The organism is Kitasatospora sp. GP82, from assembly GCF_029892105.1.
GTDB lineage: Bacteria > Actinomycetota > Actinomycetes > Streptomycetales > Streptomycetaceae > Kitasatospora.
In genome coordinates this window covers 1-57,671 of sequence record NZ_JARZAJ010000011.1, presented here as the reverse complement: position 1 = coordinate 57,671, position 57,671 = coordinate 1, and the positions used below count along the sequence as shown (strand labels likewise).

38 protein-coding genes (1 of these 38 running past the window's edge) are annotated in these 57,671 nt (G+C 71.7%); 23 read left to right on the top strand and 15 right to left on the bottom strand.

The window, feature by feature from the left end; all coding sequences use genetic code 11:
- The 4 genes from P3T39_RS13425 to P3T39_RS13410 all read right to left on the bottom strand — a co-directional run.
- A protein-coding gene (locus P3T39_RS13425; RefSeq protein WP_280697758.1) for a LysR family transcriptional regulator crosses the window boundary here: on the bottom strand, positions 1-65 show its beginning. Its footprint begins 853 nt before the window's first position; the window shows 65 of its 918 coding nt (coding positions 1-65); the start codon lies at positions 63-65; its stop codon lies off the left edge, out of view.
- Positions 66-324: 259 nt separating this feature from the next.
- The gene (locus P3T39_RS13420) at positions 325-1,518 is read right to left on the bottom strand and encodes a glycine C-acetyltransferase (RefSeq protein ID WP_280697757.1); all 1,194 of its coding nucleotides are present in this window, start codon (positions 1,516-1,518) and stop codon (positions 325-327) included.
- Positions 1,519-1,552: 34 nt separating this feature from the next.
- Positions 1,553-2,581, bottom strand: a complete 1,029-nt coding sequence (gene tdh / locus P3T39_RS13415) for an L-threonine 3-dehydrogenase (protein WP_280697756.1) — start codon at positions 2,579-2,581, stop codon at positions 1,553-1,555.
- Positions 2,582-2,882: 301 nt separating this feature from the next.
- A complete protein-coding gene (locus tag P3T39_RS13410; RefSeq protein ID WP_280697755.1) occupies positions 2,883-3,944 on the bottom strand; it encodes an ATP-dependent DNA ligase in 1,062 nt (353 codons plus the stop codon).
- 100 nt (positions 3,945-4,044) lie between these two features.
- On the opposite strand from P3T39_RS13410, the gene ligD reads away from it, so the two are divergent.
- Entirely contained in the window at positions 4,045-5,040 is a 996-nt protein-coding gene (gene ligD / locus P3T39_RS13405; protein WP_280697884.1) for a non-homologous end-joining DNA ligase, read from the top strand.
- Positions 5,041-5,141: 101 nt separating this feature from the next.
- Here the strand turns inward: ligD and P3T39_RS13400 are convergent, their stop codons facing one another.
- The gene (locus P3T39_RS13400) at positions 5,142-5,819 is read right to left on the bottom strand and encodes a histone deacetylase (protein ID WP_280697754.1); all 678 of its coding nucleotides are present in this window, start codon (positions 5,817-5,819) and stop codon (positions 5,142-5,144) included.
- A 168-nt stretch (positions 5,820-5,987) separates the two neighbouring features.
- Here P3T39_RS13400 and P3T39_RS13395 point away from each other — a divergent pair, with 168 nt between their 5' ends.
- Genes P3T39_RS13395 through P3T39_RS13385 form a run of 3 tightly spaced genes read left to right on the top strand, consistent with a single transcriptional unit; the run spans position 5,988 to position 7,572 of the window.
- The gene (locus P3T39_RS13395) at positions 5,988-6,536 is read left to right on the top strand and encodes a SigE family RNA polymerase sigma factor (protein WP_280697753.1); all 549 of its coding nucleotides are present in this window, start codon (positions 5,988-5,990) and stop codon (positions 6,534-6,536) included.
- Positions 6,520-6,924 carry a hypothetical protein gene (locus P3T39_RS13390; RefSeq protein WP_280697752.1) on the top strand — a complete coding sequence of 135 codons (405 nt, stop codon included), beginning with the start codon at positions 6,520-6,522 and terminating at the stop codon, positions 6,922-6,924. Before P3T39_RS13395 ends, P3T39_RS13390 begins: the two co-directional genes overlap by 17 nt.
- A 9-nt stretch (positions 6,925-6,933) precedes the next feature.
- The gene (locus P3T39_RS13385; protein WP_280697751.1) at positions 6,934-7,572 is read left to right on the top strand and encodes a GNAT family N-acetyltransferase; all 639 of its coding nucleotides are present in this window, start codon (positions 6,934-6,936) and stop codon (positions 7,570-7,572) included.
- 13 nt (positions 7,573-7,585) lie between these two features.
- Here P3T39_RS13385 and P3T39_RS13380 read toward each other — a convergent pair whose 3' ends face one another.
- Positions 7,586-8,767, bottom strand: coding sequence for an 8-amino-7-oxononanoate synthase (locus P3T39_RS13380; protein WP_280697750.1), 1,182 nt, complete (start codon positions 8,765-8,767; stop codon positions 7,586-7,588).
- 257 nt (positions 8,768-9,024) lie between these two features.
- Here P3T39_RS13380 and P3T39_RS13375 point away from each other — a divergent pair, with 257 nt between their 5' ends.
- The 6 genes from P3T39_RS13375 to efeB all read left to right on the top strand — a co-directional run bounded on the left by P3T39_RS13375 (position 9,025) and on the right by efeB (position 18,203).
- On the top strand, positions 9,025-10,677 hold the full coding sequence (locus P3T39_RS13375; protein ID WP_280697749.1) for a PucR family transcriptional regulator ligand-binding domain-containing protein: 1,653 nt from the start codon (positions 9,025-9,027) through the stop codon (positions 10,675-10,677).
- Between the two features lie 175 nt (positions 10,678-10,852).
- Positions 10,853-12,187: a CBS domain-containing protein gene (locus tag P3T39_RS13370; protein ID WP_280697748.1), complete on the top strand. Its 1,335-nt coding sequence runs from the start codon at positions 10,853-10,855 to the stop codon at positions 12,185-12,187.
- Positions 12,187-14,103, top strand: coding sequence for an NRAMP family divalent metal transporter (locus tag P3T39_RS13365; RefSeq protein WP_280697747.1), 1,917 nt, complete (start codon positions 12,187-12,189; stop codon positions 14,101-14,103). The genes P3T39_RS13370 and P3T39_RS13365 overlap by 1 nt, the downstream gene beginning before the upstream one ends.
- Before the next feature lie 619 nt (positions 14,104-14,722).
- A complete protein-coding gene (locus tag P3T39_RS13360; protein ID WP_280697746.1) occupies positions 14,723-15,598 on the top strand; it encodes an alkaline phosphatase family protein in 876 nt (291 codons plus the stop codon).
- A gap of 113 nt (positions 15,599-15,711) precedes the next feature.
- Positions 15,712-16,914: an EfeM/EfeO family lipoprotein gene (locus tag P3T39_RS13355; protein WP_280697745.1), complete on the top strand. Its 1,203-nt coding sequence runs from the start codon at positions 15,712-15,714 to the stop codon at positions 16,912-16,914.
- A complete protein-coding gene (gene efeB / locus P3T39_RS13350; RefSeq protein ID WP_280697744.1) occupies positions 16,911-18,203 on the top strand; it encodes an iron uptake transporter deferrochelatase/peroxidase subunit in 1,293 nt (430 codons plus the stop codon). Before P3T39_RS13355 ends, efeB begins: the two co-directional genes overlap by 4 nt.
- Positions 18,204-18,514: 311 nt before the next feature.
- Here the strand turns inward: efeB and P3T39_RS13345 are convergent, their stop codons facing one another.
- Together P3T39_RS13345 and P3T39_RS13340 are read right to left on the bottom strand one after the other, a co-directional pair.
- Positions 18,515-19,894 carry a diaminobutyrate--2-oxoglutarate transaminase family protein gene (locus tag P3T39_RS13345; RefSeq protein WP_280697743.1) on the bottom strand — a complete coding sequence of 460 codons (1,380 nt, stop codon included), beginning with the start codon at positions 19,892-19,894 and terminating at the stop codon, positions 18,515-18,517.
- A 73-nt stretch (positions 19,895-19,967) separates the two neighbouring features.
- The gene (locus tag P3T39_RS13340) at positions 19,968-23,999 is read right to left on the bottom strand and encodes a Pls/PosA family non-ribosomal peptide synthetase (protein ID WP_280697742.1); all 4,032 of its coding nucleotides are present in this window, start codon (positions 23,997-23,999) and stop codon (positions 19,968-19,970) included.
- A 670-nt stretch (positions 24,000-24,669) separates the two neighbouring features.
- Between P3T39_RS13340 and P3T39_RS13335 the strand changes: the two genes are divergently transcribed.
- Together P3T39_RS13335 and P3T39_RS13330 are read left to right on the top strand one after the other, a co-directional pair.
- Positions 24,670-26,016, top strand: coding sequence for a carboxyl transferase domain-containing protein (locus P3T39_RS13335; RefSeq protein ID WP_280697741.1), 1,347 nt, complete (start codon positions 24,670-24,672; stop codon positions 26,014-26,016).
- A 66-nt stretch (positions 26,017-26,082) separates the two neighbouring features.
- Positions 26,083-26,718, top strand: a complete 636-nt coding sequence (locus P3T39_RS13330) for a 4'-phosphopantetheinyl transferase superfamily protein (RefSeq protein WP_280697740.1) — start codon at positions 26,083-26,085, stop codon at positions 26,716-26,718.
- A gap of 18 nt (positions 26,719-26,736) precedes the next feature.
- On the opposite strand, the gene P3T39_RS13325 is transcribed toward P3T39_RS13330, so the two are convergent.
- The 6 genes from P3T39_RS13325 to P3T39_RS13300 form a co-directional block, all read right to left on the bottom strand.
- Positions 26,737-27,972, bottom strand: coding sequence for a cytochrome P450 (locus P3T39_RS13325; protein ID WP_280697739.1), 1,236 nt, complete (start codon positions 27,970-27,972; stop codon positions 26,737-26,739).
- Positions 27,942-28,550, bottom strand: coding sequence for a hypothetical protein (locus tag P3T39_RS13320; protein ID WP_280697738.1), 609 nt, complete (start codon positions 28,548-28,550; stop codon positions 27,942-27,944). The genes P3T39_RS13325 and P3T39_RS13320 overlap by 31 nt, the downstream gene beginning before the upstream one ends.
- Before the next feature lie 83 nt (positions 28,551-28,633).
- On the bottom strand, positions 28,634-29,209 hold the full coding sequence (locus P3T39_RS13315) for a LuxR C-terminal-related transcriptional regulator (RefSeq protein ID WP_280697883.1): 576 nt from the start codon (positions 29,207-29,209) through the stop codon (positions 28,634-28,636).
- A gap of 479 nt (positions 29,210-29,688) precedes the next feature.
- A complete protein-coding gene (locus P3T39_RS13310) occupies positions 29,689-32,496 on the bottom strand; it encodes a LuxR family transcriptional regulator (RefSeq protein ID WP_280697737.1) in 2,808 nt (935 codons plus the stop codon).
- 4 nt (positions 32,497-32,500) lie between these two features.
- Positions 32,501-35,107, bottom strand: a complete 2,607-nt coding sequence (locus P3T39_RS13305) for a helix-turn-helix transcriptional regulator (protein WP_280697736.1) — start codon at positions 35,105-35,107, stop codon at positions 32,501-32,503.
- 58 nt (positions 35,108-35,165) lie between these two features.
- Positions 35,166-38,051: an AAA family ATPase gene (locus tag P3T39_RS13300; protein ID WP_280697735.1), complete on the bottom strand. Its 2,886-nt coding sequence runs from the start codon at positions 38,049-38,051 to the stop codon at positions 35,166-35,168.
- Positions 38,052-38,456: 405 nt separating this feature from the next.
- Between P3T39_RS13300 and P3T39_RS13295 the strand changes: the two genes are divergently transcribed.
- The 11 genes from P3T39_RS13295 to P3T39_RS13245 all read left to right on the top strand — a co-directional run bounded on the left by P3T39_RS13295 (position 38,457) and on the right by P3T39_RS13245 (position 53,719).
- Positions 38,457-39,833, top strand: a complete 1,377-nt coding sequence (locus tag P3T39_RS13295) for a glycosyltransferase (protein ID WP_280697734.1) — start codon at positions 38,457-38,459, stop codon at positions 39,831-39,833.
- A gap of 65 nt (positions 39,834-39,898) precedes the next feature.
- Complete coding sequence (locus P3T39_RS13290; RefSeq protein ID WP_280697733.1) at positions 39,899-40,957, top strand: DegT/DnrJ/EryC1/StrS family aminotransferase; 1,059 nt, start codon at positions 39,899-39,901, stop codon at positions 40,955-40,957.
- Between the two features lie 87 nt (positions 40,958-41,044).
- Positions 41,045-42,223, top strand: a complete 1,179-nt coding sequence (locus tag P3T39_RS13285; RefSeq protein WP_280697732.1) for a cytochrome P450 — start codon at positions 41,045-41,047, stop codon at positions 42,221-42,223.
- Positions 42,224-42,348: 125 nt separating this feature from the next.
- Entirely contained in the window at positions 42,349-42,543 is a 195-nt protein-coding gene (locus P3T39_RS13280) for a ferredoxin (protein WP_280697731.1), read from the top strand.
- 51 nt (positions 42,544-42,594) lie between these two features.
- A complete protein-coding gene (locus tag P3T39_RS13275; protein WP_280697730.1) occupies positions 42,595-43,350 on the top strand; it encodes an alpha/beta fold hydrolase in 756 nt (251 codons plus the stop codon).
- 58 nt (positions 43,351-43,408) lie between these two features.
- Positions 43,409-45,562: an aminodeoxychorismate synthase component I gene (gene pabB, locus P3T39_RS13270; RefSeq protein ID WP_280697729.1), complete on the top strand. Its 2,154-nt coding sequence runs from the start codon at positions 43,409-43,411 to the stop codon at positions 45,560-45,562.
- A gap of 64 nt (positions 45,563-45,626) precedes the next feature.
- Complete coding sequence (locus P3T39_RS13265; protein WP_280697728.1) at positions 45,627-50,933, top strand: type I polyketide synthase; 5,307 nt, start codon at positions 45,627-45,629, stop codon at positions 50,931-50,933.
- Positions 50,934-51,001: 68 nt separating this feature from the next.
- Positions 51,002-52,012 carry an ATP-binding cassette domain-containing protein gene (locus P3T39_RS13260; protein WP_280697727.1) on the top strand — a complete coding sequence of 337 codons (1,011 nt, stop codon included), beginning with the start codon at positions 51,002-51,004 and terminating at the stop codon, positions 52,010-52,012.
- Complete coding sequence (locus tag P3T39_RS13255; protein WP_280697726.1) at positions 52,009-52,860, top strand: ABC transporter permease; 852 nt, start codon at positions 52,009-52,011, stop codon at positions 52,858-52,860. The genes P3T39_RS13260 and P3T39_RS13255 overlap by 4 nt, the downstream gene beginning before the upstream one ends.
- Before the next feature lie 41 nt (positions 52,861-52,901).
- A complete protein-coding gene (locus P3T39_RS13250; RefSeq protein WP_280697882.1) occupies positions 52,902-53,321 on the top strand; it encodes an SDR family oxidoreductase in 420 nt (139 codons plus the stop codon).
- Between the two features lie 26 nt (positions 53,322-53,347).
- Positions 53,348-53,719 carry a MerR family transcriptional regulator gene (locus tag P3T39_RS13245; RefSeq protein ID WP_280697881.1) on the top strand — a complete coding sequence of 124 codons (372 nt, stop codon included), beginning with the start codon at positions 53,348-53,350 and terminating at the stop codon, positions 53,717-53,719.
- Positions 53,720-54,111: 392 nt separating this feature from the next.
- Here the strand turns inward: P3T39_RS13245 and P3T39_RS13240 are convergent.
- Positions 54,112-57,671, bottom strand: a 3,560-nt coding sequence (locus P3T39_RS13240; RefSeq protein ID WP_280697725.1) for an SDR family NAD(P)-dependent oxidoreductase, incomplete at its 5' end; no start/stop codon positions are given.

Sequence of the window (57,671 nt, the reverse complement as noted above, 5' to 3'; positions counted from 1 at the left end):
GCGGCCGTTACCGTGCGGTGGTCGGCCACGGCCCGCAGGGTCCGCAGCCGTCGTACGTCGATCACTCGGCCATTCTGCCAGGGCAGCGGTGGTGCTGAGACCGGGCGCCGCTGCTGGGACGGCAGTGCACTGCCGGCGCGGCCGTACTGTCCGGGTCCGGCCGCACCGGCAGAGCCTGTGGGCTGCCCCGCCGACGGCCGAAACAGCGCCGACGGGGCAGGTCTATGGGGGGCTGATCCCCCGGTCCACGGGGTTACTCCCCGATCCATGGGGATCCATGGGGCTGTTCCCGGGCCCGGGGAGCAACTCCCCGGGCCCGGGAGGCTACTCGCCGAGCGCCGAGCGGGCGTCGATGAAGGCGGCCACGGCGCGCTCGACGTCCTCGGTGGAGTGGGCGGCCGAGAGCTGCACGCGGATCCGGGCCTGGCCGTGCGGGACGACGGGGTACGAGAAGCCGATCACGTACACGCCGCGCTCCAGCAGCAGATCGGCAAGGCGGGCCGCCTTGGCGGCGTCGCCGATCATCACCGGGGCGATGGCGTGCTCGCCGGGCAGGATCTCGAACCCGGCCTCGGTCATCTTCGTCCGGAACAGCTTGGTGTTCGCGGCCAGGCGCTCCCGCAGGTCGCCGGACTCCTCCAGCAGGTCGAGCACGGTCAGCGAGGCCGCCGCGATCACCGGTGCGAGCGAGTTGGAGAACAGGTACGGGCGCGAGCGCTGGCGCAGCAGCGCGACGATCTCGCGGCGCGCGGCGACGTAACCGCCGGAGGCACCGCCGAGGGCCTTGCCGAGGGTGCCGGTGATGATGTCCACGCGGTCCATCACGCCGTGCAGTTCGGGGGTGCCGCGACCGCCGGGGCCGACGAAGCCGACGGCGTGCGAGTCGTCGACCATCACCATGGCGTCGTAGCGGTCGGCGAGGTCGCAGATCTCGCGCAGCGGGGCGATGTAGCCGTCCATCGAGAAGACGCCGTCGGTGACGATCAGTCGGCGGCGGGCGTCCTGGGTGGCCTTGAGCTGCTCTTCGAGCTCGGCCAGGTCGCGGTTGGCGTAGCGGTGGCGGCGGGCCTTGCACAGGCGGATGCCGTCGATGATGCTCGCGTGGTTGAGCGCGTCGGAGATGACGGCGTCGCGCTCGTCCAGCAGGGTCTCGAAGACGCCGCCGTTGGCGTCGAAGCAGGAGGAGTACAGGATGGTGTCCTCCTGGCCGAGGAAGGCGGAGAGCCGCTCCTCCAGCTGCTTGTGGACATCCTGCGTACCGCAGATGAAGCGGACGGAGGCCATGCCGTAGCCCCAGCGGTCGAGCGCGTCCTTGGCGGCGGCGACGACGGCGGGGTGGTCGGCGAGGCCGAGGTAGTTGTTGGCGCAGAAGTTCAGCACCTCGCCGGGGCGGCCACCGCCGGTGACGGTGACGGCGGCGCTCTGCGGGCTGCCGATCACCCGCTCGGGCTTGAAGAGGCCGGCCTCGCGGATCTCGTCCATGGTGGTGGCGAGGTCCTCGCGCACGTTGTCGAACACGGTGTCTCCTAGCAGGGTGTCAGACGGTCGGATCTCAGACGGTCCAGTCGAGGATGACCTTGCCGCAGTTGCCGCTTGCCGCCTCGTCGAAGGCATCGGCGAAGTCCTCGGCGGCGTAGCGGCCGGTGATCACCGGGCTGAGGTCGAGACCGCCCTCCAGCAGGACGGACATCGCGTACCAGGTCTCGAACATCTCGCGGCCGTAGATGCCCTTGATCGTGATCATCGAGGTGACGATCCGCGCCCAGTCCACCGGGAAGTCGTCGGCGGGCAGGCCGAGCATGGCGATCTTGCCGCCGTGGGTCATGTTGGCGATCATCGACTGCATCGCCTCGGGACGGCCGGACATCTCCAGGCCCACGTCGAAGCCCTCGCGCAGGCCCAGCTGCTGCTGGCCCTCCTCGATGCTGTGCTCGGCGACGTTGAGCGCGAGCGTGACGCCGACCTTGCGCGCCAGGTCGAGGCGGTACGGGGAGACGTCGGTGATCATCACGTTGCGGGCGCCCGCGTGCTTGGCGACGGCGGCCGCCATGATGCCGATCGGGCCCGCGCCGGTGATCAGCACGTCCTCGCCGACCATCGGGAAGGAGAGCGCGGTGTGCACGGCGTTGCCGAACGGGTCGAAGATCGCGGCGACATCGAGGTCCACCGGCACCCGGTGAACCCAGACATTGGAGGCGGGCAGCGCGACGTACTCGGCGAAGGCACCGTCGCGCCCGACGCCCAGGCCGACGGTGTTGCGGCACAGATGACGGCGCCCGGCCAGACAGTTGCGGCACTTGCCGCAGACCAGGTGGCCCTCGCCGCTGACCCGGTCGCCCACGTTGACGTCGGCCACCGCGGCACCGATCGCCGCGACCTCGCCGACGAACTCGTGACCGAGCGTCAGCGGGGTCTTGATGGTGTGCTGCGCCCAGCCGTCCCACTTGCGGATGTGCAGGTCGGTGCCGCAGATGCCGGTGCGCAGCACCTTGATCAGCACGTCGGACGGACCGATCTCCGGCATGGGAACGTCCATCAGCCAGAGTCCGGGCTCGGCCTTCTGCTTGACGAGTGCCTTCACGGCGAGGACTCCTGACGCACGGTGGAACGGACTGCTTCTGGACAGGCCGAGGTAAGCCCGGCATACGGCCCCTGCCGGGCCGGGCAGAGTGAAATCTGCCTGGTCGGAGCGGGTGCGGTCCATCGAGGAATTCTTAACGGCCGCCACAGCTGGGCTTCACGATCGTGCCCGAGCGGTGCCCCACGGCCTCCGGCGGCCCGCCGAGGCCCACCCGTACGGCCCAACGCGGCGGCCCGACGCGGCGGCGCAACGGCTCGAAGCACGGCGGCTCAGGGGCACAGCCGCTCAGGAGCATGGGCGCTCAGGGGCCGAGCAGCTCCCCGAGGTCGTAGGAGACCGGCTCCTCCAGCTGCTCGTACGTGCAGTCGGCCGGTTCACGGTCGGGCCGCCAGCGGCGGAACTGGGTGGTGTGCCGGAAGCGGGTGCCTTCCATGTGGTCGTAGGCGACCTCGCAGACCCGCTCGGGGCGCAGCGGTACCCAGGAGAGGTCCTTCTTGCCGGTCCAGCGGCTGACGGCGCCGGGGAGGCGAGAGCCGGCCTGGGCGGCCTCGTCCGTCCAGGCCGCCCAGGGGTGGCCGGTGAGGTCGGTCATCCGCAAGGGCTGGAGCTCATCGGCGAGTTGGCGGCGGCGAGCCATCGGGAAGGAGGCGCTGACGCCCACATGCTGCAACCGGCCGGTGGAGTCGTACAGGCCGAGCAGCAGCGAGCCGACCACCGGGCCGCTCTTGTGCTCGCGGTAGCCGGCCAGCACGCAGTCGGCGGTCCGCTGGTGCTTGACCTTGAACATGGTGCGCTGTCCCGGGCGGTAGGGCTGGTCCAGCGGCTTGGCCACCACACCGTCGAGACCGGCGCCCTCGAACTGCGCGAACCAGGTGCGGGCCTGGTCGAGTTCGGTGGTGGCGGGGGCGACATGGACGGGCGGCCGGGCCCTGCCGAGCGCCGCGAGCAAGGCGGTGCGCCGTTCGGCGAGCGGCAGTTCGGCCAGTTCGTCGGGGCCGAGCGCGAGCAGGTCGAAGGCGATGAAGGAGGCTGGTGTGCGTTCGGCCAGCGTACGGACTCGACTGGCCGCCGGGTGGATGCGTTCCAGCAGTTCCTCGAAGTACAGCCGCCCGTCGTGCGCGATCACGATCTCGCCGTCCACCACGCAGCGGTCGGGCAGCTCGGTGCGGAAGGCGGCGACCAGCTCGGGGAAGTAGCGGGTGAGCGGCTTGGAGGTGCGGCTGCCGATCTCGATGTCGTCGCCGTCCCGGAAGACGATCGCCCGGAAGCCGTCCCACTTCGCCTCGTACTGCATGCCGGGCGGGATCTCGCCCACCGCCTTCGCCAGCATCGGCGAGACCGGAGGCATCACGGGAAGGTCCATGCTCCGATGGTGGCTGGCCACCCGCCCGCCCGCGTGCCGGACACGGCGGCCGGGGCCCGCTCGGCCTAGCGTGGAGACCATGGCAGGAACGGCGGGAGCGATGGAACTGGTGGTGGACGGCCGGACGGTGCGGCTGTCCAACCCCGAGAAGGTGTACTACCCGGCGCGGGGCTTCACCAAGCTGGACGTGGCCCGGTACTACCTGGCGGTCGCGCCCGGTGTGCTGCGCGGGCTGCGCGACCGGCCGACCACGCTGCAACGCTTCCCGGATGGTGTGGAGGGCGAGTTCTTCTACCAGAAGCGCGCCCCGAAGAGCGTCCCGGACTGGCTGCCGACCGCGCGGATCGCCTTCCCCAGCGGGCGGACGGCGGACGAGATCTGCCCGACCGAGCCAGCCGCCGTGCTCTGGGCCGCCAACCTGGGGTGCCTGACCTTCCACCCGTGGCCGGTCCGCCGCAACGACACCGAGCACCCGGACGAGCTGCGGATCGACCTGGACCCGCAGCCCGGCACGGACTTCGGCGACGCCGTCCGGGCGGCCCACGAACTGCGCGGGCTGCTGGACGAGCACGGCCTGCGCGGCTGGCCCAAGACCTCCGGCGGGCGCGGGATCCATGTGTACGTACCGGTGGAGCCGCGCTGGACCTTCACCGACTGCCGGCACGCCGTGATCGCCCTCGGACGCGAGCTGGAACGGCGGATGCCCGGCCGGGTCACCACCGCCTGGTGGAAGGAGGAGCGCGGCGAGCGCATCTTCGTCGACTACAACCAGATGGCCAGGGACCGCACCATCGCCTCCCCCTACTCCCTGCGCGCCCGCCCCGAGGCCACCGCCTCCGCCCCGCTGCGCTGGGAGGAACTGGACGAGGTCGCCCCCACCGACTTCGACCTGCGAACCCTGCCCGAGCGCTTCGCCGAACTCGGCGACGTGCACGCCGACCTGGACGAACACGCCTTCTCGCTGGACTCCCTGCTGGAACTGTCGGCCCGTCAGGCCCGCGACGACGGCCTGGGCGACCTGCCCTACCCGCCCGACCACCCCAAGATGCCGGGCGAGCCCGCCCGCGTCCAGCCCAGCCGGGCACGCAAGCAGTAGGCCCGGTCCGGCGGGTCCTTCCGCAGGCGGTGACCGTGGGCCGGCCCCACCCCCCGACGAGAGTGTGGTCGACATCGCACCTGGGCGGGCCCGGGGGGACGTCAGGACCGGCAGAGCGCCGTGACCTCGGCCGACGACCAGGAGCCGGCCGCGCCGGGGCGGCTGCTCAGGTAGTCCGCGATCCGCGCCACGCTCCAGCCATGGGCCTCGGCCAGACCTGCGGCGAAGTAGCGCAGGTAGGCGGCCGAAGGGCGGTTCAGCTGCGCCCGCGCCCGGCGCCCGGGCGCGGTGAAGGTCAGCACCGGGTAACCGTCCAGGACGCCCGGGCACACCAGCGTCTCGTATCGGCCGAGACCGAGCTGCTCACTGCCGTTGGCCAGCGCGCCGCCCAGCTCCAGATCCGTTCCCGGCATGCGGTACATCTCCTGGGCGGCGATGTCCGAGAACTGGCCGACGGTCAGCAGATAGGCACGAGCGGGTAGTTCACCGCTCCCCAGCGGATCGTAGAAACCCATTCCGCCTCTCCAGGTCCGCGACTCCATCGCGAAGTACAGCTCCCCGCGCAGGTGGATCGGCAGCACCCGCTCGGGAGCCCTCCCGTCCCGGCAGCCCGGGTAGGTCCGTGTTGCACCGGGCGGACGGCCGCCGACCAGGTAGTAGGTCAGCCGGTCGAAATGCATGTTCGAGCCGTACGCCGCGTACCAGACCCGCTTCGGGTAAGGGTGCGCGGCACCTTCGGACCACGGCTCCGGCCGGACGGGCTCGCGCGGACTCGGCATAGGCCGAGGATAGCCCGGGGTCTGCTCCGTCCTGGCGTGCGACTCCACGGCGCTCTGCCGCTGCCCCGGCTCCGGAACCCGATCGGGCGTGATCGAATTCGGTCGCCGGGAGAGGCAACCCGATTCCCGAGGTCGGTGGTCTGGTGGGGTGAAAGGGGGTGCGCTCCGATGCGCGCGGAAGACGAGACGGAGTTCAGGGAGTTCGTCCAGGGGCGGTGGCCGGCCCTGGTGCGGACGGCCTATCTGCTCACGGGGGACCGCCACCACGCGGAGGATGTGGCACAGACCGCACTCGCCAAGGCGTACGCGTCCTGGCGGCGGGTCAGGGACAGCGACAGCCCGGATGCGTACCTTCGGCGGATCCTGGTGACCAGCAACGCCGACCGGTTCCGTAAACGCCGTCCCCCCGAGTACCTGACCCAGACGCTTCCGGAGCGGCCGCGGCACGACGAGAGCGATCCCAGCGGGCGGCTCGACCAGCGCCATGTCCTGCTGAGCGCGCTGGACGAACTCCCCGACCGCCAGCGGGCCGTGGTGGTCCTGCGGTACTGGGAGGACCTCTCCGAGGCCGAAGTCGCCTCGATCCTCGGCTGCTCGGTCGGGACCGTCAAGAGCCAGGCCTCCAAGGGACTCGCGAAGCTCCGCGTCCACCCCCAACTCACCGATCACACATGGCAGACCACCCAACCGGAGGTGCTCAATGGCCGACTTCGATGAGACCGACCTCCAACTGACACTCACCCACTGGGCGAACGACCTGGCCGTAGGACCCGCACCGGTCGAGGCGATCGTGCGCGAGGGCGGCAGGCTCCGCCGTCGACGCACCATCACCCGGGCCGCTCTCAGCCTGGTCGTCGCCGGGGCGATGGCCTCCGGCCTGGTCCTCGTACAGTCCGCAGTGCGAGGGCCCTCGGCCGCCACACCGGCGGAGTCCGGACCGTCCACCGAGGGGCCCGCAGAGGAGGGGCCGGCGCCGGCCGGGCCGGCAACGGGACCGACTGGGACCGGGGCGACGGGCAGGGCCCAGCAGTCGCAGGCAGCCGCCGCGAAGCAGGAGTTCAAGCCCGTCCAGGGCATGCCCACCGTGCCGGCGGACGAGCCATAGGATCAGGGCATGCTGAAGAAGATCTTGGACGAGGCCGCCGCCGGGGTGTTCCCACCCGCCACCGGATCGGTGACGGTGGTACCGCAGCCGCACGAGCGCGAGGCCGGGGTGATCGCGTTCAGCGCCCACGCCGTCGTCTTCACGGACGAGGACCCGGACTGGATCCGGGAGACGATCGCGGCCTCCCCCGCCGATCGACTGGCGGCGCCGCACTCCCCGTCCTTCCTGAGTGCCTTCGCCGAGCGGACCGGGCGGGTCGTCAACACCATCGACCTGCTGACCGTGTCCACCAGGCTGCCGGGCGAGCCCCCGCTTCCCGTCCGGCCCATCGAGGACCGCGAACACCCGCGGATCGCCCGGGCGCTGCTCTTCCGCGACGATGTCCGGGCCTGGACGACACCGGGTGGGGTACTGGTCCTCGGCCGGGGCGTGGCCGGGCGCTGGGAGGTGGCGATCGAGGTCGATCCGCAGGCCCGGGGCCGGGGCCTCGGGCGAGCACTGGCGGTGACGGCCCGCCACCTGCTGCCGGAGGGCGAGCACCTCTGGTCGCAGCAGTCCGCAGGCAATGCGACCAGTGTCCGCGCCTTCCAGGCCGCCGGGTACCGCCCGGTCGGCGCCGAGGCGCTGCTGGTCCGCCACGCAGGCTGAGGCGCCGCGCGGGCTATGCGGGCGCCGTCGCGCCGACGATCCGTACCGCCTCGGAGATCTGAGTGTCCGTCAGATCACCTCGGGCCGTCAGCCGGAGGCGGGAGATGCCGTCGGGGACGGACGGGGGCCGGAAGCAGCCCACTGCGAGGCCCGCGGTGCGGCAGTCGGCGGCCCACCGCACGGCGGCCTCCGGCCCGGGGGCCCGGACCGAGACGACGGCGGCGTCCGGAGTGCTGGCGTGCAGACCGGCGGCGGTGAGCCGCTCGGCGAGGGTGCGGGCGACTTCGCGAGCGCGGTCGGCGCGGTGCGGTTCGGCGCGCAGCAGGCGCAGCGCACCGAGAGCGGCGCCGACGGCGGCCGGAGCAAGGCCGGTGTCGAAGATGAAGGTGCGAGCGGTCTCGACCAGGTGTCTGACGACCCGTCGGGGGCCGAGTACGGCGCCGCCCTGGGAGCCGAGCGACTTGGAGAGGGTGACCGTGGCGACCACGTCCGGCTGTCCGGCGAGTCCGGCGGCGGCCAGGGCGCCGCTGCCGCCCGCACCGAGCACGCCGAGCCCGTGCGCGTCGTCCACCAGCAGCGCGGCACCGTGCGCACGGGCGGCGGCGGAGAGTCCGGCCAGCGGAGCGGCATTGCCGTCCACCGAGAACACGGAGTCGCTGACGACCAGCGCCCGGCGGTGCGAACGGGCGGCGAGGGTCTTCGCGACCGACGCCGGGTCGCTGTGCGGGGCGCGGTGGACGTCGCTGCGGGAGAGACGGCAACCGTCGATCAGCGAGGCGTGGTTGTACGCGTCGGAGACGATCAGCGTGTCGGGGTCGGTGAGTGCGGTGAGCGCGGCGAGGTTGGCCGCGTACCCGGAGGAGAAGACCAGCGCCGCCTCGAAGCCGCAGAACTCGGCCAGTTCCCGCTCCAGTTCGGTGTGCAGGGCGGTCGTGCCCGTGACCAGGCGGGAGCCGGTGGAGCCGCCGCCCCAGCGCAGCGCGGCCTCGGCTGCGGCGCGGGTGACGGCCGGGTGGTGTACCAGGCCGAGGTAGTCGTTGCTCGCCAGGTCCAGTACCGGGTCCTCGGCGGGACGGCTGCGCAGGGTACGGGTCAGCCCGGCCCGGGCGCGGAGTTCGGCCGCCTCGTCGAGCCAGTCGAAGACGGCGGCGGGAGCGGGGGCCTGCTGCTGCTCGGGCGCGGAGGAGATGACCATGGTCCGCACTCTGTCATCCCCGGTGCAGGGTGGGCAATGTGCGTCGCCGCACAGCAGCGGACTGCGCGCGGGCGGTGCAACTTGCTCACCGGAGGTCGGTACGGTCCGGCGCCTTCCGATTCGCGCACGCAGTTGATCAAGCAGAGCCCCGCGCCCCTGAAAATAACGTGCCGCCGCCCCCGAAGCAGCAGGCGCCAGCCGCGTCACCGCTAGACTCCCGCAGCACCGGAAGGGGAGATCTTGCGAGCTGAGGTCCGGTGAGTGGCGGGGAAGCGGCGGCGCGGCTGACCGTCCGGGACGTGCTGCGGCTGGAGTTGGTGGCGCGGTGGGACGCCGAGGTGGTGGCCTGCCCGGAGCGGCTGGACCGGCCGGTGCGGTGGCTGCATGTGGCGGAGGCACCGGATGTGGCGGTGATGCTGGCCGGGGGCGAGATGGTGCTGACCACCGGGCTGCTGCTGGCCGGTGACGAGCGGGCGCAGGCGGAGTACGTCGAGTCCATGCGGCGGGCGGATGCCGCGGCAGTGGTGCTCGGGCTCGGCCGGGCCTTCCGGAGCACGCCGGAGGCGATGCGGCGGGCCGCCGAACGGTGCGGGGTGCCGCTGATCGTGCTGCACCGGCCAGCGCCGTTCGCCCGGCTGACCGAGGAGGTGCACGCGCGTCTGGTGCACGGCCGGTTCGCGGCGCTGGACCTCTCGGAGCGGATGCGCAGTTCGCTGACCGCGCTCAACCTCTCCGGGGTGCCGCTGCAACGGCTGCTGGACGAGATCGCCACCTACAGCGGCGGCCCCCTGGTGCTGGTGAACCTCGCGCACCGGGTGCTGGCGACGGCGGGGGGACGGGCCGCGCGCGACGATCTGCTGCGCGACTGGGACCGGATCTCGCGCCAGGTGGCCGGGCTGCTGGGCGACGGTCCGGTGAGCGTGGGCCCTGACGGCTGGGTGGTCGCCCGCCTGGAGGCGCGCGGCCGGCAGTGGGGGCACCTGGTCCTGTTCGGGCACCCGGGAGAGGCCGAGGCAGGGCTGGTGCTCGCGCAACGGGCAGCCGAGGCACTGGCGGTGCACCGGCTGCTTGGTGAGTGCGAGGGCGGTGAACGGGCTCGGGACTGGGAGGACCAGGCGGCCGAGGTGCTGCTGACCGAGCTGGCCTCGGGGACGGCCCGTCCGGAGCAGCTGCTCCCCCGGGCCCGCGCGGCCGGGCTGCCGGTGGACCGGCGCCGCTTCGTACCGGTGGTGTTCCGCTCGGACGATGCCGACGCACTCCGGGAGTCGATCGAGCGGGCGCTGGCCGATGCGCGGACGCTGACGGACCAGGGTGGCCCGGCACATCGGCGGCCGCCGGCCGAGGAGGGTCCGGCCGCGCTGGTCGCGCGGATCGGCCGGGACGCGATGGCGGTGCTGCTCAGCATCCCGAACCAGCGGGAGGCGGACTCCGAGGTACGGCGGTTCGCGGAGCGGGTGCACGAGCGGCTGGCCGTACGGGGCTCGGGCGCGGTGGCGGGCGCCGGATTCGCCTGCCCGGTACTGGACGAGGTCCGGCGCTCCTTCCTGGAGGCGGTCCATGTGGCCGACGCGGCGCTGGCCGCTCCCCCGACGGGCCCGTTCGCCCGGCTCAGGGACGTACGACTGCGGGGTCTGGTGCGGCTGCTGCGGGACGAGCCGGAGCTCCAGGCTTTCATCGAACGGGAGTTGGGCCCGCTGCTCGGCCGACCGGAGCTGCTGGACGTGCTGCGTACCTATCTGAGGACCGGCCGGAACAAGTCCCTGGCCGCGCAGGAGCACCACATCAGCAGGCCGGCGCTCTACCGGAGACTGCAGAGCATCGAGGACCTGCTCGGTACCGACCTGGACGACCTGGAGCAGCTGACCTCGCTGTACGTCGCACTGCTGGCGCACGACGCGCAGGGTGCATAGGCCGGTCCGCCGGCTGTGCCGCGTACGCCCATCTGCGGTACCCGTTTAGGGCGTTTCGGTGGCTTTTGGGGCATGGTCCGCGTGTGCCTCCACGGGGCCCGGCAGGATCGGGCCGGGCTGCGGGATCCGGACCGGGCCCGGAAAGGGCCGAGCGATGACCGTCAGACCGTCTTCCGTGCCACCTTCCACGCCTGCCGAGCAGACGGACGTGGTGCACCTTTCGTCTCTGCTGAAGCGCCCGGTGACGGATCGGGGCGGCCGGTCGCTGGGGCGGCTGGCAGATGTGATCGTGCGTCTCAGGGGCGAGGACTACCCGGTGGTGACGGGGTTGGTGGCCAGCGTCGGCGGCCGTGAACTCTTCGTGCCGATCCACCAGGTGAGCTCGTTCGGCCAGGAGGCGCTGAGGCTCAACAGCGCGAAGGTGGATCTGCGACCGTTCGAACGGCGCGAGGGTGAGGTGCTGCTCCGCGCCGACGTGCTCGGGCACCGTCTGATCGACGTGGCCGAAGCCCGTCTGGTGCGGGCCTCGGACGTGGAGCTCGCCCGGCGCGGGAGCCGCTGGCTGCTCTCCGGCCTGGACACCCACCGCCACCACAGGTTCCCGGGGCTGTTCGGCGGCCGGCCGAGGGAGCACACCTGCCGGGACTGGAAGGCGTTCGAGCCGCTGATCGGCCACGACCGCAGTCTGAAGGCGCGCGGCCCGGCCGGCCGGATCCGTCGGATGAGGCCGGCGCAGATCGCGGACCTGCTGGAGGATGCCTCGGCGGCGGAGAAGCACGAGATCCTCGGCCGGGTCCACCAGGACCCGGAGCTGGAGGCCGATGTCTTCGAGGAGTTGGAGGAGGACCACGCGTCCCGGCTGCTCGGTGCGCGCACCGACGCCGAGATCGCCGACGTCCTGGCGCGGATGCGTGCGGACGACGCCGCCGACGCCATCGGCGAGCTGCCGCAGCGCCGACGCCGCCCGGTGCTGGACCGGCTTCCGGCCGCACAGCGGGGCAGAGTCCTGACCCTGATGGGGTACAGCCCCGACAGCGCGGGCGGTCTGATGGCCGTGGACTTCCTGCCCCTCACCGCGGACGTGCCGGTGCGCGAGGCACTCACGGCCGTCAGGAACGCCCGCAGCCTCCAGGCCGAGGCGCTGACCAGCGTCTACGGCGTCGACGAGAACGGCCGGCTGCTCGCGGTCGTCAAGCTGGTCACGCTGCTCCAGTCCGATCCCGACGCCACGCTGGGTTCGGTGAGCGAGCCCGACCCCGTCCGGGTCGGGCCGGACACCGACCTGGTGGACGTCGTCCTGCTGATGGTGGACTACAACCTGCTCACCATGCCCGTGGTGGACGAGCAGCGGATCCTGCTCGGCGTCATCACCGTGGACGACGTGCTGGAGGCGACGCTGCCCGAGGACTGGCGGCGCCGCGAGGTCGCCCCACCACCGGACCTCCGTCACGGGACACGGACTCCTCCGACGCCGTCCGGCCCGGCCGACTCCCGGCAGGAGCCGAGCTGATGAGCGACCAGCCCACCCCGCCCGGACCCCGACACGACCAACCCGGCGGCCCTGGGCGCCCCGCTCCACAGCACGACCGGCCCGCCGCCCCACAACGCCCCGCTCCACAGCACGACCGGCCCGCCGCCCCACAACGCCCCGCTCCACAGCACGACCGGCCCGCTGCACCGGCTGCCGCACCGCCCGCCGCACCGCAACGCCCGGGCCCGCCGCCCGCCGCCCCGGCTGCCGCCCCGGCTGCCAAGCCTTCCGCGCACCGGCCCGGGCCCGCCGCCGTCCCGCATCCGCCCGCCGCCGCGACCGAGGTCCACGCGAGCGCCGTACTGGACGAGGCCCACCTCGGCGACATCGAAGGTGCCCTGGGCCGTATCCGCCTCGACGAGGACGACTCCACCCGCAGCCTGAAGAGACGGCTGCTCACCTTCCTCGCGATCATCGGCCCCGGCCTTATCGTCATGGTCGGCGACAACGACGCGGGAGGTGTCTCCACCTACGCGCAGGCCGGCCAGAACTACGGCTACAGCCTGCTGTGGGTCCTGCTCCTGCTCGTCCCTGTGCTGATCGTCAACCAGGAGATGGTGGTGCGGCTGGGTGCGGTCACCGGTGTCGGGCATGCCCGGCTCATCAACGAGCGGTTCGGGCGGTTCTGGGGCTGGTTCAGCGTCGGCGACCTGTTCGTGCTGAACTTCCTCACCATCGTGACCGAGTTCATCGGCGTCTCGCTCGCGCTGAGCTATTTCGGGATCAGCAAGTACATCGCCGTGCCCGTCGCGGCCCTGGCGCTGATCGCCATCACCGCCAGCGGAAGCTTCCGCCGCTGGGAGCGGGCGATGCTGACGTTCATCGCCGTCAGCCTGGTGCTGGTGCCGCTGGCCCTGCTGTCCCGGCCGCGCTACGGATCGGTCTTCTACCACCTGGTCGTGCCCGGGATCCAGGGCGGCGTCTCCTCGGACGCGGTGCTGCTGATCATCGCGATCGTCGGCACCACCGTCGCCCCCTGGCAGCTGTTCTTCCAGCAGTCCAACATCATCGACAAACGCATCACGCCGCGTTTCATCGGCCATGAGCGTCTCGACACCGTCATCGGCTCCCTGGTCGTCGTCCTCGGGGCCGTCGCGATCATCATCGCCGCCGACTACGCGGTCCGCGGCACCAGCGCCGCCGGTCACTTCACCGACGCGCTCGGCGTCGCCGAGGCGCTCGGCGACCGCAGCACCACCCTGGGGGCGCTGTTCGCGATCATGCTGCTCGATGCCTCGATCGTCGGTGCCGCCGCGGTCACCCTGGCCACCAGCTACGCCTTCGGGGACGTGTTCAACCTGCGGCACTCGCTGCACCGCAGCTTCGGCGAGGCCAAGGCCTTCTACGGCAGCTACACCGCGATGGTGCTGCTGGCGGCCGCGATCGTCCTCGTCCCCGGTGCCCCGCTCGGTCTGATCACCACCGCTGTGCAGGCCCTGGCGGGCCTGCTGCTGCCCTCCGCCAGCGTCTTCCTGCTCCTGCTGTGCAACGACCGTGCGGTGCTCGGCCCCTGGACCAACCCGCGCTGGCTCAACCTGCTGGCCTCCCTGATCATCTCGGTCCTGCTCATGCTCTCCGGGGTCCTGGTGGCCACCACCCTGTTTCCCGGTCTGAACACCACGCTGGTCGCCGAGTACCTCTCCGCCGCGTTCGCCCTCGGGCTGCTCGCGGCCGCCCTCGGACTGCGCACCAGCCGCGCCCGGCACCGCCCCGCCCGGCCCAGCGCCCCCGAAGTCGCCCGCTCGGAGCGGGACACCTGGCGGATGCCGCCTCTGGCACTGCTGGAGCCTGTCGTCTGGTCGCCGGGTCTGCGGCTGGGGATGGGCCTGCTGCGCGGCTACCTGGTCGTCGCCGCACTGCTGCTGATCGTCAAGGCCGTGCAACTGGGCGGATGACAGCGACAGCTGACGTGATGTCCGATGACCGTCTCTCACCGGCGACGAGTTCCGAGCCCCGAACTCGGCCCGGCACGCTTGTTGACAGCGCTTCCAGCAGAGGCGCAGCATCTCTGTGCCGGAGGGCCACAACCGATCCAACTCACGCCGCGTGCAGGGATGTTGCGGGGCCAGTGCGGTTCGTGGCCGTCCCACCGGAACCAGCCTGTTCAGATCCGTCCCCCCGAAGGGATCGACATGGCTCCACGGTTGCTCCGCCACAGGATCGTCAGTGCCCTCGCACCATCGGACATCCGGCTGCCGCACCCCCGGCGGCGGCCGGATCCGCCGGACCGTCACTGACGGGCTGGTCACGGTCTTCTGAACGGGTGACAGGCGGTGGGCCCGGCCTCGGCCCGAAGCCGCGCTCTCCTTGCGAAGTTCACCGTCTCGCCAGTCCACCGACAACTAAGGGGTGCCTACGGCACCTACGTTGTACGCGGCACCGAAGCCGGGCGCACCTTCGCCCGGCGCCCCCGCATCGGTCCGCGGCCGCACCACGAGGCCCTGTGCGGCGGGCTCCCGAACCTCCCCCATGAGCCGGGCACGCAGGCCCGGCTCGTTCCTCCCTGGAGTCTCCATGCGTTCGAGGTCGCGTTTTGCCGGACTGTCCGCCGTCGCAGTGGCAGCCGCCGTCGTGGGGTCCGTCGCCCTGGCCCCGTACAGCTCGGCCGTCGCCGCCAAGCCGGCGGCAAGCACCGTTCCCGCCCCCGCGCACGTCGTGGTCGTGATGGAGGAGAACCACTCCTACGACGACATCATCGGCGACACCAACGACGCTCCCTACATCAACTCCCTGGCATCCCAGGGTGCGCTGATGACCTCCTCGTTCGGGGTCAGCCACCCCAGCGAGCCGAACTACATGGCGCTCTTCGCCGGCAGCACCTTCGGTCTGAAGTCCGACGCCTGCCCGGTCAACAAGGGCAACACGGCGAACCTCGGCTCCGAACTGCTGGCCGCCGGCTACACCTTCAAGGGCTACTCGGAGGATCTGCCGAAGGCCGGCTCCACCACCTGCACCTCGGGCGGCTACGCGCGCAAGCACTCCCCGTGGGTCAACTTCAGCAACGTCCCGGGCGCCGACTCGCAGCCGTTCTCCTCGTTCCCCACGGACTACAGCACCCTGCCCACGGTGTCGTTCGTGATCCCGAACCTCAACGACGACATGCACGACGGCACCATCGCCGACGGTGACTCCTGGTTGCAGAACAACCTGGCGAACTACGCGACCTGGGCCCAGCAGAACAACAGCCTGCTGATCGTCACCTGGGACGAGGACGACTACACCGAGAGCAACCAGATCCCCACGCTGATCACCGGCGCGCACGTCCAGCCCGGCCAGTACAGCGAGACCATCAACCACTACAACCTGCTCGCCACCCTGGAGCAGATGTACGGTCTCGCCCCCGTCGGCCAGAGCAGCAGTGCGGCTCCCATCACCGACATCTGGAACTGAGTCCGACCGGCAGCACACCACCGTCCAGGTGCCCCGGCCCCGCGCGCGGGCGGCGCGATCCGCGACCGTCCAGGGGCCGGGGCGCCTGCCCGACCGAAGGACCGCCCGAAGCCATGTCGGCGCGAACACCGTCCGCACCCCCTGCCCGCCCGGCCCGCAAGCGCGCGGCGCTGGCCGGGCTGCTCCTCCTGAGTGCCACCGCCCTGATCGGCTCCGCGCCGGCCGGTGGCAGCGCGGCACCACCCGGCGGGAAGCTGCGGGTGGACACGAACTCCTGCGGCACGCCCGGCGAGCGGCTGCCCGCCGGCCCGCTCGCCTTCTCCGTCACCAACGACTCCAAGGTCTTCGCCACGCTCTACCTGATCTCGACCGACGGGAAGCTGGCCTACGCGGAGATTCCCTGGCTCGGCCCCGGTAAGACACTGTCGTTGGCAACGACCCTGACGGGTGGTCAGTACGCGGTGCGCTGTGTCTTCTCCAGCGGCCCTGTGCTCACCTCGGGACCCGTGGCGGTCGTCGGAACCGCGACCGGCGCCGTGGCGGGCTACCAGCCGATGGGCGACCTGGAGATGACCGCACCCGTCAAGGCGTACCGCGCCTACGTACGGACGGCGCTGCCGGAGCTGCTCTCGTCAGGCCGCACCCTGGACGCGGACGTGGCCCGTGGCGACCTGGCCGCAGCCCGGACCGACTGGCTCACCGCGCACCTCGACTACGAGCGGCTCGGCGCCGCCTACAGCTCCTTCGGCGACTTCGACCAGTCCCTGAACGGCCTGGCCAACGGCCTGCCCCAGGGCGTCGACACCCCGGGCTGGACGGGCTTCTTCGCCCTGGAGCACGGCCTGTGGCACGGCTGGGGCGCGGACCGGCTGCGCCCCGTCACCCAGCAGCTGGTGACGGACATCGACGGCCTGGTCCAGGACTTCCCCAGCGAGGACACCGACCCGGGCGACCTGCCGCTACGGGCCCACGAGATCCTGGAGAACGCGCTCCAGTCCCAGCTGGGCGGCATCGCCGACTACGGCAGCGGCACCACCCTGGCCACCCTCGACGCCAACGTCCAGGGAACGGAGAAGGTGCTGGACATCCTCGCTCCGCTGATCCGCCCACGGGATCCCGGCCTGCTGGACCAGTTGAATCGGCAGCTTCCCGCCTTCCAGGCCGAGGTGACGGCCTGTCGGGCCGCCGACGGCTCCTGGACCCCGTCCTCCCGCCTCGCCACGGCGCAGCGCCAGCGCCTCGACGGCGACCTCGGCCGGCTCCTGGAGGAACTGGCCGTCCTGCCCAATCTGCTCACCCCGAGGAACCACGCATGATCACGCCCGACGCCTCCGACGCCGACCACCGCGCCCCGGCCGAGCGCACCGCTTCGGCCCAGGCCCTGCGCCGCCGCGCCTTCCTGCGCGGTGCCACGGTCGGCGCCGCCGTCGGATCGGGCGCGCTGGCCGGGGCGTTCGCGGCCGCCGCCGAGCCCGAGCCCGACCTCGGCCCGTCCGGCCGGCGCGTCCCGTTCCACGGCCCGCACCAGGCCGGGATCACCACCCCGATCCAGGCTGCCGCGTCCTTCGTCTCGTTCAACGTCATCGCGCCCGACCGGGCCGCCCTGGAGAACCTCTTCCGGACGCTGACCGAGCGCATCCGCGCGCTGACCGCCGGCGGTCCGGTGCCCGCCACCGACCTCGCGTCACCGCCCACCGACAGTGCCACCCTCGGTCCGGTCCTGCCCGCCGACGGGCTGACCGTCACCGTGAGCGTCGGCGCCTCCCTCTTCGACGGCCGCTACGGGCTGGCCGCGCGCAAGCCCGCCCGACTCGACCCGATGCCTGTCTTCCCCGACGACAACCTGGTCGGTTCGAAGGAGCTGCACGGCGACCTCTCACTGCAGATCTGCGCCGACTCCCGCGACACCGTGATGCACGCGCTGCGCGACATCACCAGACACACCCGCAGCGGTATGCAGCCGAACTGGAAGGTCGACGGCTTCCACGCCGCCCCGCGCCCGTCCGGGACCCCGCGCAACCAGTTGGGTTTCAAGGACGGCATCGCCAATTCCGACGTCGGCAAGGCGGCCGTGGCGGACGCCGTGCTGTGGACGCACGGCGGCGCGGCCGGCGAACCGGCCTGGGTCGAGGGCGGTTCCTACCAGGTGGTGCGGATCATCCGGATGCTCGTCGAGTTCTGGGACCGGGTCTCGCTGCACGAGCAGGAGAAGATGATCGGCCGCCGTCGTGAATCGGGTGCGCCGCTGGACGGCACAGCGGAGTCCGACCTCCCCGACTACCGGGCCGACTCCCAGGGCCTGCTGATTCCGATGAACGCGCACATCCGGCTCGCCAATCCGCGCACCCCCGAGTCGGCGGACCAGCAGATCCTCCGCCGCGGCTACAACTACGACCGCGGCCTCGACACCGACGGCAACCTGGACGTCGGGCTGATCTTCTGCTGCTACCAGCAGGATGTGGCCCGGCAGTTCCAGACCGTGCAGCAGCGGCTGGCCGGTGAGCCCCTGGTCGACTACATCTCGCCCACGGGCGGCGGGTACTTCTTCACACTCCCCGGGGTCAGGGACCAGAGCGACCGGCTCGGTTCGGCGCTCTTCGCCTGAGCGTCGGGCGGGGGGGGCGGGGGGGGGCGGGCCCCCCCCCCCCCCCCCCGCGGCGCCGGGCGCCCCCCCCGGGGGCGAGCGCCCACACCACCCCCCCGGGGTACTGCGCGGCGCGGCGGGGGGTGAGCAGGGTCGGGGCGTGGGCGGGGGGGGTTTGGGTTGGGGGGGGGGCGGGGGGGGGCCCGCGGGGGGGGGGGTGGGGGGGGGGGGGGGGGGCGTGGGCGGGGGGGGGGGGGGGGGGGGGGGGGGGGGGCCCCCCCCCCCCCCCCCGACGCCGAGCTCGAAATCCCCGGACTATCGGGCTCATCCGCTCACACCTCCCGCAGGGCTTCCTGCGCGTCGCGGATGGCGTTCAGCAGGATCGTGCAGGCCGTATCGACGGTGTCGGCGCTGACGTTGAGCGGGGGCATCAGCCGCACCACGCAGTCCTGGCGGCCGCCCACCTCGACGATCAGTCCGCGCCGGAGCGCGGCCGACTGCACCGCCGACGCAAGCCGGCCGGCGGGGTCGCCGTTGGTGGGGTCCGCGAACTCGATGCCCCACATCAGACCGCGCCCGCGCACCTCGGCCACCCACGGGTTCTCCAGCAGCGCCTTGAGCCGGTCCGCGACCTGCTCGCCCCGGCGGGCGACGTTGCCGAGGATGTCGTCGCGACGGACGATACGCACCGCCTCCACCCCGGCGGCGAAGGCCAGTTGGTTGCCCCGGAAGGTTCCGGTGTGGGCACCGGGGGCCCAGGTGTCCAGCTTGGCGTCGTACATGATGAGCGCGACCGGGGTACCGATACCGCTCAGCGCCTTGGAGGCGATGATGACGTCGGGCTCGATACCGTGCTCCTCGAACGCGAACCACGTCCCGGTGCGCCCGCAGCCGGTCTGGACCTCGTCGACCACCAGGGGGATGTCGAGTTCGCTGGTCAGGGCGCGCACCCTGCGGACGAAGTCGGTACGGGCGGGAATGATGCCGCCCTCGCCCTGCACCATCTCGATGACCACCGCGGCGGGCAGCTGCACCCCGCCGTTGCCGTCGCCCAGTGTCCGTTCGAGGTATTCGACGCAGTTGGTGGCGCAGGTGTCCGGTGCCAGGCCCAGCGGGCACCTGGTGCAGTAGGAGTACGGGAAGAAGTGGACACCGGGGACGCCGTTGAGGATCGGCTGCTTCTGCGAGACCAGTCCGGTGAGCGCCATGGCGGCGTGGCTGCTGCCGTGGAAGCCGCCCTGGAAGGAGATGACCTCGCCACGGCCGGTCGCGGTCTTGCAGAGCTTGAGCGCGGCATCGACGGCGTTGGCCCCGGTCGGGCCGCAGAAGTGGATCTTCGTCCGGTCCCTCATCCCCTTTGGCAGCATGGACAGTTGGGCCTCGACGAAGGCTTCCTTCACGGGGGTGGGGAAGTCGAGGCCGTGGGTCAGCACACCGAGCTGCGCGGTCACGGCCGCCACCAGCTCGGGGTGGTTGTGCCCGAGGGAGAGCACGCCCGCGCCCGCCAGGAAGTCGATGAAGACATTGCCGTCCATGTCCCGGATCAGGCTGCCCGAGGCCTCGGCGATGGCGATGGGAAGCCGCCGGGGGTAGCTGCGGGCGTTGGACTCGTACTGCTGCTGACGGGCCAGGAACTCGGCCGAGATGGGCCCCGGCAGGTCACCGGCGACCTTCGGTCCTGTCCATGCACCGAGTTGGTCGAGCGAGATCATGCTTGTCTCCAGGGGGAGGTGGGTCCGAGAGCGGCGGGGGCCGTCCCGGCGGGGGCGGTGGTGGGCACGGTGGTCAGCAGGGGCGGGCCGGGATACCGCGCCACCGGCTGTCGCGCGGGAGCCGTTCGCCCTTCATGACCAGCGACAGGGCGTCCAGGGCGGCGCCGTCGCCGACCTCGGCGTCGTACAGGACGACACATCGCGGGCCGATCGAACTTCCCTGTCCGACGGTGACCTTGGACATCTTCATGACCCGGTCCTCGAACAGGTGGGTCTGGAGGGAGGTGACCTCCCCGACGCACGCGTCGTCGCCGACCTCGACAAGGTCGAACTCGGTCAGGTAGGTCGTCGCCAGCCAGACCCGGCGGCCGATCCGCGCACCGAAGAGCCGCATCACCCACGGCGCCAGCGGTGTGCCGGTGAGGTAGCTCAGCAGGCCCGGCACGACCAGGTTCTCGAACAGCCCGGTGATCAGCTCGGTCCGCCGGACCCAGATGCTCCACAGCGGTTCGACGCGCGCCCGGTAGCGACCGATGACCAGCCACTTGAGCAGCACCACGAGCAGCGTGGTGAACAGGCCCGCCCCCAGCAGCAGCACCGGGCCGAGGAGGAAGACCTGGAGCGGCGAGCCGGCGGTGGCCAGTCGGATACCGACGTACAGGGCGCCCACGGCGGTGAAGAAGGCGAACGTCGAGGGCAGGGTCACCCGCAGGTACTCGATGGCCAGGCGGGCGGCGATCAGCCCGGGGCTCGGGGCGTAGGTGTACTTCGACGGGAAGGGCCGGCTCTCCTCGCGGCGGGGCAGGAAGATCGCCGGTGAGCCCAGCCAGGTCGTCTCCGGGTCGATCGGCCTGCTGGGAGCCACGGAGTGCACGCCGAGCAGACTGTTGTCGCCCATCCGGCACGAGCCGGGCAGCAGCGCGCCGTTGCCGACGAAGCTGCGCCGGCCCACCTCCGCCGGTGCCAGTGCGATCCGGCCCCGGTGGAAGACCGCGGGGCCCACCACGCTGATGTCCGCGACGAAACTGCGCTCGCCGATGATGAGCATGTCCGGGTCGACGAAACTGACGGTCGCCACCTCCGACCAGCGTCCGGTCCGCGCGCCGAGCAGCCGCAGGAACGGGACCAGGTAGAGCGTGGAGTAGAGCGAGTGGGTCAGTGTCAGACTGGTCGTCAGCAGGCCGTCGCCGATCCACTTGCGGACCCCGAACCCGCTGCGCTCCGCATGGATCCCGGCCCGCACCCTGGGCAGCACCGCACGCTTGACCAGGACCACCATGGTGCAGGTGGCCAGGACGAACGCCGGTCCGGCCAGCAGCGTGGAGGCCAGCGCCCAGTCGAACCCGTCCTGCCAGAGCACCACGCCGATGACCGCCGCACCCACTGCGGCGATCACCAGCGGCACCAGGGCGAGCAGCAGCGCCGCCCCGACGTAGCCGGCCAGCAGGCGGAGCGGCCAGGGTCCGCTGTCGGGCTGTTCGGCCATCGCCTGGAGGACGGGCGGGGCCGCCTCCTGGGGTGTGGCGGGCGATCCGGCCCAGTGCTCGCCTTCGGGTACGACGTAGTCCGCCGGAATGAGGGACTGCTCGCCGACGGAGGCGCCTGCGCCGATCACGGCGCCTGGCAGCACGACGCTGTTGGTCCCCAGGAAGCTGCCGTCCCCGAGCCGGACCGGAGCCAGCCGAAACCAGCCGCTCTCGATCGAGTACGACTGGACCCGTGCGCCGTAGCCGATGCTCACCTCGTCGCCGAGCTCCACGAAGCGCGGCAGGCCGAACGGGATCGAGATGTGGCAGCCGCGCCCGATCCTGGCGCCGAACAGCCGCAGGAACGGCGGCAGCAGGGGCGAGCCCGCCAGTACGGTGACCGCCGACAGCGCCATCACCTTGCTGTACAGCCAGTAGCGGAGATAGGTGACACCCCAGAGCGGGTACCAGCCCGGACGGACGCCGGCCATCAGCAGCCGGCAGCCGAGCAGCGGGATCAGTGTGAGGTCCAGCAGGGTCCAGGCGATCTGCAAGGGGACGAACTGCGCGGCGGGCAGATGGGCCAGGTACCCGAGGGCTCCGCCGGGATCCACCCCCCGCAGGGGCATCCGCCAGGCGGCCAGCACCCGGTAGAGCAGTACCAGGCCGGGCAGGCCGAACAGCAGCAACCATCCGTACAACAGGCCGAGTTGGGCGGTGCCGCAGGCCATGACCCGGGCGGTGGAGTGGCGGAGGGGCGCGGGCGTCACGAGCCTTGTCCCCTGCGGGGCGGGTGCGGCGGCGGTCTCGACGAACGCTGCGAGGCCACGCACCGTGGGGTGGGCGTACAGGTCGGGCATCGCCAGGCGCTCCAGCTCCGGCATCCGGCGCAGCCTGGACATCAGCCGGGCCGCCGCCATGGAGTGGCCGCCGAGGTCGCAGAAGAAGTCGTCCTCCACGGAGATGTCCCGGGCCCCCAGGACCTCCTGCCAGACCTCCGCCATCCGACGCTCCAGCACGGTGCCGGCGGCCGTGTGCGAGCGCGAGCGCCGGGCCAGCGGCGGCGAGGCGGGCGCGGGCAGGGCCTTGCGGTCCACCTTGTCCGCCGCCAGCAGCGGGAACTCGGCGAGTACCTCGACGAAGGAAGGGATCATGTAGTCGGGCAGACGGCGGCGCAGCGAGGTGTGCAGGCGCGTCCGCAGTTCCTCGTGGCCGGCTTCACCACGGTCCGTCAGCGTGACGTAGCCGACCAGGTCCTGGACGACGCCGTCCTGTTCCCTCGGGACGACCACCGCGTTCTCCACGGCGGGGTCCTCGCGGAGCACCTCCTCGATCTCCGCCAGTTCGATGCGGTAGCCGCGGATCTTGACCTGGGTGTCGATCCGGCCGAGGAACTCGATCTCCCCGGTGGAGTTGAGCCGTCCCAGATCGCCGCTGCGGTAGATCCGCGGGCTCTCCTCGCGGTGGTGCTCCACGGGGTTGGTGACGAACCGTTCGGCGGTGAGCTCCGGCCGGTTGAGGTAGCCGATCGCCACGCCCGGTCCGCCGATGCAGATCTCACCGCTCTCGCCGTCCGGGACGGGGCGCAGTTGCTCGTCCAGGATGTAGACCCGGTAGGTGGGCAGCGGTACTCCGATGGTCACCGGGCGGCTGGGGGACAGCTCGGTCCAGGTCGCGGTGACCGTCGACTCCGTGGGGCCGTAGACGTTGAGAATACGGCGGCCGGGGCGGGACCAGCGGCGGACCAGGTCGGGCGGGCAGGCCTCACCGCTGACCAGCAGGCTGCGCAGGCCGGCCACCTCGGCCTCGATGGTGGTCAGCAGGGTTGGCACGCAGCACAGCACCGTGATCGCCTGCTCGACGAGGAAGGCGGCGAGGCCCTCCCCCACCCGCCGGTCGTCGGTCGGCCCCGCCACCAGCGTCGCGCCCGCGACCCAGGCCGGCCAGATCTCCTCGACGGAGAAGTCGAAGGCGATGGAGAGGCCCTGGTAGACCCGGTCCTCCTCGGCGACCTGGTAGATCGGGGCCACCGAGCGGACGAAGTTGACGATGTTGGCGTGCGAGACGGCCACGCCCTTGGGCCGACCGGTGGTACCCGAGGTGTAGATGACGTAGCAGACCGACGACGGGTCGGTGTCGACGGCCGGGCGGTCGTCCGGCTGTGCGGCCAACTGCTCTTCCGCTGTGTCGAGTTCGAGAATCCGGCAGGACAGGCCGGCCGTCCTCTCCCCCATCGTGGAGGTGGTGAGAAGGTCGCACAGGCCCGAGTCCTGGGCGATGAAGGCGACCCGGTCGGCGGGGAAGGAGGGGTCCAGCGGGACGAAGGCCGCTCCGCTCTTGAGCACCGCGAGCAGGGCGACGTAGGTGTCGAGCGACCGTTCGAGCAGGATCCCCACGCACTGGCCCTCACCGGCGCCCCGCTGCCTGAGTAACCGGGCCAGCCGGTTGGCCCGCCGGTCGAGGTCGGCATAGGTCAGGCAGAGGGTGCCGCAGCTGACCGCCGTGTTCTCCGGGACCCGGTCACAGGTCCGCTCGAAGTACTGGGCCAGCCGCTGGACCGGCGGCAGCACCCAGAGGTGTGATGACTTCGGGACACCCGGCGCACCAACGGGCTCCGTCGTGCCCGAAGTCGGTTCCACTCGTGACACAGCTCCTCCTGTCCGGCTTTCACAGAGAACGGCTTCAATAGCCCTCGAACTCGTCCGGGCGGCAAACCCTATTCGGAACGCCCGGAGCGGCGGTCTGCCGAGACGACAGGAAATCGGATCGGGTCGCGAATTCGTGGGTAGCGGTCGGCCATGATCCCAGATTGGCAGGCCCGCCCATCACCTGGCGATCGACACACCGAGGCTGCCACCGGGTACCGCGCCCCTGCCGGTGGCAGCAGAGCTGTCACGGTGAACGGTTTCTTCACCCCTGCACGACCGGGATCCCCGCGGCCACGACTGCGGTCCCGGCAGCCGGGAGGCTGCATGTGCCGTGGCCGCGGTGGGACGGAAGAGGGGCCGACCGGATTCCAGGGAATTCTCATAATTGGCTCGGTGAGATCGCGGTGCACGGAGGGAATGGTCAGGCCGGTACTGCGACAGCGCACACATATTCGGCGGGGAGCGCGCTTTCGGCGGGAAATCGGCCCACGGTTGCGGGGGAACCCTTTGAGTCCTGGCACTCGGACGGCCCGGGTGCCGGACGCAGCCGAGACCTGACGGCACGCCGGCTCGGTCCCGGTTCCCTACAGATTTCACTAGTCCGGTCCCCCGTAGGTTGGAGAACCGACACGAACCCGGCTGACCGGTGGAAGGGTGACCTATGGCCTCGGTGGGGGGTACCGCCTCGCAGGGCCTCCTGGCCTGGGTGGCCGAACTCCACTCGCTCACCGACGTCCTGCAACTGAGGTCCGGCGAGACGGCACCCGAACGGCACGGTTCCTGCGGCGAACTGACGGCGCAGGAAGGACTCGGCCTCCTCTTCGACGAAGGGACCTTCCGCCGGATCGAGCCCCCTCGCCGCCGCACCGACGGCATCGGCCCGGGCGGCCCGCAGACCGCCGCCGGGGTGATCACCGGCTGCGGAAGGGTCGGCGGACGGACCGTCTTCGCCTGCGCGCACGACCTTCGCAGGTGCGGCGGTTCCTCGGGCAGGGCCCATGCCGAGGAGATCCGCACCCTGATGGATCTCGCCGAGGCGGCGGGCGCGCCACTGGTCGGTCTCAGCCTCGGCGTCGGCACCCGGGGCGAGCAGAGTGCCACCACCGTCGCGGAGCACGGGCGGATCTTCTGCCGCAGCGCTCAGGCGTCGGGGGTGATCCCGCAGATCAGCGTGGTGCTGGGCGCCGTCCGGCCGGGCACGGACGGGGCGGTCCGTCCACCGCTGGTCGCCGACTTCGTCTTCACCGCGCACACCGCCGTCTGCGGCAGGGCGGCCTCCTCCCGCTGCGCCCGCGACGCCGAGTGTCTGCGACAGGTGCGGCGCCTGCTGACCTTCCTTCCCGCCGGCGGTCGGGAGCTGCCGCCCGTGGCGGTCACCGTCACCTCCACCCACCGCGCCAACCAGCGCCTGGCGGACCTGGTACCACTCGAAGGCGCCCACCCGTACGCCATTCGCGCCGTGATCGACGAGATCGTCGACGAGGGGGGTCTGCTGGAGGTCCACGGCTGGTGGGCGGCGAACGTCGTCTGCGGCCTGGCCCGGCTGGACGGCCGTGTCGTGGGCATCGTCGCGAACCAACCCGCCGTGCTGGACGGGATGCTGGACTCCCCGGCCGCGCGGAAGATCGCCCGGTTCGTGCGGACCTGCGACGCGTTCTCCATTCCGCTGGTCACCCTGGTCGACGCGCCCGGTCTGCTGCGGGGCCTCGGCGGTCAAAAGCGGCCGGGCGTCCTGCCCTACGGGGCACAGCTGCTGTATGCGTACAGCACGGCGACGGTGCCACGTGTGCAGCTGATCCTGCGCTCGGCGCACGGCGTGTCCTGCCTGGTCATGAACTCCCGGTCGATCGGCGCCGGCCTGTCCCTGGCGTGGCCGGCCAAGGGGATCGGGGCCGTGGATCGGGTGATCGATCCGATCCTGACCCGTTCGGCGCTGGTGGACGCCCTGGCCACGCTGCGTGCCGAGGACACCCGCAGGCACGGGCATCGGCCGCTGTGGCCGATATGACGATCGACCGGACAGTGCCCAGAATCGAGAGTCCCAGTGATAGAGCGCATCCTTCCGCCCGGCGTGGTGAGTTCCGAGGCCTTCGGCGATCCGCCGCAGGCCCTGCTGCACCGGGAGGAGGCCTTCGTGGTCCGGAACTCCGTCGAGAAGCGCAGGCGCGAGTTCGCCACCGGGCGGTGGTGCGCGCGACGTGCCCTCGTCCAGCTCGGGCTGCCGCCGGTACCTCTGCTGCCCGGTGAGCTCGGGGCTCCGCGATGGCCCGACTCCGTCGTGGGAAGTATCACCCACTGCGCCGGCTACCGGGCGGCCGCGCTCGCCCGTGGCACGGAGATGAGCATGGTCGGTATCGACGCGGAGCCGCACCACGCGCTGCCCGAGGGGATTCTGGAGGCGATCTCGCTCCCCGAGGAGCGGGTGTGGGTGCGGAAGTTGCGGACGGCCGTGCCGGGGACGCACTGGGACCGGCTGCTCTTCAGTCTGAAGGAGGCGGTCTACAAGGCGTGGTACCCGGTCACCGCCCTGCGGATCGGGTTCGAGGACGCGAGGATCACCGTGGACGCGGCCGCGTCGACGTTCTCCGCGCGGATCCTGGTGCCGTCGCCGGTGCAGCGACGGGGACGGCCCATGGACACCCTCTCGGGTCGATGGCTGATCAGCGGCGGGCTGGTGCTCGCCGCGATCGCCGTACCCGCCGAGTCCTGAACCGTCCCCGGCCCGCCCTCACTCCTCTCGGTGATCGGCGGCACCCCAGCGGACCGGAAGCCGTTCGGGCGGACTCTCGGACGAGCAGGTGCGCAGTACCAGCCGCTCGGGCGCAACCGCCAGACACAGCTGCGGCAGGCGCGCCGACAGGCGTTCGAGCGCGACGTCGAGCTGGATGCGCGCGAAGGCGGCGCCCGGGCAGTAGTGCACGCCTTGGCCGAAGGCCAGCTGTCGGCCGCAGCCGCGCAGTCGACGGCCGGGCAGCAGGCGGTCGGGGTCGGTGAAGACGTCCTCGTCGCGGTTGGCGGAGGCGATCGAGACCAGGACGACGTCACCGGCGGGGATCAGTACGCCGCCGAGGCGCACGTCCTCGGTGGCCCTGCGGGAGCGCAGGGCGTCCTGGAAGGTTCCCAGCCGCAGCAGTTCCTCGACCAGTTCGCCGGACGCCGCGGGCCACGGCGCCGGTATGCCTCCCTGTGTGAGCAGCACCAGCACCGCGTTGGCGATCGCGGCGACCATCGTCTCGTACCCGGTCACCAGGATCGTAGCGACGAGGGAGGCGACCGCGGAGGCATCGGCACAGGACAGCGCGGAGACCAGGTCGTCCGCCGGCCGCGCACGGCGCGCGGCGGCCAACTCCGCACTGTAGGCGAGCAGATCGCGCTGGGCCAGGTCGACCTCGGTGCCGTCGAAACCTTCGACGGCGAGCACCACCTCGGCCCAGTACGCGAACCGGTCGCGGTCGGCCGGGGAGACGCCGAGCAGCCGGCACACGACCCGCATCGCCAGTGGGCGCGCGAAGGACGCGACGAGGTCGGCCCGGCCCGCCGGGCCCAGCACGTCCAGCAGTTCGTCGGCGATGTCCGCCACCATCGGCCGCAGGGTGGGAATCCGGGGCCTCAGGAGGGCGTCCATCCGGGAGCGCAGCACGGTGTGCTCGGGCGGATCGGTGGTGAACAGCAGGCCGGGCGGCAGCGTCCCGGGCCGGATGCGCGGCGCGTCGGGTTCCAGGAGCGCCGCCTTGCTGAAGCGACGGTCGGACAGCACGGCCCGCGCGTCCTGGTAGCGGGTGACCAGCCAGGCCGGATCTCCGGAGCGCATCCGCACCCGGCAGACCGGCTGCTCGCGGCGCAACCTTCGGTAGCAGGAAGGCGGTTCGGCCGGCGGACCGCCGGCCAGCGGCAGCACGAGCGGCACGGGCAGCGGGTGATCGGCCTGCCGGGTCATGTCGTCGGCCGGACGGTGACCGACCATCCCGCGCGCTCAAGGCGGCGGGTGGTGCCGGCGATGACCGGGTCGAGCCAGCCGGTGCACATCACCACGGGGGTCGCGGCAGGCCCGAGGGGAACCGGCGCGGTCACCGCCGTGGCACCGAAGAACGCCGGCGACCGGCCCGCCCGCACGATGCTGGTGAACACGACCCGTCTGACCGGCGAGTGCCCGCGCCACCAGAGGCAGGCGGCATGCGCCATCGCGGTCGTCACCTCGCTGCCACGACGGCCCGGGACCACGAGCTCCCTGGCGAACGACAGGAAGTCCCCGCTGTCGCCCAGGAGTTCGTCGGCCTGCGGGAAGTCCTCGTACATGTCCCCCAGCCCCCGCCGGTTGAGCGTGACCCGCAGGCTGCCCACCGGTACCGTGCCTTCGACGCACAGCAGGTGGACGGCCGTCTCGTCGTGGTCGTCCCACACGGAGACGCCCAGCCGGGTCAGCGTGCTCCGGTAGTACGACTCGCGCATCCGCAGTACCTCGGCCCGGCTCGGCGTCGTACCGGCGAGCCGTACGGTGCGGGTGACACCGTCACGGGTGTAGTCGGCGATCGGTACGTCCATGATTGCCAGGCTGCGCCGGGTCTCCTCCGCCTTCGAGCGGTGGCGTGGGCCGAGATTGCCGACCTCGGGCCGACCCGCCGCCATCACTTGACGAAGTCCTGTACGACCTTGGGCGGCCAGACGCCCACCTTGAGCACGCCCATGGAGTACGCGCGCGAGACGAGGGCGGCCCGGTTGGGGACCCTGAGCTTTCGCAGCAGACACGTCACGTGGTACTCGACGCCCTGGCGGCTCAGGTACAGCCGTGAGGCCAGCGGGACGGTGGACACGCCGGCGGCTATCCCTTCGAGGATGCGGGCGTCGATCTCGCTGAGGATCTTCTTGCGGCCGGCGACCATCCCCGGCTCCGCCGAACCACCGTCAGCCGTCATCATGACCAGGATCGCCGAGACATCGGGCGAACCACCCCGCACGGCAACTGCCGTGAGAGGCACGGTGAACGCCGAGTCGTCAGGACCCACGGCGATCACGTCGGCGGCGAACCGGTCGCGCCGGCCCTCCAGGAGTCCGGAGAACTGACGCATCAGCGGCTGCCGGACACCGGGATGCACCAGATCGCCGAACGCACGCCCGCACAGGCCCGCAGAGGATCCTCCGAACCTGCGGAAGAACTCCTGGTTCGCCTGCTGGATGGTGAGAGTCCGATCGAGACAGGCCATGTTCAGACCCGGTTGCCCGGAGAGCGGATGATCCTCCGCCGACCCGGCGTACTCGGACGCCAGGTCGTGCGCCACCGTCTGCGCCAAGTCCACCGGTGCGGGAGCGGAAATCGCCAAGGAACTCATATCTCCTCATGGCTTTCGAAGAGTGCGGGGCGCGCTGCCCGCGCCGTCACTGCACCCTTGTACGAACGGGCTTGCCGAATGAAGTCTGAAATGAACCCTAGATAAGCGCCGCCAGGATGGTCAACGGCACCCGAACCATCCGCCGCCAATCCTGCGGTCGTCCGACCGGAAGGTTCGGTCCGCACCCGCTGCTTCGGTGGTTCGGTACGGTACGGCCCGATCTCCCAGAGGATACGGCCGGATCTGCGGGTTTTACCGGGCCCTTGCGGTTCGGTCCGCCCGGCCTGCCGAAGCAGCCGAAGGGGCGGACCGAACCATCGCGCGGCAACCGAAGGAATAGCGGACCCCCGCCATCACCGCACGGCCGGAGCCGTCCCCTCCAGGACTGCCACGAGCTGACGTCGCCCCGATATCCCGAGTTTTCGATAGGAATTCGTAAGATGTTTTTCCACCGCGCGGCAACTCACACCGAGTTCACGGGCGATCTCCTGGTTGGTGAGGCCGCTGCCGACCAGCCCGGCCACCCGGGACTCGGTACGGGTCAGTACGGCCTCCGGCGGCGCACCGGACACGCCGTCACCAGCGGTGGCCACCCGCTCCACCCGCCACGGCGCCGCACAGGCCCGCGCGAGCTCACCGGCCTCCCGCAGCAGCGCCTCGGCCTCGGCCCCCTGCCCCAACCGCCTGCCCAGCGAACGCAGGGCGCGGGCGAGTTCCAGCTCATTCGCCGAGTTCCGCAGGACACCGACCGCCTCGCGCAGCATCTCGGTGCCCGCGCGGCCGTCCCGCAGCCCGCCGCCCAGCCGCAGAGCCCGGCCCACCCCGACGGGCGCCCCCCACGCGGCGGCCTGCGCGTACTCCTCCTCCGCGAGGGCCAGTGCCGAGCGGGGGTCACCGAGCCGCTGGTACAGGCCGACGGCCCGGTACCGCCAGGGGAACAGCACGGAGTTGTGCCAGCCCGCCACCTCCAGCTGCCGACCGCAGGTCAGCACCGTGTCCAGGGCTCCGGTCCAGTCGCCGCGCTGCGCCTGCACCATGCCCCCCAGGAGCCGCAGCATCGAGGCGGAGATCAGGCTCGCCGGTCGGCGCCGACCGGCGTAGACCAGTACCCGGTCGCTGAACGCGAGGTCACCCGTCTCCAGAGCCACCCAGGCGAGGGCGGCGGTGGAGATGACCCCGGCCTCCTGCCAGTGGGCGTCGGCCAGGTCGAAGACGCGCTCCGCGTGGTCGCGCGCGGGTGCCAGCCGTCCTCGGGCGACGGAGACCAGGGCATGCTCCGCGTGGACGACCGGGTCGGCGACGACGCGGCTCTGCCTGCGGGTCTGCTCCTCGGCCGCCAGCCAGGATCCGATGGACCGCAGCGAGTCCGCACCGACGAAGCTGAGCACCAGCAGCGGCAGCACGGACTGGGCACGGGTGGAAGTGGCCGGTTCGCGTTCCAGAATCCGGTCGGCCTGGTGCGCGACCTCCGCCGCCGACGGACTGCCGCTGAGTGTCGCGGCGTTGAGGAGGACGGCCAGCAGTTCGCGCTCCGCACCGGAGCACACCGGCAGGTCCCCTTCGTGCCGCCGCAGGCGCTCGACGGCGGCCGCCAGTTCACCGGCGTCCTCGCGGGCACGGTGGCGCAGGCGGGCCTCCAGCCGCAGGGCCGCATCGCGTGCCGGTCCCTTCAGCAGGCCCGGGGAGCCGAGGTCTGCGGCGACCTGGCGAAGGATGTCGACGGCCGAGGGCGCCACCGTTCCCAGGAAGCCGGGCGAGATCCGCAGGGCGGCGGCGGCCCGGTCCCTGGACGTGCTCAGCAGGGGGATCGCCTGGGAGATGTGCCGCTCGCAGGCGGAGGGGTCGAAGGCGCGCTCCACCGTGGCGAGGTCGATCAGCAGCCGCGCCCGGTCCTCCCCCTGCTCCGAGCTGTCCAGCAGCGCACGCCGCAGATAGCGGGCCGCCATGTCGGGCGCGCCCCTGCGCAGCGCGGTGTCGGCGGCGGTCCGCAGCACGGCCGCCGACCAGGGCCTGCTGGAGGTGGCGACGGCCATGAGCTGCGCGGCGACCTGCTCCGCCGGACGTCCGCTGCTGTACAGCAGACTCGCCGCGGACTCGTGCCAGTGCTGACGCTCCGCCATGGTCATCGAGTACTCGACCGCGTCCTGCACGACCCGGTGGATGAACCTCGGTTCGCGCTCGTCGGCCAGCAGTCCCAGTTGGTGGAGCACCCGCAGCGCCCCCGCGGAGCCGATGGCGTCGAGTCCGGCGAGGCGGGCGGCGAGTGCGGGATCGCCCGGCTCCCCCAGGGTCGCGATCGCGGCGGCCAGGTCCCGTACCGGCTGCGACTGGGTGCGCAGACAGCCTGCCAGCCGCTCCTTCAACTGCCGGGGGCGGAGCGAGCGGGCGGTGTCGGCCTGGTCGGCCGTCGGCCGGTAGCCGCTCACCACCAGGCCCAGCAGGACCGACATCAGGAAGACCGGGTTGCCCGCGGATATCTCGTGGCAGGCCCGGACGAACTCCTCGTCCCCCGGCTCTTCGAACTGCTCGCGGACCATGGCCTCGGTCGCCTCCAGCGACAACGGCCCGGGACGCAGCACCCGGGTCGCGGTCTCCGTCACCTCCCTCATCAGCGGTTCCTGTGCCCTGGGGTCACCGTCGCGCAGTGAGCAGACCAGCACCACCCGCAGTCCGTGCAGCCGCTTGCCCAGGTAGGCGAGCCAGCGCAGCGAGGAGGCGTCCGCCCACTGCAGATCGTCCACCAGGACCAACAGCGGTGTGTCCGCACTGATCCGGGCCAGGAGCGAGCGCAGGTCGTGCAGGACGAGGTCGGACGCACAGACCGTGGGGCTCTGTTCGAGCGGCAGGTCGTGGTCGGCGAAGACCGGCCGCGCGGAACCGGCCTCCCGCAGCCACCGCTCGCGGACGTCGTCCGGTGTCACGGCCAGCAGGCTGTCGAACAACTGCCGCACCACGCCGAAGGCGAAGTCCTGCTCCATCGGAGCCGCGTTGGCCCGCAGCACATGCATCTCGTCGGTGGCGCACGACGGCAGCTCCCGCAGGAGCGCCGAACGACCGACCCCCATCGGTCCGGTGAGCAGGACCAGTGCGGATCTGCCCTCCGCGGCGGCCAGCAGCGTCTCCCGGACCAGCGCCAACTCGGGACCTCGTTCGAGCAGCATCCGTTCAGCTTCCTTCCATCACACGCACCAGCGCACGCAGTTCCTGACGGCCGTCGATCCGAAGCTTGTGGTACGCCCGACTCAGCCTGAGCTCCACAGTGCGCCGCGACACCGACAGCAGGTCGGCGATGTGCTGGTTGCTGTGGCCGCGGCCGGCGAGGACCGCGGTGTGCCGTTCGGACTGCGACAGCGCGTCCCAGGCCGGAAGCGGTTCGGTCCGCGGTGCCGACGGCGGCCCGGGCCGCACCTCCTCCCGAGCGCTGGCCAGGTGCTCCCTGACCAGCTGACGGGCGGTCGACTCGGCTCGGCCCAGCGTGCTCGGGGCTCCCCAGCGCCGGGCCAGCGAGAGCTCCTCGCAGCTGCTGCGCAGTGCCTCCTCGGACCGCCCGGCCGCCTGCCAGCTCCGCGCGGCCAGCGATCGCCAGGGCAGCACGGCCGGGTTGACGTGATGGCGGCTCAGCAGTCGTCGGCCGCACTCCTGGAGCAGTTCGCCCGCCTCCGGCAGCCGGCCGTCGGCCGTGGCCACCAGAGCCCTGGCGTAGAGCAGGTGCGACCAGTGCGCGCTGTCCTGGGCGCCGGGGGCGGTCGGTGCGTCGGCGAGCGACCGGGCCCGGTCGCGGCGGCCGCTCCTCAGGTCGACGATGATGCGTACCGCCATCAGGTGCGAAGCAGCCGGGTGGGGGCGGGAGTTCGTCGCCGGCAGCCGCTCCGCTTCGGCGAGGTCCTGCTCGGCGGCGGCGAGGCGGCCGCGGCGCAGATTCAGTGCGGCGCGCACGGCCAGCACCTGCGGGACACCGATGTCCAGGTGGCTGCCGCGCAGTTCGGCGAGCAGTGCGCTCAGGCCCGCGTCGGCCTCCGCGTAGTCCTCGGTCAGACACAGCGACCTGCAGGCCGCCAGCCGTGGCAGGATCGGCGTGCCGCCCACCGTCTGCCGGTCGAGGGCCCTGCGGGCCAGTGTCCTGACCGTTTCCAATTCGACGCCGCGCACGGCGAGTTGCCAGGCCCGTGCCCCGGCCTGGGCCGGCGGGAGCGGGTCGTTGGACAGCGGGGGGACCTCCGGCAGGAACAGTTCGGTGTCGTCCCGCCCGCTCTGATCGGCCGACCAGTACAGGGCGATGAGGTTGTCCCGCTCGGTGCCACGGGCCGCGGGCAGCGCTTCGGCCACGGCTCGGCGCATTCCCTCGGTGTTGCCACAGGTGAGTTTGAGGTCGATGGCCCGGACCCGCAGCCCGGCGTGGTCACCGGTCCCGTCCCGGAGGATCCCGTCGAGTCGGCGGTCGCCCGCCTCGGGCGCGTCCACCAACTCCACGGCGGCCAACTCGAAGGTGAGCTGGGCGCGTTGGGCCGGATCCAGCGGCTCCTCCAGGGCCCGGGACAGATAGGCGGCCGCGCGCTGGTGGTTGCCCTGCCGAAGCGCGTCCGCGCAGCTGCGGCGCAGCGCGAGGAGCGCCCAGTCCGCTGCGATCGGCCGGGCGCGCAGCAGCAGTCCTGCGACGGCCCGGTCGTCCACGCCGGCACGGTGGACGAGTTCCGCGGCGCGGGCGTACAGGCAGGAGCGCTCATCGGCGGTCATCTCCTCCAGTACCCGGGCGCGCACCGCCGGGTCCATACGCCGGCCCGTGTCCGCCGGGGAGACGATCCCGGTCGCCTCCAGCTCCGCTCGCAGCCGCGCCTCGCCCAGGGAGGACAGTCCGGCGAGCATACAGACGACCGGCAGGTCGAGCAGGTCTCCGCAGACGGCCAGCGCCCGCACCACGGCCACCCCCTCGGCACACAGTCCGCGCAGCGCGCCCACGGTGTGCTCGGCCCGGACGGCCGCGCTGATCGCCCGCAGCTCCGGCACCCGTGCGGCGACCGGTCGGTGACCGTGCCGGGCGAACCGCGCGAGTGTCTCGTGCAGCACCGAGGGACTGCCCGTGCTGCTCTTGCGGGCCTCGACGGTGAACCGGTCCTCGCCCGCCGTGGCGCAGAACCGCTCCACCGCGACCGCGACCTCACCCAGGCTCAGCTCGGGGAGGACGAGCTCATGGGCGCCGGCCGGCTCCGGGGAGCAGGACGCCACGCTCAGCCAGTCCGCGCCCGCGGCCGAGACACCGCTGCCGCTCGCCAGCAGTGCCACCGGAACACCGGGTGACCGGCGCACCAGCGCCTGCAGCCAGGACAGCGACTCGGGATCGAGCCACTGGGCGTTCTCGACGACCAGGAGGGTCGGACGCTCCCGTGCGGTGGCCAGCAGTTCGGCCAGACCCGCCGGCCGCGTCGGCCGCGCCCGCCCGGCCAGGGCGCGCAGCGCGTCGTCGCCGAGCTCCAGCGGGGTCAGGAGCTGGGCGACCACCCCGTGCCACAGCTCGCACTCGACCGGGGTCGCGCGGGCACGCAGGACCCGCAGTCCGCGCTCCTCGGCCCGCCGGGAGGCCCAGCGCGCCAGGGCGTTCTGCCCGAAGCCCGGTCGGCCGGTCACGGTGACCACCGAGGGGCGGCCGGCTGCCAGTCGGGCAAGTACGGAGGTCAGCACCGCCTGTTCGCGGTCCCGGTGGAGCAGAAGTGGTTCCGTCGGCCCTGGGTAGGGGCCATTGGTTCCGGCCGAGGTGAGTCGGTAAGGCAGGTGCATGGTCGTACCAGGTCTTCGGTCGCCGTACGGTCCGTTCCTCGCAGCCCTCGACGGCGCGTCAGGGAACCCGTGCCAGGGCTCGCCCGGCGGCCGGGGTGCTGTTCAGGGCCGAGGCCAGTCCGGCGCGCCCGCTGACGCCCAACTTGCGGTACACGCTGGTCAGATGCATCTCCACGGTGCGTACGGTGACGAACAGCGATGCCGCGATCTGACGGTTGCTTGCCCCTTGCAGCGCGAGCGCCGCGACCTTTCGTTCCATTCCGGTGAGCATGTCGGCCCGGGCCGGGGTGATCTCCTGCATACGCCCTCCTGCGGTGATCAGTCGGTGCCGGGCCTCCTTCGCGAGCGCGAGCGCTCCGCAACTCCGGGCGAGGTCCGCGGCGATCCGCAGGTGTGCGCGTGCGCCCTGCGGGTGACCCGTCGTCAGCAAGGCTCGGCCGAGGACGAGTTCGGCCCTGGCCTGCTCGGTCCTGGCCGGGGAGCCGGAGAGCTTCTCGACCGCCTCGGTGAGCAGCTCGACGCCCGCCTGTCCCGGGGTGGTCGCACCGTGCGCGAGCGCCGCGAGTCCAAGTGCGCGGGCGCTGCCCCACTGCCGCGCGAGAGCGCTGCCGTGGGCCGCGATCCTCTCGGCCTCCTGGGTCCGGTTCAGGGCCGCCAGGATGTGGGTGGCGTCCGACCACCACGGCGCGAACACCGGGTTCGCCAGACCGGCCCTTTCCTGGGCGCTGCCGCAGTCGAACAGCAGCCGCAGTGCCGTCTCGCCGTCGCCCACGGCCCAGCGGGCCCGCGCACGGGCCATCAGGTACAGGTGGTACTCCAGGGCGGAGCCGTCCGGTGCCGGCTGCTCGACCCGGGCGAGCACGGCCTCGGCGCCGTCGGCCTCGCCGCAGTCGATCAGCACCGACGCCAGCGCCAGTTGCGGCATCGGCTGACAAGCGCACCGGCTCTCGGCTGCGATGCTCTCGACTGCAACCCTGGCGTCGGCCAACGCATCGGGTATCGCGCCGACGCTGTGCAGCACCAGGGCCCGGTTGGACAGGGCGAGGGCTCGAAGCCATACCGCCCCGGCCTCGGTGCTGTGCGCGAGGACGCGGTCCAGGGCCGCGAGGGCGTCCGCCGTCTCGTCGGCAAGGCCCAGGGTGACGGCCGAGGTGATCAGGGGCCAGCTGTTCGGGGCGGTACCGGAGGCGTCGAGGACACCGCGGGCGCGTTCGACCGCCCGCCGCAGCGAGCGGCCGTCCAACGCCGTCAGCAGTGCGGTCAGCGCCTCTCCCTGGAGCTGTACGGGGGTGTCGGCACAGGCCGCCGGCAGCCGTGTGGCGCGTTCGCGGATCGAGGCGGCCGCCGTCCCTGCGCGGGTGGATCCGACGATCAGGCTCGCCGCCTCCATGAGCCTGCGAAGTTCGTGGTCGGCGGGGCGGGCGGCGGGCCCGGGGTCGGCCCGGAACGCCTCCTGGAGCTCGTCGAGTTCCTTCCTGGCGGCGGCTGTCCGATGGAGCGTCAGACAGGTCATCGCGTACTGGACCGCGAACCTGGCCCTGGCCGACAGGTCGGCGGCGCCTTCCAGCGCCTCCCTGAGAAGTGCGGCCGCCCGGAAGGGATCGGTCTCGGCCAGCGATACGGCGAGCCGCAACCGCGTGGGGACGTCGTTCGGTTCCGCCTTCAGCACCCGGTACAGGTACCTGGCCGCGGTCGCCGGGGCGCCGCGGCCGTCGGCGAGCCGGGCCGCGTCCCGCAGCAGCGCGAGCATCCACGGCTCGGAAGGTCCGGGCACCTGTAGCAGGTGGCGGGCGACCTCCTCGGACGGGCGGCCGGCGTCGCTGAGCAACAGGGCCGCCCTGGTGCGCAGTTCGGCGAGTTCCCGGGGGTCGACGGGTTCGAGCACCGCGCGGCGGACCTCGTCGTGCACCAGGTCGACTCGGCCGGGAGCCACCGCCTTGGCGCGGCGCAGCAAGGTCAGGGCGTCCTCGACGAGCGCGATGGAGACTCCCGCCAGCGCGCCGACGTGGACGAGGGAGTCCTCGCCGAGTACCGCGATCGCCGTGGCCACCCTGCCGACCCAGGGGACCTGACTGTCCAGCAGCTCGCGCACGGACCGTGCGACCAGCCGTCCGCCGATCTCGGTGGCCCGGTGGCCGCCCTCCGCGTTCGGCAGCACACCGTCGCTTCGCAGTTCGTGCAGCAGACGGGTGACCGTGCGGGGGTTGCCGCCGGAGACGGCTGCCACGCGCTCGGTGAAGGCCGGGGTAACAGCCGGTCCGAAGACCTGCTGCGCCATGGCCCCGATGTCCGTCCGGGTCATGGGGCGCAGGCACAGGGTCGTGGTCAGGCGCTGTCCGGCCAAGTCCGCCCAGGCCCCGGGTACGGCGGGTTCCGGGCCGATGCGGCGGGCCAGTACCACGAGCAGCGGCAGATCGCCCGTCCGCCGGAGCAGGAAGTCCAGCCAGCGCAGCGAATGCTCGTCGCACTCATGGGCGTCGTCCAGGACGAGCGCGACCGGGCGGTGTGCCATCAGGTTCACGGTGAGGCGATAGAGCCCGTGCAGCACCTGGTAGGCGGAGGCGGGGGTGAACGGCCGCTCGTCGCCGGGTCCTGGCCGCAGTGCGGGGAGGGCGTGGCAGGCGCTGCCGTTCAGCAGCGGGTGTCCCCGCGCTTCCTCGTCCAGCAGGCCCAGCGGGCCGAAGAGTGCCCGCACCGCGGCGTAGGCACTCCGGTCGGCGTCCTCGCCGCACACCCCGTGCAGCACCGTCATCGCCCGGCATTCCTCACCGGCCAGGAATTCCCGGAGGAGGCTGGTCCTGCCCATTCCGGCGGGGCCGGCCAGAAGCGTCAGCCCCGACCTTCCGGAGCGGGCGGCCGCGGCTGCGGCGTTGAGTGCTGCGAGCTCGCCGGTGCGGCCGATAAAGATGTTGGGCGAACCAGGTATATCAGCCCGATCCAGCAAAGAAAGCCCCCCCTCGCACCGCAGAACGCCATGAACCAGACATGAACGGAAAGCGACGATTAACCTGCACCAGCCTACCCGAACCGGACTGTTATGAGCATAAGAGAACTGTCAAGAACACCCTACCGTCCCCCACGGATCCACCCTGCGGCGCGGCATTCCGGCCACCTGGAGACCCCCGAGCCGGGCTTGCTCCGACAACATCAACAAATCTGGACATACCAGGACCAAAGCGATCGAGATGCGCCTGCATACGCACGGGAATCTAAGGGTTTCCCGGCACGCCCCATGAGACCAAGAAGTCGTGCACCCAACAGACCCGCCCATCACGGGGCGCAGCTTCCGCCGGCGTCCGCGCAGGACAGGCCCCACGACTCCCGGCAGCCACCTCTCGGAGGGATTGCGATGAGCTCCGCACAACGGCCGATTCTTTTCGTCAGCCTTCCGGAAAGCGGTCTGCTCAACCCGCTGCTCGTGCTCGCGGCCGAGCTTTCCCGCCGAGAAGTGCCCGACCTGTGGTTCGCCACCGACGAGCCCAGGCGCGAGGAGGTGGGCAGCCTCGCCGTGGCGGCCCCGGTGGAGTTCGCCTCGCTCGGTGAGGTCACCCCCGAGCTGTCGGCGGTGAGTTGGGGCGACGAGGTCTACCGCGAGGTCACCCAGTCCTCCCGCTTCAAGGCGCACCGCGCGGTCATCAGGCAGTCGTACAAGCCCGCCCTCCAGGCCCGGAAGTTCCGACGGCTCGAAACCGTGGTGGACAAGGTCCGGCCGGCGCTGATGGTCATCGACTGTATGAGCAGCTTTGCCGTCGACCTGGCGCTGACCAGGGAGATCCCCTTCGTGCTGAGCGTTCCGTTCCTGCCGAGCAACGTGCTGACCTCGCACAACCCGTTCGGGAAGTCGTACACGCCGCAGCACTTCCCGGTCCCGCACTCCGGTCTGCCCTTTCCCATGAATTTCACCCAGCGCATGAGCAATCGGATGTTCAAGCTGCGGACCCTGGCGATGTTCTTCAATCCCGCCATGGGAAAGGTTCTCTCCGAGGATTCGAAAATCCGCAAGGAGCTCCGGCTCCCCCCGCCCGACCTGATGACCAGGATCGACCGTGCCGAAATGGTCCTGTGCAATTCGATTCCCGAGCTGGACTATCCGTTCGAGATTCCCGGGAAACTGAAGCTGGTCGGGGCGATGACGCCGCCGCTGCCGGAGACCGAGGTCGACGGCGGGCTGTCCCGGTGGCTCGACGCCCAGTCGTCCGTCGTCTACATGGGGTTCGGCACCATCACCCGGCTGACCAGGGAGCAGGTCGGCTCGCTGGTGGAGGTCGCCCGGCGACTGGACGGCCGGCATCAGTTCCTGTGGAAACTGCCCAAGGAACAGCAGCACCTCCTGCCCCCCGTCGAATCGCTTCCGGGCAATCTCCGGATCGAGAACTGGGTGCCCTCGCAGCTCGATGTCCTCGCCCATCCGAAGGTCGAGCTGTTCTTCACCCACGGCGGCGGCAACGGTTTCCACGAGGGCCTGTACTTCGGCAAACCCCTGGTGGTGCGGCCGCTCTGGGTGGACTGTTTCGACCAGGCCGTTCGCGGCCGGGACTTCGGCGTCAGTCTGACCCTGGACCGGCCGCAGGAGGTCGACCCGGACGATGTCGTGGACAAGCTCACCCGGGTGCTCGGCGATCCGGCCTTCCGTCAGCGGGCGCAGCGGCTCGGTGAGTTGCAGCGGGCCGCAGGGGGACGCGTCGCCGCGGCGGACCTGCTGCTCGGCCTCCCGGCCCTGACGTGACCGGGCCCCGCACCGCGCCTTCGGCGCACGGATCCCGAACTGACCAGCGACGGAACGAGGATGGAATGTCGTTCAAGTACCCCGTTTCCCGGCCGGGTCTCGACGGCCGGGAACTCGAATACGTCACCGAGACGATCAAAGAGGGCTGGATCTCCTCCCAAGGACCGTTCGTCCAGCGGTTCGAGCGGGCCTTCGCGGACTACAACCGGATCGCGCACGGCGTCGCCTGCTCGTCCGGGACGGCCGCGCTCACACTGGCACTGCGCGCGCTCGGCATCGGCCCGGGCGACGAGGTGATCGTCCCGGAGTTCACCATGGTCGCCTCCGCCTGGGCGGTCACGTACACCGGTGCGACGCCGGTCTTCGTCGACTGCGCCGACGATCTCAACATCGACGTCCGGCGGATCGAGGAGAAGATCACGCCACGGACGAAGGCCATCATGCCCGTCCATGTCTACGGACGCCGCTGCGACATGGACACGATCATGGATATCGCGTTCCAGTACAACCTCCGGGTGGTGGAGGACTCCGCCGAGGCGCACGGCATCCGCCCGGTGGGCGACATCGCCTGCTACTCGCTGTTCGCCAACAAGATCATCACTGCGGGCGAGGGCGGAATCTGCCTCACCGACGACGCCAGGCTCGCGGGGCAGCTGGCCCATCTGCGGGGAATGGCCTTCACCACGGACCACAGCTTCGTCCACAAGAAGCTCGCCTACAACTTCCGGATGACGGCCATGCAGGCGGCCGTCGCACTCGCCCAGGTGGAGCGGCTGGACGAACTCCTCGCCACCCGGCGGGAGATCGAACACCGCTACGACCAGGGCCTCAAGAACATCCCCGAGGTCACCCTGATGCCCTCGCGCGACGTGCTGTGGATGTACGACCTCCGCGTCCAACGGCGTGCGGAGCTGTGCGCGTTCCTGGCCGGCGAGGGCATCGAGACACGGCTCTTCTTCAAGCCGATGAGCCGTCAGCCCGGCTACCTCGACCCCCGCTGGCCCTCGCTCAACGCCAGCCGGTTCAGTGAGGACGGCCTGTACCTGCCGACGTACACCGCGCTGACCGCCGCCGACCAGGACTTCGTGACCGGCAGGATCCGCGCCTTCTACGACGCCCTCTGACCGGTCGTCACCGAGACAGGCACGGCAACCGCCAGGACCGGCACGGCCGCCGAGAGAGACACGGCCGCCGAGAGAGACATGGACAAGATGACGAGTACCGAACCGCGAGTGGTCGGCTTTCCACTGCGCACTCCGGGCGAACCGTTCCCACCGCCCCGTTACGAGGAGTACCGCCGGGACACCGGGCTGGTCCTCTCCTACCTGCCCAACGGCAACAAGGTCTGGCTGGTCACCCGGCACGAGGACGTGCGTGCCGTGCTGACGAACCGGAAGATCAGCTCCAACCCCGACCACAGGGGCTTCCCCAACATCAGCGACACCATGGGTGTGCCCCGGCAGGAGCAGATCCCCGGCTGGTTCGTGGGGCTCGACTCCCCCGAGCACGACCGCTTCCGCAAGGCGCTCATCCCGGAGTTCACCGTCCGGCGGGTGCGCGAGATGCGTCCGGCGATCGAGCGCACCGTGGAGGAGCGCATCGACGCGATGCTGGCCGCTGGAAACAGTGCCGACCTGGTGGCCGACTTCGCCCTTCCCGTGCCCTCGCTGGTGATCTCGACACTGCTCGGTGTCCCCCCGGTCGACCGCGACTTCTTCGAGTCCCGCACGCGCACCCTGGTGGCCATCCGTTCCTCGACCGACCAGCAGCGGGACACCGCCACCAAGGAGCTGCTGCGCTACATCAACAGGCTGGTCGCCATCAAGGAGAAGTGGCCCGGCGACGACCTCATCAGCAGGCTGCTGGCCACCGGCACGCTGCACAGCCAGGAGCTGTCCGGGGTGCTGATGCTCCTGCTGATCGCGGGCCACGAGACGACGGCCAACAACATCGCGCTCGGGGTGGTGACGCTGCTGCTGAACCCGGAGTGGATCGGCGACGACCGCGCCGTCGAGGAGACGCTGCGCTTCCACTCGGTCGCCGACCTGGTGTCCCTGCGGGTGGCCGTGGAGGACGTCGAGATCTCCGGTCAGCTCGTCAGGGCGGGCGAGGGCATCATCCCGCTGGTCGCGGCGGCCAACCACGACACGGACGCCTTCGAGTGCCCGCACAGGTTCGACCCGGCCAGGACCGAACGCCACCATGTGGCATTCGGCTACGGCGTGCACCAGTGCCTCGGGCAGAACCTCGTCCGGGTCGAGATGGAGATCGCCTACCGGAAGCTCTTCGAGCGCATCCCGGACCTGCAACTCGCCGTCCCGGTCGAGGAACTGCCGCTCAAGTACGACGGTGTGCTGTGCGGACTGCACGAGCTGCCGGTCCGCTGGTAGCACCCGCTGCCGGGATCCGCCCACAGGCCATCCGCCGTAGGAGCGTCCGCCAGTAGGCGACCCATCAGGACAGCGCAACCGGCTCCGGTGACTGCCTACCGGCGGAGCCTCTGAGAAGGAAGATCATGCGTATCACCGTTGACTCCCACCGCTGCGTCGGAGCGGGCCAGTGCGTGCTGTCCGCGCCCGAGGTGTTCGACCAGGACGAGGACGGACTCGTCACCGTCCTCACCCACCGGCCCGGCGCCGAGGAGCAGCAGGCCGTCCGGCGGGCCGACACGCTCTGCCCGTCCCGCGCCATCACCGTCCACGAGGACTGACGGACCGCCACCACACCGGCTCCCTGGCCGACCGAGAAAGGACCGAACCCCTTGAACAGCACGGACACTTCGACCGCCCTGTGGCTGCGGCGTTTCCACCCGGCGGTGGACAGCCCCGTCCGGCTGATCTGCTTTCCCCACGCGGGTGGTTCCGCCACCTTCTACCACCCCGTGTCGGCGAGGTTCTCCCCCGCCGTCGACGTGCTCGCCCTCCAGTACCCCGGGCGGCAGGACCGCCGGCGGGAGCCGTGCGTCGAGGACATCGGCACCCTGGCCGACCTCATCACCGACGAACTCCTCGCCCTGGACGAGAAGCCCACGGTCTTCTTCGGCCACAGCATGGGAGCCGTCCTCGCCTTCGAGACGGCCTGGCGGCTGGAGCAGAAGGGGCAGCACGCACCGAGGTCGGTCATCGCCTCCGGCCGCCGTGCCCCCTCCACCACCCGCACCGAGACGGTGCACAACCGCGACGACGACGGCATCCTCGCCGAACTCAGGCTGCTCAACGGTACCAACCCGCAGCTGCTGGGCGACGAGGAGATCGTCCGGATGGCGATGCCGGCGATCCGTGGCGACTACCGCGCGATCGAGAAGTACGGCTGCGCGGCGGACCGCAGGCTGCGCTGCCCGATCACCGCACTGACCGGGGACGCCGACCCGCGGACCTCGCTCGCGGAGGCGCAGTCCTGGAGCCTCCACACCGAAGGGGCGTTCCGGCTCAAGGTGTTCCCCGGCGGCCACTTCTTCCTCGCCGAGCACCAGACCGCGGTGAACGAGGAGATCTCGCGCGAACTCGGCCTGGGATGACCTCGCCTCCCGCCGTCACGCTCCCCGTCCAAGGCACGTGGAGGACAAGGACCTTCTGATGCGCACACTACTCGTCGACAACTACGACTCCTTCACCTACAACCTCTTCCACTACCTCGCCCGGGTGAACGGGCAGGAACCCGAGGTGATCCGCAACGACGACCCGTCCTGGCGGCCGAAGCTGCTCGACGCCTTCGACAACGTCGTCCTGTCCCCCGGACCCGGCACACCCCACCGCCCCGCCGACTTCGGCCTCTGCCAGGGGATCGCCGAGGAGGGGCGGCTCCCGGTGCTGGGTGTCTGCCTCGGGCACCAGGGGCTGGCCCTGGCCCACGGCGCCCGCGTGGGTCGCGCACCCGAGCCCCGGCACGGGCGCAGCTCCATGGTCCGGCACGACGGCACCGGGCTGTTCCGCGGACTGCCCGACCCGCTGGAGGTCGTCCGCTACCACTCGCTCGCCGTCACCGGTCTCTCCCCCGCCCTGGAGCCGACCGCCTGGGCCGAGGACGGTGTGGTCATGGCGCTGCGCCACCGCAGCCTTCCCCTGTGGGGGGTGCAGTTCCACCCGGAGTCGATAGGCACCGAGAACGGCCACCAACTACTGGCCAACTTCCGTGATTTGACGAAGCAGCACGGCAAACCGCGGAAGCGCAGGGATCCGGCGGCACGGCAGGGGCGCAGCGAGTCCGGGCGCACCGCCGACACCACCCGTGAGCCGGAGGTACGCCAACTGCGCGTGCTGGCCGGGCAACTGCCCACCCGCTGGGACCCCGAGGTCGTCTTCGACCAGCTGTTCCGCTCCGGCAGCCACTCCTTCTGGCTGGACAGCAGCCAGGCCGGCGGCCCGCTCGGACGTTTCTCCATCATGGGTAACGCCTCGGGGCCCCTCGCCCGGGTCGCCACCACCGATGTGTTCCGGGGCGAGGTGACCGTGGCATCCGCCGGCTCGACGCGGGTCGTCCCCGGCGAGTTCCTGGAGTGGCTGGACCGCGACCTGCGGTCGATCCAGGTCGAGGCGCCCGACCTGCCCTTCGACTTCGCGCTCGGCTGGGTCGGCTGCCTCGGCTACGAGCTGAAGGCCGAGTGCGAGGGCGACCGGGTCCACCGCTCACCCGACCCCGACGCGGTCATGGTCTTCGCCGACCGCGCGGCCGTCTTCGACCACCTCACCGGCACGACCCACCTGCTGGCCCTGGCCGAGGAGAACCACCAGGAGGCGGCCCGCAGCTGGCTGCGCGACACGGCGACGGACCTGGCGGCCCTCACCGACCGGGTGCCGGGCCCCTGCGAAGCACCCGCCGCGCACACGGGCGCGGAGCTTCGGCTCCGCCACGACCGCGAGAGCTATCTGCGGCTCATCGACGTCTGCCAGGAGGAGATCAGGGCCGGTGAGACCTACGAGGTCTGCCTCACCAACATGATCGAGACCGAGACCGGGCTCGACCCCTGGCAGTCCTACCGCTTCCTGCGCCGCGCCAGTCCCGCCCCGTTCGCCGCCTTCCTCGGCTTCGCCGAGCTGTCCGTGCTGAGCACCTCGCCCGAGCGCTTCCTGCGGATCGACCGGCACGGGCTGATGGAGTCCAAGCCCATCAAGGGGACCCGCCCCCGGGGTGCGACCCCCGAGGAGGACGCGCTGCTGGTCGCGGACCTGACGACCAGTGAGAAGGACCGGGCCGAGAACCTGATGATCGTGGATCTCGTCCGGCACGACCTCGGGCGCTCCGCCGAGGTCGGGACGGTCGTGGCCGACCCGGTCTTCCAGGTGGAGACGTACGCCACCGTCCACCAGCTGGTCAGTACGGTCCGGGCACGGCTGCGCCCCGGTACGAGCGCGGTGGCGGGGGTGCGGGCGGCGTTCCCCGGCGGTTCGATGACCGGTGCCCCGAAGATCAGGACCATGCAGATCATCGACCGTCTCGAAGCCGGGCCCCGGGGCATCTACTCCGGAGCCATCGGCTACTTCTCGCTGACCGGGGCGGCCGATCTGAGCATCACCATCCGCACCGTGGTGCTCAGCAACGGCCTGCTGCGCTACGGGGTCGGCGGCGCGATCATCGCGCTGTCGGACCCGGAGGCGGAGTTCGACGAGACGGTGGTGAAGGCGACGCCGCTGCTCACGCTCCTGGGGGCCGAGATCCCGGGACAGCGGGTCGCGTCGGGTGCTTCCGGGCCCGGGCACTTCCAGGGTGCTTCCGGGACCGGGCACTTCTAGGGCTTTCCCGGCGGCCGGCGGTCGAGCATGGAGCGGCAGACCGCCCAGTGACCTCCCGGGAGTGATGGTGTCCGTCCACAGCGATGACTACGCGATCGAAGCGGCCTCCGACTCCCAGCGGCCCGGCGGCCTCGACGGACCCGGCCTCGCGCTGAGCGGCCTCACGCTGCCGGGTGTCTTCGAGGCCGCCGTCAACGCGGCACCGGACGCCGTCGCGCTCACGGACGGGGACCGCTCACGCACCTGGCGGCAGTGGAAGTCGGAGGTCGACGCACTGGCATACGGTCTCCAGGAGCTCGGCGTCGGCATCGGCGACGTGGTGGCGATACAGCTCCCGAACTGCTGGGAGTTCGAGACCCTGCACCTCGCCGTCGCAGCCGTCGGCGCCGTCATGATGCCCATCCACCAGGGCAACGGCAGCGCCGATGTACGCGCGCTGCTGGAGCGGGTGGAGCCGGTGGTCGTCGTACTGCCCGGCGGCTCGGCCCGGGACGAGGGGGCTCCGGCCTGGCAGTCCCTCCGGTCGGCCGTCCCCTCACTGCGGGCCGTGCTGGTCGCCGGGGAGTACGACGACAGCCCGGACGTGCTCTCGGTGGACCGACTACTGGCGAGCCGGCTGGGCAGCTCGCCGCGGCCGGTCGACGTACGGCCCGAGCTGCCGTTCGTCCTCATCCCCTCCTCCGGCACCACATCGGCGCGGCCCAAGCTCTGCCTGCACAGCCACGACGGTCTGCTGTCAAACATCGAGGCCGTCGCGGCCCAGGGCGCCGACGCCTTCGGCGACGCCGTTCTGACGGCCTGCCCGCTCACCCATCTGTTCGGCCTCCAGTCGATGCACTCCGCGCTCTTCAGGGCGTGCCGCCAGGTCCTGCTGCGCAGCTGGGACCCGGACCGCTTCCTCGACCTGGCCAGGGCCGCAGGCCCCAGCACCGTCTTCGCCGTTCCGGCCCAACTGCACGACATCGTCGCGAGGTTGGCGGAGAGCCAGGAGCCCGCCGGATTCCGGCCGCGCGAGGTGAGAACCGCTGGCGCGGCGATCCCCGGCGCACTCGTCGCCGAGGTCCGGGCCGCCCTGGACACCGCCCTCGTCGTGGTCTGGGGGATGTCCGAACTCGGCACCGGCACCTGCACCGAGGCCGGTGATCCGGCCGAGGTCGCCGCGCAGAGCGTGGGACGGCCGACCCGGGGTGCGCGAGTGCGGATCGTCGACGAGGACGGGACTGAACTGCCCCCGGGCGAGTCGGGCGAACTCCAGTACCACAGCCCGAGCATGTTCCGCGGCTACTACGGCGAGGCCGAGCTGACCCGCTCGGCGGTGACGGCGGACGGCTGGCTGCGCACCGGCGACCTCGCAAGCCTCGACGAGGACGGCCGCCTCCACTTCGACGGACGCTCGGCCGAGCTGATCAATGTGGGCGGACGGAAGTTCAACGCCACCGAGATCCAGGGCCTGCTGGCCGACCTGCCGGGCATCGGCCCGCTGGCCGTGGTCGGAATGAAGGACCGCCGTCTTGGCGAGCTGCCGTGCCTGGTCGTCACCGGCCGCGCGAGCAGGTCGATCGGCCTCACCGAGGTGACCGCGTTCCTGCGGGAGCGAGGGGTCGCCGACTACAAGATCCCGCTGGAGCTGGTGACGGTCGACGACCTCCCCCGGACACCGGCGGGAAAGCTCCACCGGCGGGCGCTGGAGGCGCTGCTGGCCACCAACGCCGTCGCGGCCGACCCTGCCGGCCCCCCGGCGGCGCAACCGATCAGCTTCGGCCGGGCCCTGGACCTCGTGCGCTCGTGCGTCACCGAGGTGCTGGGCCCCGACGCCGAGGTCTCCCCCATCCAGCCGGGGGCGACCTTCCGCAGCCACGGCCTGGACTCGATCCGGAGCATCCGGCTGCGCAACCTGCTGGTCGAGGCGACCGGCCTGCCACTCCCGGTCAGTCTGGCCTTCGACTACCCCAACCCGGCGGCGGTGGCCCGGGTGCTGACCGGTCAGGCCGACGAGGCCGGTAGCCGCGAGGCCGGTGACGGCAACCTCCCGCTGCTCACGGGCGAGGCACCGGGCGAAGGAGGGGCCGAGCCGGTGGCCATCGTCGGGATGGCCTGCCGACTGCCCGGCGAAGTGGCCTCCCCGGACGACCTCTGGACGCTCCTGGTGGGCGAGGGCGACGCGATCTCCCCCTTCCCGGCCGACCGCGGCTGGGAGCTCGACCGGCTGTTCCACCCGGACCCGGAGCACCGGGGCACCTCGTACGTCCAGGAGGGCGGATTCCTCCACGACGCGGGCCACTTCGACGCCGGTTTCTTCGGGCTCTCGCAGCGGGAGGCGCTGGCGACCGATCCGCAGCAGCGGCTGCTGCTGGAGACGGCCTGGGAGGCACTGGAGCGGGCCGAGATCGACCCGACGACGCTGCACGGCAGCCAGACCGGCGTCTTCACCGGCGCGATGTACCACGACTACGGCATGAACTCTCCCGTCGGCAAGGGCGAGTTGGAGGGACTCATCGGGATCGGTACGACCAGCAGCGCGCTGGCCGGGCGGATCTCGTACACCTTCGGCTTCGAGGGCCCGGCACTGACGGTCGACACGTCCTGCTCGTCCTCGCTGGTCGCCCTGCACCTGGCGTGCCGGTCACTGCGTTCGGGCGAGTCGTCGCTCGCCCTCGCCGGCGGTGTCGCCGTCATGGCGACACCGTCGCCCTTCGTGGAGTTCTCCAGGCTGCGCGGGCTGTCCCCGGACGGCCGCTGCAAGTCCTTCGCGGATGCCGCCGACGGCGCGGCCTGGTCGGAAGGCGTCGGGCTGCTCGTCCTGGAACGCCTGAGCGACGCCCAGCGCAACGGACACCGGGTACTGGCCGTCGTCCGCGGCACCGCCGTCAACCAGGACGGTGCCTCCAACGGGCTCACCGCACCGAACGGGCCCGCACAGCGGCGCGTCATCCGCCGCGCCCTGGCCGACGCGCGGCTGACCCCGGCCGAGGTGGACGTGGTGGAGGCCCACGGCACGGGGACGATGCTGGGCGACCCGATCGAGGCCCAGGCCCTGCTCGCGACCTACGGTCAGGGCCGGTCGCAGGACCGGCCGCTGTGGCTGGGGTCGGTGAAGTCGAACATCGGGCATGCGCAGGCCGCCGCCGGGGTCGCCGGAGTGATCAAGATGGTGCTGGCTATGCAGCACGGCCTCCTTCCGAGGACGCTGCATGTGGACGCACCGTCGTCCAAGGTGGACTGGTCCGCCGGCGCCGTGAGGCTGCTGACCGCTTCTCAGCCCTGGCCACGGGAGGACGGCCGGGCACGCCGGGCGGGTGTGTCCTCGTTCGGGGTCAGCGGCACCAACGCGCATCTGGTCCTGGAAGAGGCTCCGACGCGGTCCGTGCCCGAGACGGTCGCTGCGGCGGGGACCGGTGGCGGCGCCGTGCCGTGGATACTGTCCGCCCGCAGCCCGTCCGCGCTGCGCGCGCAGGCCCGACGGCTGGCCGGCCATGCGGCGGCGCACCCCGAACTGTCCGCCCGTGACATCGCCTACGCGCTGGCCACCACCCGCGCCCCGCACGACCACGGCACCTTCGTCGTCGGCTCCGGCCGGGACGAGCTGATCGCGGCGGTGGCGGCCCTCGGCGACGACGAGTCGTCCCCGGTGGTCCTGCCGGAGCGTGCGGGTGGCGGAAAACTGGCCTTCGTCCTCACCGGGCAGGGCAGCCAGCGCCTCGGTATGGGCCGCGGGCTCGCCGAGTCGTTCCCGGTGTTCGACGCGGCGCTGCGCGAGGTCTGCGCCGTGCTCGACCCGCTGCTGGACCGGCCGCTGGCATCCGTGATGTGGGGCGGCCCCGGGACCGGAGCCGATGCCGGGACCGCGGGCCTCCTCGACGGCACCCGGTACGCGCAGCCCGCGCTCTTCGCCTTCGAGGTCGCGCTGTTCCGGCTGTTCGAGTCCTGGGGAGTGACCCCGGACCACCTGGTGGGCCATTCGGTCGGCGAGATCGCCGCCGCCCATGTCGCGGGAGTGCTCTCCCTCCCGGACGCCTGCACGCTGGTCGAGGCCCGGGGAAGGCTGATGCAGGCCCTCCCCCCGGGCGGGACGATGCTGGCGGTGGGCATGGCGGAGGACGACCTCGCCCGATGGCTGACGGACCAGAGCGATCTGCCGGACCTGGCAGACCTGGTGTCGATCGCGGCGGTGAACGGCCCGCGCTCCGCCGTCCTCTCCGGTGCGCAGGCTCCCCTCGCGGAACTCGCCGACCGGCTGCGTACCGCCGGGCACCGGATCAGAGGGCTCGTGGTCAGCCACGCCTTCCACTCCCCGCTGATGACCCCCATGCTGGCGGACTTCCGGGCCGTGATCGAGCGCCTCTCCTTCGCCGCTCCCACCATCCCGCTGGTCTCCGGCCTCACCGGGCGCCCGCTGACCGAGCAGGAAGCCCGGGACCCCGGCTACTGGGTGCGGCACGTCCGGGAGCCGGTCAGGTTCAAGGACGCGATCGAGCACCTGCGAGATGAACAGACAGACTGCTTCGTGGAGTTGGGCCCCGACGCGGCGCTCGCTCCGATGGTCGACGAGTGCCTGGCCGCCGCCCGCGCGAACGGGCCGGCGGCGGCCGTCGCACCTGCCGTCGTACCCACCCTGAGTCGCGACGAGGACGAAGAGCGGGCGGTGCTCACGGCGGTCGGCCGACTGCACCTGCGAGGAGTACCCGTCGCGTGGGCGTCGGTCCTGCCCGGGGCCGAGCCGGTGCCCCTGCCCACGTACCCGTTCCAGCGTCAGGGGTACTGGATCCCCCAGGAGTTCGGGGCCGGCGGTGCACCCGTCGAAGGCGAGGCGGTCGAAGGTGACGCGGTCGAACGCCGGTCGGCCGAGCGCGAGTCGCTGCTGACCCTGGCCGCACGGCTGACCGGGCTGGACGACGACGAACAGGACGCTCTCGTGCTGCGCATCGTCCTGGCCGAGACCGGAGCCGTTCTCGGCGGTCGTAAGCCGAACGACTCGGACGCCGCCAGGTCCTTCTCGGACATGGGCATCAACTCGGTGAAGGCGATCGAACTGCGCAACCGGCTCATCGCGGCCACCGGAGTGCGTCTGCCCGCCACCCTCGTGTTCGACCGTCCCACGCCCGCCGCCGTCGTCCGCCTCGTACGAGAGGGCCTCGCCGGGTCTGCGACGGGATCCCCTCGTTCCGCTGCCGAGCGCTCCGCCGCCGAGCTCGTGGACGAACTGGAGAGTCTGCTCTCGGCGGGAGCGGGCGTCGACACGGACACCGCCGCCCGGCTCAAGGACATCGCAAGGCGCTGGGGCCAGGACCAGGTCGCGGCGAGCCCCGCTTTCGACCTCGACACGGCCACCGACGAGGACCTCTTCCGCCTCATGGACGGCGCCAACGGCTAGGGCCTGCCCTGTCCACCCGATCGCATCGTCACCCAAGCCCACCACCGACCAACCGCTGGAGGTCATCCATGACCGGGCTCGCCGCGCCTCCCCCCGACTCCCGGGCGACAACCGGGGAGATCATGATCGAGGCGCAGGACGTCAGCAAGGTCTTCGGTTCCGTACGCGCACTGGACTCGGTGAACATCTCCGTGCCCAGGGGGACCGTACTCGCGCTGCTCGGCCACAACGGAGCAGGCAAGACCACGCTCGTCGGCGTGCTCACCGCCGCGCTGCCGCTCACCTCGGGGCGGGCCGCGGTCGCCGGGTTCGACGTGGCGCGCCAGCCGCAGGAGATCCGCCGGCGTATCGGTCTCACCGGCCAGTTCGCCTCGGTCGACGGCCAGTTGAGCGGCCGGGACAACCTCCTCCTGATCGCCCGGCTGCTGGGTGCGGGCCGCAGGGCCGCGCAGGCGCGGGCCGACGAGCTGCTGGAGCTGTTCGCGCTCGGCGAGGTCGCCACGCGCCGTGCCCGCACCTACTCCGGGGGGCTTCGAAGGCGCCTCGACCTCGCCGCGAGTCTGGTCGGCCGGCCCGAGGTCATCTTCCTGGACGAGCCCACCACGGGACTCGACCCGTCGAGCCGGCTCAACCTGTGGGAGATCGTGGAGAACCTCGTCGCCGACGGGACCACCGTTCTGCTCACAACGCAGTACCTGGACGAGGCGGACCGGCTCGCGGACAGCATCGCGGTGCTGTCCGCCGGGTCGGTGATCGCGAGCGGGACCGCAGCGGAGCTGAAGGCCAAGGTCGGTCAGCGCACCGTGACCGTCACCCTCGACGGCCAGGACGACCCGGCCGCCGCCGTCGAGGCACTGCGGCGCGCGTCCATGGAGCCGGTGACCGGCCTCGACAACGGCGCGATCATCATCCCGATCGGCGCCTCGAAGGAGATCGCGGCCGTGATCCGAGCGCTCGACCGCGTAGGGATCGAGGCAGCCGAACTGTCGTTCGGCGAACCGAGCCTGGACGACGTCTACCTCACCCTGGCCGAACAGCCCTCGCTGCTCGCGCCGCTGTCCGAAAGGCCGAGCGCATGAGTACGACGACCACAACCCGGACGGCCGACCCGATCGACCCGGCCCCCGCGGCCGCCACGCCACCGGTGTGGCACGGCAGTTCGGTGCTCCTCCAGATCCGGGTGCTCACCGGGCGGTCCCTGCGTGCGCTGGTGACCGACCCGGGCGTGGTGCTGTTCGGACTGCTGCAACCGGTGGTCATCCTCGTCGTACTGACCCAGGTCTTCAGCAAGATGGGGCAGCCGCCCCACTTCCCTGCCGGGGTCACCTACCTCGACTTCGTCCTGCCCGCCGTCCTGATCGACAACGCCGTGCAGTCCGCGGTGCAGTCCGGGGTCGGGCTGGTCGACGACCTCAAGAACGGGATCGTCGCCCGGCTGCGGTCCCTGCCGATCGTCCCCAGCTCGCTGCTGATCGCCCGGAGCCTCGCCAACCTGGTCCGCAGCGCGGTCCAGGCGGTCATCCTGCTGGCGCTGGCCATCGGCGTGCTCGGCTACTCCCCGCGCGGTGGCGCGACCGAGCTCGCGGCATCGGTCGGGCTGACGCTGTTCATCAGCTGGTCCCTTGGGTGGGCGTTCATCGCCGCAGGTGCCTGGCTGCGGCGCGCGGAGCCGATGCAGAACCTCGCGGTCATCGCGATCCTCCCGCTGATGTTCGCCTCCAGCGCCTACATCCCCGTCGCCGACCTGCCGGCCTGGCTGGCCGCAGTCGCGAAGGTCAACCCACTGACGTACGCGATCGACGCGACCCGCGCCCTCGCCCTCGGCATCCCCGGTGTCGATGCCGCAGTGCCCGCCCTGCTGTTCGGCGGCGCCATCGCGGTGGTGGGCGCGACGTTCGCGGTACTGGGGTTCCGCCGTCCCATGTAGGACGGCGGTCTGCGCGCGGCGACGGAACGGGCGGCGCGAGGATCACGGCTTCACGGGCCTTCGCCACCGATGGTGCTCACGTCGTCGCGATCGGGCGGCGGGCCGAGCCGCTGAAGGAGACCGCAGCCGGGCAGCGGGCCTGGCCCGGCAGCTCGGTCTACGCGGCCACCAAAACCGCCCTGGAGCTGCTGACCCGCAGCTGGGCGGTCGAGCTGGCACCCCGCGGGATCCGGGTGGTGGCGGTCGCTCCGGGCGCGGTCGACACCCCGATCGGCGAGCACCAGGGACTGACCCCGGAGCGGATGGCGGCGGTGCGGCAGTGGCAGTTGGCGCACACCCCGCTGGGCCGGATCGGCCGACCGGAGGAGGTGGCCTGGGCGATCACCCAGCTTGCTTCCCCGGCCGCCTCGTTCGTCACCGGGGTGGTACTCCCGGTCGACGGCGGGGCGGTGGTGGCGTGATAGAGGTAGTCGGGGAGGTGAAGGCGATGCTGATCGGCGAGCTCGCCAAGGCGACCGGGACGACCAGCCGCGCGCTGCGGCACTACGAGCAGGCCGGGCTGATCTCCTCGGAGCGAGCCCCCAACGGCTACCGCAGCTACGAAGAGCAGGCGGTGGTGCGGGTCCGCAACATCCGCTACCTGCTGGCCGCCGGGCTCACCCTGGACGACGTGCAGGTGTTCCTGCCGTGCCTGGACGGAGACGTGGCTGCGGCACCGACCTCCGACAAGGGCCTGCGGGTCGCACTGGAGCGGCTGGCCGTGCTCAACGAACGCATCGCCGCCCAGACCGAGGCCCGAGACCGGCTGGAGGCGGCGCTTCAGCAGAGAACCGGCGAACGGATCCGTTCGGCGGCCTGACCGCCGCCCCCGGTCGAGATCCAGCGGATGCCGAGTGGTTGACGGTACGTCGGTCGGCGCCGAGCAGGTGACGCGCAGTGCCCGGGCGGACAAAGTGCCCGCTCCGCCCGGGTGAGCCGGAGCGCACCGGTGACGGCGTCCGGGCTCCGCGGCGCCGGGTGCGGTCCCCGGGCCTGCTCAATGCGGGCGTAGTACCAAGTTTCTGTCTCCCTATTCGCCACCTCCCTGAGTTCCGGGTATCGGCTGCACCTGGATCGGCCGATCTGTCGGCGGCATCGTCGACGCTGCGGTCAGTTCCGCAGCACTCGTCACCGGTGCCAGACCCCTGGGGGCCCGGCTTCTGTTGAAGTCCGGTCCCCCAGGGGCGGGTTGTGCGGCTCACGAGGTGACGGTCACGACAGGCCCAGCTCGTTGTCGAGGAGGTCGAAGACCTCTTCGTCGGAGGCGGCGTCGAAGTCGAACCCGCCACTCTCGGAGGTCGAGACCTCACTGCCTCGGAGAGTCCCCCACTTCGCCCTGAGGACCTCCAGGCGGCCGGCGACCTGCTCGTACACTTCCTCGCTGACCTCCAGGTCTCCGAAGGCCCGCTCCAGCTTCTCCAGTTCGGCCAGGATCGCTCCCGGCCCGGCCGGCTCCTGCGGCGCGAGCGCGAGCTGGGTGAACAGGTGATCCACGAGTTCCACGGGCGTCGGGTAGTCGAAGACCAGGGTGGCCGGCAGGCGGACCCCGGCGAGCGTGCTCAGCCGGTTCCGCAGCTCGACCGCGGTCAGCGAGTCGAATCCGAGCTCCTGGAAGGCCCGTTCCGGATCCACGTCCGTCGCCCTGGCGTGCCCGAGGACGATCGCGACCTGGCCGCGCACCGCCTCCAGCAGGCCCTCGCGCCGCTCGGCCTCTGGCAGCGCCGACAGGCGCTGGACGAGGTCGCTGCCTGCGCCGGTGCCTCCCGCGGTCGCGCTACGGCGTACAGGCGTGCGGATCAGCCCGCGCAGCAGCGCCGGTACTTCACCCCGGGCGCGAAGCGCCGCGAGGTCCAGCTGCACGGGCAGCACGCTCGGCTCCGCGCCGACCACGGCCCTGTCGAACAGCGCCAGCCCCTGTTCCGGGGAGAGCGGCGGCATCCCGGCACGTGCCATCCGCTGGGCTTCGGCCTCGCTCAGCTCGCCGGTCATACCGGCGCTCTGAGCCCAGGGACCCCAGGCGAGCGAGAGTCCGGGCAGGTCCTGCGCCCGGCGATACCGTGCGAGCGCGTCCAGGAAGGCGTTGGCCGCCGCGTAGTTCGCCTGCCCCGGATTGCCGAGCGTGCCCGCTGCGGAGGAGAAGACGACGAAGGCGTCGAGGTCGAGTCCGGCGGTGGCCTCGTGGAGGTTCCACGCGGCGTCCACCTTAGGCCGCAGCACGGCCGCCACACGCTCGGGAGTGAGCGATGCGATCACACCGTCGTCCAGCACACCCGCCGTGTGCACCACAGCCCGGACGGGGTAACGGGCGATCAGATCGGCCACGGCCGAACGGTCCGCGACATCACACGCCTCGACGACCACCTCGGCCCCGAGAGCAGCGAGCTCTGCGATGAGTTCGCCAACACCGTCGGCCTCCGCCCCACGACGGCTCACCAGCAGCAGACTCCGCACCCCGTGCTCAACCACCAGATGACGGGCCACCACCCGGCCCAGACCACCCGTACCACCCGTGACCAGCACCGTTCCCCCGGCACCCCACACCGGCCCGCCGACCGACTCAGACACGGCCACCCGCGCCAGCCGGGCCACCAGCACCTCACCATCCCGGACCATCACCTGCGGCTCATCCAGAGCGAGAACCTGCGAAAGCACCGCCTGGCACGCCCGGTCGTCACCATCGAGATCCACCAGACCGAACCGGCCCGGATTCTCCGACAACGCCGACCGCACCAGACCCCACACCGACGCCCCGGCCAAATCCACACCGGAAACCGCACCACGCGTCACAAACACCAGACGAGAATCAGCGAACCGCTCATCCGCCAACCACGACTGCACCAGACCCAGCACCCGCGACACCAGCGCATGCACCGACTCCACCACACCACCGGAACCGGCAGCGGCCAACGCAACCAGCACAGTGCTCGGAACATCGACAGCGAGCTCCGCCAGAGCGGCCGTCTCCAGCTCGATCTCGGCATACGGCGCAGACACACCGTCCATCAACTGAACAGGCGCCCAGTCGAGCCGGAACAGCGAATCGCGGGAGACCACACCCTCGTTCAGCTGGTCGGCGGATATCGGCCGTACCGCCAGGGAGTCCACGGAGGCAACCATGGCGCCCGAGGTGTCAGCGATCGCCAGCGACAGCGCACCGCCGTCACCGGACCGCGTCAACCGCACCCGCACCGCCGAAGCACCCGCCGCATACAGCGACACCCCGGCCCACGAGAACGGCACACCACCCGAAGCACCATCCTCATCGCCCATGAACGCCGAGGTGTGCAGACCGGCGTCGAACAGCGCCGGGTGCAGACCGAACGCACCACCGTCGACGCCCTCGGGAAGCGCGACCTCCGCGAACACCTCGTCGTCTAGGCGCCAGGCAGCCCGCAAGCCCTGGAACACCGGGCCGTACTCGAAGCCGCCCTCGGCCATCCGGCCGTAGAGGCCGCTCACGTCCAGCTGCTCAGCACCCGCCGGCGGCCACACCGACGCATCGAACGACACCGGCACCGCGCCAGACGCCAGCACACCACTCGCATGCTGTGTCCAAGTCGCCTGCTGGCTGCCCCCAGGCCGGGAGTGAACACTCACCGCACGCCGTCCCGATTCGTCCGGCGCACCCACGCTCACCTGTAGCTGCACGCTGCCCTGCTCGGGCAGCACCAGCGGCGCGGCCAGCGTCAACTCCTCCACCACATCACAGCCGACCTCGTCACCGGCCCGCACCGCGAGTTCAAGCAGCGCCGTACCCGGCACCAACACCGAACCCATCACCACATGATCCGCCAGCCACGGATGCGACTGCACCGACAGACGGCCCGTGAACAAGAACCCGTCGGAACCCGCCAGTTCCACAGCACCCGTCAGCAACGGATGCTCCGCCGCCTTCATCCCGACGGACTCCGCGCCCCGACCCACAGACGCAGAACTCGGCCAGAAGCGCTGGTGCTGGAACGCGTAGGTGGGCAGTTCCACGCTGCGGGCACCCGTCCCGGCGAAGAGCGCGGTCCAGTCCACCTTCGCGCCGTGGACGTGCAGCTGCGCCAGCGCGTGAAGCGCCGAGGACTCCTCAGGCCTGCCCTTCCGCAGCACCGGAACCAGCACGGTCGCGGTAGCGTCGTCAGGAACCGAGTCGGCGGCCAACGCGGACAGCACACCGTCCGGGCCCACCTCCAGGAACCGGGACACACCCTCAGCGTGCAGCGTCCGCACACCGTCCGCGAAACGCACCGCCTCGCGGACGTGCTCCACCCAGTACTGCGGAGAGCACAGCTGCTCGCTCGTGGCCAACGCACCCGTCAGGTTCGACACCACAGGGATCTCGGGCGTCTGAAGCGACAGGCCCTCCAGGACCCGGCCGAACTCTTCGAGCATCGGGTCCATCAACGGCGAGTGGAACGCATGCGAGACCCGCAGCCGCGACACCTTCCGCCCCTGCGCCTCGAAGTGGGCACGAACCGCCTCCACCGCCTCCTCGGCACCGGAGACCACCACCGACGACGGCCCGTTAACCGCCGCAACCGACACCAACTCACCCAGCAACGGCAGAACTTCATCCTCACCGGCCTGAACCGCCAGCATCGCCCCACCCGCCGGCAACGCCTGCATCAACCGACCCCGAGCCGCCACCAACGCACACGCATCCGCCAGCGAGAACACCCCGGCCACATACGCCGCAGCCACCTCACCGATCGAATGCCCCGCCACGAAGTCCGGCCGCACACCCCACGACCGAACCAGCCGGAACAACGCCACCTCGACCGCGA

Excerpts from the sequence above, each read along its gene's own strand:
- P3T39_RS13265 (WP_280697728.1), top strand. The coding sequence starts at position 45,627 with ATGGTGTCCGTCCACAGCGATGACTACGCGATCGAAGCGGCCTCCGAC.
- P3T39_RS13345 (WP_280697743.1), bottom strand. The coding sequence starts at position 19,894 with ATGATCTCGCTCGACCAACTCGGTGCATGGACAGGACCGAAGGTCGCC.
- P3T39_RS13400 (WP_280697754.1), bottom strand. The coding sequence starts at position 5,819 with ATGCCGAGTCCGCGCGAGCCCGTCCGGCCGGAGCCGTGGTCCGAAGGT.
- P3T39_RS13355 (WP_280697745.1), top strand. The coding sequence starts at position 15,712 with ATGTCGGCGCGAACACCGTCCGCACCCCCTGCCCGCCCGGCCCGCAAG.
- P3T39_RS13325 (WP_280697739.1), bottom strand. The coding sequence starts at position 27,972 with ATGGTCGGTCACCGTCCGGCCGACGACATGACCCGGCAGGCCGATCAC.
- P3T39_RS13285 (WP_280697732.1), top strand. The coding sequence starts at position 41,045 with ATGACGAGTACCGAACCGCGAGTGGTCGGCTTTCCACTGCGCACTCCG.
- P3T39_RS13385 (WP_280697751.1), top strand. The coding sequence starts at position 6,934 with ATGCTGAAGAAGATCTTGGACGAGGCCGCCGCCGGGGTGTTCCCACCC.
- pabB (WP_280697729.1), top strand. The coding sequence starts at position 43,409 with ATGCGCACACTACTCGTCGACAACTACGACTCCTTCACCTACAACCTC.
- ligD (WP_280697884.1), top strand. The coding sequence starts at position 4,045 with ATGGAACTGGTGGTGGACGGCCGGACGGTGCGGCTGTCCAACCCCGAG.
- P3T39_RS13410 (WP_280697755.1), bottom strand. The coding sequence starts at position 3,944 with ATGGACCTTCCCGTGATGCCTCCGGTCTCGCCGATGCTGGCGAAGGCG.
- P3T39_RS13245 (WP_280697881.1), top strand. The coding sequence starts at position 53,348 with ATGCTGATCGGCGAGCTCGCCAAGGCGACCGGGACGACCAGCCGCGCG.
- efeB (WP_280697744.1), top strand. The coding sequence starts at position 16,911 with ATGATCACGCCCGACGCCTCCGACGCCGACCACCGCGCCCCGGCCGAG.
- P3T39_RS13380 (WP_280697750.1), bottom strand. The coding sequence starts at position 8,767 with ATGGTCATCTCCTCCGCGCCCGAGCAGCAGCAGGCCCCCGCTCCCGCC.
- P3T39_RS13280 (WP_280697731.1), top strand. The coding sequence starts at position 42,349 with ATGCGTATCACCGTTGACTCCCACCGCTGCGTCGGAGCGGGCCAGTGC.
- P3T39_RS13335 (WP_280697741.1), top strand. The coding sequence starts at position 24,670 with ATGGCCTCGGTGGGGGGTACCGCCTCGCAGGGCCTCCTGGCCTGGGTG.
- P3T39_RS13360 (WP_280697746.1), top strand. The coding sequence starts at position 14,723 with ATGCGTTCGAGGTCGCGTTTTGCCGGACTGTCCGCCGTCGCAGTGGCA.
- P3T39_RS13320 (WP_280697738.1), bottom strand. The coding sequence starts at position 28,550 with ATGGACGTACCGATCGCCGACTACACCCGTGACGGTGTCACCCGCACC.
- P3T39_RS13295 (WP_280697734.1), top strand. The coding sequence starts at position 38,457 with ATGAGCTCCGCACAACGGCCGATTCTTTTCGTCAGCCTTCCGGAAAGC.
- P3T39_RS13305 (WP_280697736.1), bottom strand. The coding sequence starts at position 35,107 with ATGCACCTGCCTTACCGACTCACCTCGGCCGGAACCAATGGCCCCTAC.
- P3T39_RS13260 (WP_280697727.1), top strand. The coding sequence starts at position 51,002 with ATGACCGGGCTCGCCGCGCCTCCCCCCGACTCCCGGGCGACAACCGGG.
- P3T39_RS13315 (WP_280697883.1), bottom strand. The coding sequence starts at position 29,209 with ATGGCCTGTCTCGATCGGACTCTCACCATCCAGCAGGCGAACCAGGAG.
- P3T39_RS13310 (WP_280697737.1), bottom strand. The coding sequence starts at position 32,496 with ATGCTGCTCGAACGAGGTCCCGAGTTGGCGCTGGTCCGGGAGACGCTG.
- P3T39_RS13395 (WP_280697753.1), top strand. The coding sequence starts at position 5,988 with ATGCGCGCGGAAGACGAGACGGAGTTCAGGGAGTTCGTCCAGGGGCGG.
- P3T39_RS13365 (WP_280697747.1), top strand. The coding sequence starts at position 12,187 with ATGAGCGACCAGCCCACCCCGCCCGGACCCCGACACGACCAACCCGGC.
- P3T39_RS13390 (WP_280697752.1), top strand. The coding sequence starts at position 6,520 with ATGGCCGACTTCGATGAGACCGACCTCCAACTGACACTCACCCACTGG.
- P3T39_RS13255 (WP_280697726.1), top strand. The coding sequence starts at position 52,009 with ATGAGTACGACGACCACAACCCGGACGGCCGACCCGATCGACCCGGCC.
- P3T39_RS13290 (WP_280697733.1), top strand. The coding sequence starts at position 39,899 with ATGTCGTTCAAGTACCCCGTTTCCCGGCCGGGTCTCGACGGCCGGGAA.